At 47.7% G+C, this 57,671-nt stretch carries 53 protein-coding genes (2 of these 53 cut by a window edge); 14 read left to right on the top strand and 39 right to left on the bottom strand.

Translation table 11 applies throughout. The features are described from left to right. Positions 1-117: the 5' portion of a CsbD family protein gene (locus Q8L79_RS08515; RefSeq protein ID WP_305270017.1), read on the bottom strand. Its footprint begins 60 nt before the window's first position; the window shows 117 of its 177 coding nt (coding positions 1-117); its start codon is at positions 115-117; its stop codon lies beyond the left edge, outside the window. Between the two features lie 410 nt (positions 118-527). Here Q8L79_RS08515 and Q8L79_RS08510 point away from each other — a divergent pair, with 410 nt between their 5' ends. After that, positions 528-758: a hypothetical protein gene (locus Q8L79_RS08510; RefSeq protein ID WP_305270015.1), complete on the top strand. Its 231-nt coding sequence runs from the start codon at positions 528-530 to the stop codon at positions 756-758. A 119-nt stretch (positions 759-877) separates the two neighbouring features. On the opposite strand, the gene Q8L79_RS08505 is transcribed toward Q8L79_RS08510, so the two are convergent. The 14 genes from Q8L79_RS08505 to Q8L79_RS08440 form a co-directional block, all read right to left on the bottom strand. Beyond that, the gene (locus tag Q8L79_RS08505) at positions 878-1,330 is read right to left on the bottom strand and encodes a tellurite resistance TerB family protein (RefSeq protein ID WP_305270013.1); all 453 of its coding nucleotides are present in this window, start codon (positions 1,328-1,330) and stop codon (positions 878-880) included. 36 nt (positions 1,331-1,366) lie between these two features. After that, on the bottom strand, positions 1,367-2,566 hold the full coding sequence (locus Q8L79_RS08500; protein WP_305270011.1) for a TerD family protein: 1,200 nt from the start codon (positions 2,564-2,566) through the stop codon (positions 1,367-1,369). A gap of 24 nt (positions 2,567-2,590) precedes the next feature. Then, the gene (locus Q8L79_RS08495; RefSeq protein WP_305270009.1) at positions 2,591-3,529 is read right to left on the bottom strand and encodes an HpcH/HpaI aldolase/citrate lyase family protein; all 939 of its coding nucleotides are present in this window, start codon (positions 3,527-3,529) and stop codon (positions 2,591-2,593) included. Beyond that, complete coding sequence (locus Q8L79_RS08490) at positions 3,526-4,620, bottom strand: cysteine protease StiP family protein (protein ID WP_305270007.1); 1,095 nt, start codon at positions 4,618-4,620, stop codon at positions 3,526-3,528. The genes Q8L79_RS08495 and Q8L79_RS08490 overlap by 4 nt, the downstream gene beginning before the upstream one ends. Before the next feature lie 388 nt (positions 4,621-5,008). Then, positions 5,009-5,773 (bottom strand): HAD family hydrolase, encoded by a 765-nt coding sequence (locus tag Q8L79_RS08485; protein WP_305270005.1) that lies wholly within the window; start codon positions 5,771-5,773, stop codon positions 5,009-5,011. Beyond that, positions 5,745-6,935 (bottom strand): phosphoribosyltransferase domain-containing protein, encoded by a 1,191-nt coding sequence (locus Q8L79_RS08480; RefSeq protein WP_305270003.1) that lies wholly within the window; start codon positions 6,933-6,935, stop codon positions 5,745-5,747. The genes Q8L79_RS08485 and Q8L79_RS08480 overlap by 29 nt, the downstream gene beginning before the upstream one ends. Before the next feature lie 8 nt (positions 6,936-6,943). Then, positions 6,944-7,768, bottom strand: coding sequence for an AIM24 family protein (locus Q8L79_RS08475; protein WP_305270001.1), 825 nt, complete (start codon positions 7,766-7,768; stop codon positions 6,944-6,946). Between the two features lie 27 nt (positions 7,769-7,795). Further along, the gene (locus Q8L79_RS08470) at positions 7,796-8,821 is read right to left on the bottom strand and encodes an ATP-grasp domain-containing protein (RefSeq protein WP_305269999.1); all 1,026 of its coding nucleotides are present in this window, start codon (positions 8,819-8,821) and stop codon (positions 7,796-7,798) included. 6 nt (positions 8,822-8,827) lie between these two features. Next, a complete protein-coding gene (locus Q8L79_RS08465) occupies positions 8,828-9,421 on the bottom strand; it encodes a TerD family protein (RefSeq protein WP_305269997.1) in 594 nt (197 codons plus the stop codon). A 234-nt stretch (positions 9,422-9,655) separates the two neighbouring features. After that, positions 9,656-10,231: a TerD family protein gene (locus tag Q8L79_RS08460; protein ID WP_305269995.1), complete on the bottom strand. Its 576-nt coding sequence runs from the start codon at positions 10,229-10,231 to the stop codon at positions 9,656-9,658. A 459-nt stretch (positions 10,232-10,690) separates the two neighbouring features. Further along, complete coding sequence (locus Q8L79_RS08455; RefSeq protein ID WP_305269993.1) at positions 10,691-13,333, bottom strand: nitrate reductase; 2,643 nt, start codon at positions 13,331-13,333, stop codon at positions 10,691-10,693. A gap of 115 nt (positions 13,334-13,448) precedes the next feature. Beyond that, positions 13,449-14,666: an NAD(P)/FAD-dependent oxidoreductase gene (locus Q8L79_RS08450; RefSeq protein WP_305269991.1), complete on the bottom strand. Its 1,218-nt coding sequence runs from the start codon at positions 14,664-14,666 to the stop codon at positions 13,449-13,451. A gap of 21 nt (positions 14,667-14,687) precedes the next feature. Then, positions 14,688-16,589, bottom strand: a complete 1,902-nt coding sequence (locus Q8L79_RS08445) for a DmsC/YnfH family molybdoenzyme membrane anchor subunit (RefSeq protein WP_305269989.1) — start codon at positions 16,587-16,589, stop codon at positions 14,688-14,690. 79 nt (positions 16,590-16,668) lie between these two features. Next, positions 16,669-18,861: a molybdopterin oxidoreductase family protein gene (locus Q8L79_RS08440; RefSeq protein ID WP_305269987.1), complete on the bottom strand. Its 2,193-nt coding sequence runs from the start codon at positions 18,859-18,861 to the stop codon at positions 16,669-16,671. 587 nt (positions 18,862-19,448) lie between these two features. Here Q8L79_RS08440 and glnL point away from each other — a divergent pair. Together glnL and ntrC are read left to right on the top strand one after the other, a co-directional pair. Further along, positions 19,449-20,504, top strand: coding sequence for a nitrogen regulation protein NR(II) (gene glnL, locus Q8L79_RS08435; RefSeq protein WP_305269985.1), 1,056 nt, complete (start codon positions 19,449-19,451; stop codon positions 20,502-20,504). Beyond that, positions 20,497-21,909, top strand: a complete 1,413-nt coding sequence (ntrC, locus tag Q8L79_RS08430; protein ID WP_305269983.1) for a nitrogen regulation protein NR(I) — start codon at positions 20,497-20,499, stop codon at positions 21,907-21,909. Before glnL ends, ntrC begins: the two co-directional genes overlap by 8 nt. 307 nt (positions 21,910-22,216) lie before the next feature. Here the strand turns inward: ntrC and Q8L79_RS08425 are convergent, their stop codons facing one another. From Q8L79_RS08425 to Q8L79_RS08405, 5 genes are all read right to left on the bottom strand, one after another. Next, on the bottom strand, positions 22,217-23,101 hold the full coding sequence (locus Q8L79_RS08425; protein WP_305269981.1) for a hypothetical protein: 885 nt from the start codon (positions 23,099-23,101) through the stop codon (positions 22,217-22,219). Then, on the bottom strand, positions 23,098-24,327 hold the full coding sequence (locus tag Q8L79_RS08420) for a hypothetical protein (protein WP_305269979.1): 1,230 nt from the start codon (positions 24,325-24,327) through the stop codon (positions 23,098-23,100). The genes Q8L79_RS08425 and Q8L79_RS08420 overlap by 4 nt, the downstream gene beginning before the upstream one ends. Then, positions 24,324-24,947 (bottom strand): hypothetical protein, encoded by a 624-nt coding sequence (locus Q8L79_RS08415; protein WP_305269977.1) that lies wholly within the window; start codon positions 24,945-24,947, stop codon positions 24,324-24,326. Before Q8L79_RS08415 ends, Q8L79_RS08420 begins: the two co-directional genes overlap by 4 nt. Continuing rightward, positions 24,940-28,587: an ATP-binding protein gene (locus Q8L79_RS08410; RefSeq protein WP_305269975.1), complete on the bottom strand. Its 3,648-nt coding sequence runs from the start codon at positions 28,585-28,587 to the stop codon at positions 24,940-24,942. Before Q8L79_RS08410 ends, Q8L79_RS08415 begins: the two co-directional genes overlap by 8 nt. A 504-nt stretch (positions 28,588-29,091) precedes the next feature. Further along, positions 29,092-29,439 (bottom strand): FUN14 domain-containing protein, encoded by a 348-nt coding sequence (locus Q8L79_RS08405; protein ID WP_305269973.1) that lies wholly within the window; start codon positions 29,437-29,439, stop codon positions 29,092-29,094. Between the two features lie 333 nt (positions 29,440-29,772). Between Q8L79_RS08405 and Q8L79_RS08400 the strand changes: the two genes are divergently transcribed. Further along, positions 29,773-32,427 (top strand): bacteriohemerythrin, encoded by a 2,655-nt coding sequence (locus Q8L79_RS08400; RefSeq protein WP_305269971.1) that lies wholly within the window; start codon positions 29,773-29,775, stop codon positions 32,425-32,427. A gap of 74 nt (positions 32,428-32,501) precedes the next feature. Here the strand turns inward: Q8L79_RS08400 and purM are convergent, their stop codons facing one another. Beyond that, positions 32,502-33,551 carry a phosphoribosylformylglycinamidine cyclo-ligase gene (gene purM / locus Q8L79_RS08395; protein WP_305269969.1) on the bottom strand — a complete coding sequence of 350 codons (1,050 nt, stop codon included), beginning with the start codon at positions 33,549-33,551 and terminating at the stop codon, positions 32,502-32,504. A 227-nt stretch (positions 33,552-33,778) separates the two neighbouring features. Here purM and Q8L79_RS08390 point away from each other — a divergent pair, with 227 nt between their 5' ends. After that, positions 33,779-34,183, top strand: coding sequence for a hypothetical protein (locus Q8L79_RS08390; RefSeq protein WP_305270032.1), 405 nt, complete (start codon positions 33,779-33,781; stop codon positions 34,181-34,183). Positions 34,184-34,260: 77 nt separating this feature from the next. Here Q8L79_RS08390 and Q8L79_RS08385 read toward each other — a convergent pair whose 3' ends face one another. The 5 genes from Q8L79_RS08385 to ubiA form a co-directional block, all read right to left on the bottom strand. After that, positions 34,261-34,728 (bottom strand): nucleoside deaminase, encoded by a 468-nt coding sequence (locus Q8L79_RS08385; protein WP_305269967.1) that lies wholly within the window; start codon positions 34,726-34,728, stop codon positions 34,261-34,263. Further along, a complete protein-coding gene (locus tag Q8L79_RS08380; protein ID WP_305269965.1) occupies positions 34,729-35,793 on the bottom strand; it encodes a homoserine O-succinyltransferase in 1,065 nt (354 codons plus the stop codon). 18 nt (positions 35,794-35,811) lie between these two features. Then, positions 35,812-36,657: an ATPase gene (locus Q8L79_RS08375; RefSeq protein WP_305269963.1), complete on the bottom strand. Its 846-nt coding sequence runs from the start codon at positions 36,655-36,657 to the stop codon at positions 35,812-35,814. Between the two features lie 16 nt (positions 36,658-36,673). Beyond that, positions 36,674-36,973 (bottom strand): DUF6763 family protein, encoded by a 300-nt coding sequence (locus Q8L79_RS08370; protein WP_305269961.1) that lies wholly within the window; start codon positions 36,971-36,973, stop codon positions 36,674-36,676. Between the two features lie 295 nt (positions 36,974-37,268). Continuing rightward, positions 37,269-38,138 (bottom strand): 4-hydroxybenzoate octaprenyltransferase, encoded by an 870-nt coding sequence (gene ubiA / locus Q8L79_RS08365; RefSeq protein ID WP_305269959.1) that lies wholly within the window; start codon positions 38,136-38,138, stop codon positions 37,269-37,271. Between the two features lie 77 nt (positions 38,139-38,215). Here ubiA and arsC point away from each other — a divergent pair, with 77 nt between their 5' ends. From arsC to Q8L79_RS08340, 5 genes are read left to right on the top strand one after another with little or no spacing between them, the layout of a single operon-like run. Continuing rightward, positions 38,216-38,563 carry an arsenate reductase (glutaredoxin) gene (gene arsC / locus Q8L79_RS08360; RefSeq protein WP_305269957.1) on the top strand — a complete coding sequence of 116 codons (348 nt, stop codon included), beginning with the start codon at positions 38,216-38,218 and terminating at the stop codon, positions 38,561-38,563. 11 nt (positions 38,564-38,574) lie between these two features. Then, on the top strand, positions 38,575-39,168 hold the full coding sequence (gene wrbA / locus Q8L79_RS08355) for an NAD(P)H:quinone oxidoreductase (protein ID WP_305269954.1): 594 nt from the start codon (positions 38,575-38,577) through the stop codon (positions 39,166-39,168). Next, complete coding sequence (locus Q8L79_RS08350; RefSeq protein WP_305269952.1) at positions 39,165-39,518, top strand: DUF2069 domain-containing protein; 354 nt, start codon at positions 39,165-39,167, stop codon at positions 39,516-39,518. The genes wrbA and Q8L79_RS08350 overlap by 4 nt, the downstream gene beginning before the upstream one ends. A gap of 2 nt (positions 39,519-39,520) precedes the next feature. After that, positions 39,521-40,225: a DnaA regulatory inactivator Hda gene (gene hda / locus Q8L79_RS08345; protein WP_305269950.1), complete on the top strand. Its 705-nt coding sequence runs from the start codon at positions 39,521-39,523 to the stop codon at positions 40,223-40,225. Beyond that, complete coding sequence (locus Q8L79_RS08340; protein WP_305269949.1) at positions 40,218-41,144, top strand: ketopantoate reductase family protein; 927 nt, start codon at positions 40,218-40,220, stop codon at positions 41,142-41,144. The genes hda and Q8L79_RS08340 overlap by 8 nt, the downstream gene beginning before the upstream one ends. Here Q8L79_RS08340 and Q8L79_RS08335 read toward each other — a convergent pair. The 3 genes from Q8L79_RS08335 to sodB form a co-directional block, all read right to left on the bottom strand. Further along, on the bottom strand, positions 41,132-41,632 hold the full coding sequence (locus Q8L79_RS08335; protein WP_305269947.1) for a DUF3455 domain-containing protein: 501 nt from the start codon (positions 41,630-41,632) through the stop codon (positions 41,132-41,134). The two genes, Q8L79_RS08340 and Q8L79_RS08335, sit on opposite strands and share 13 nt — an antisense overlap. A gap of 5 nt (positions 41,633-41,637) precedes the next feature. Beyond that, a complete protein-coding gene (locus tag Q8L79_RS08330) occupies positions 41,638-42,333 on the bottom strand; it encodes an SDR family oxidoreductase (protein WP_305269945.1) in 696 nt (231 codons plus the stop codon). Positions 42,334-42,508: 175 nt separating this feature from the next. Next, a complete protein-coding gene (sodB, locus tag Q8L79_RS08325) occupies positions 42,509-43,090 on the bottom strand; it encodes a superoxide dismutase [Fe] (protein WP_305269944.1) in 582 nt (193 codons plus the stop codon). A 360-nt stretch (positions 43,091-43,450) separates the two neighbouring features. Here sodB and Q8L79_RS08320 point away from each other — a divergent pair, with 360 nt between their 5' ends. After that, positions 43,451-44,341, top strand: a complete 891-nt coding sequence (locus Q8L79_RS08320) for a phosphate-starvation-inducible PsiE family protein (protein WP_305269943.1) — start codon at positions 43,451-43,453, stop codon at positions 44,339-44,341. A 162-nt stretch (positions 44,342-44,503) separates the two neighbouring features. Here the strand turns inward: Q8L79_RS08320 and Q8L79_RS08315 are convergent, their stop codons facing one another. From Q8L79_RS08315 to Q8L79_RS08290, 6 genes are all read right to left on the bottom strand, one after another. After that, on the bottom strand, positions 44,504-45,181 hold the full coding sequence (locus Q8L79_RS08315) for a sulfite oxidase heme-binding subunit YedZ (RefSeq protein ID WP_305269941.1): 678 nt from the start codon (positions 45,179-45,181) through the stop codon (positions 44,504-44,506). Further along, positions 45,181-46,137, bottom strand: a complete 957-nt coding sequence (gene msrP / locus Q8L79_RS08310) for a protein-methionine-sulfoxide reductase catalytic subunit MsrP (protein WP_305269940.1) — start codon at positions 46,135-46,137, stop codon at positions 45,181-45,183. Before msrP ends, Q8L79_RS08315 begins: the two co-directional genes overlap by 1 nt. A 30-nt stretch (positions 46,138-46,167) precedes the next feature. After that, positions 46,168-46,998 (bottom strand): sterol desaturase family protein, encoded by an 831-nt coding sequence (locus Q8L79_RS08305; RefSeq protein WP_305269939.1) that lies wholly within the window; start codon positions 46,996-46,998, stop codon positions 46,168-46,170. A gap of 43 nt (positions 46,999-47,041) precedes the next feature. Then, complete coding sequence (locus Q8L79_RS08300) at positions 47,042-47,497, bottom strand: PAS domain-containing protein (protein WP_305269938.1); 456 nt, start codon at positions 47,495-47,497, stop codon at positions 47,042-47,044. Between the two features lie 43 nt (positions 47,498-47,540). Continuing rightward, the gene (locus tag Q8L79_RS08295; protein WP_305269937.1) at positions 47,541-48,023 is read right to left on the bottom strand and encodes an SRPBCC family protein; all 483 of its coding nucleotides are present in this window, start codon (positions 48,021-48,023) and stop codon (positions 47,541-47,543) included. A gap of 273 nt (positions 48,024-48,296) precedes the next feature. Then, the gene (locus Q8L79_RS08290; protein WP_305269936.1) at positions 48,297-51,161 is read right to left on the bottom strand and encodes a response regulator; all 2,865 of its coding nucleotides are present in this window, start codon (positions 51,159-51,161) and stop codon (positions 48,297-48,299) included. 260 nt (positions 51,162-51,421) lie between these two features. On the opposite strand from Q8L79_RS08290, the gene Q8L79_RS08285 reads away from it, so the two are divergent. Then, entirely contained in the window at positions 51,422-51,949 is a 528-nt protein-coding gene (locus Q8L79_RS08285) for a DNA-deoxyinosine glycosylase (RefSeq protein WP_305269935.1), read from the top strand. A gap of 159 nt (positions 51,950-52,108) precedes the next feature. Here Q8L79_RS08285 and Q8L79_RS08280 read toward each other — a convergent pair whose 3' ends face one another. Continuing rightward, positions 52,109-52,339: a sulfurtransferase TusA family protein gene (locus tag Q8L79_RS08280; RefSeq protein WP_305269934.1), complete on the bottom strand. Its 231-nt coding sequence runs from the start codon at positions 52,337-52,339 to the stop codon at positions 52,109-52,111. A gap of 82 nt (positions 52,340-52,421) precedes the next feature. On the opposite strand from Q8L79_RS08280, the gene cysG reads away from it, so the two are divergent. Both cysG and Q8L79_RS08270 read left to right on the top strand, forming a co-directional pair. Then, the gene (gene cysG, locus Q8L79_RS08275) at positions 52,422-53,816 is read left to right on the top strand and encodes a siroheme synthase CysG (protein ID WP_305269933.1); all 1,395 of its coding nucleotides are present in this window, start codon (positions 52,422-52,424) and stop codon (positions 53,814-53,816) included. A gap of 209 nt (positions 53,817-54,025) precedes the next feature. Continuing rightward, positions 54,026-54,364: a cytochrome c gene (locus tag Q8L79_RS08270; RefSeq protein WP_305269932.1), complete on the top strand. Its 339-nt coding sequence runs from the start codon at positions 54,026-54,028 to the stop codon at positions 54,362-54,364. A gap of 78 nt (positions 54,365-54,442) precedes the next feature. Here Q8L79_RS08270 and Q8L79_RS08265 read toward each other — a convergent pair whose 3' ends face one another. The 3 genes from Q8L79_RS08265 to Q8L79_RS08255 all read right to left on the bottom strand — a co-directional run. After that, positions 54,443-55,054, bottom strand: coding sequence for a hypothetical protein (locus tag Q8L79_RS08265; protein ID WP_305269931.1), 612 nt, complete (start codon positions 55,052-55,054; stop codon positions 54,443-54,445). Positions 55,055-55,278: 224 nt separating this feature from the next. Then, complete coding sequence (locus Q8L79_RS08260) at positions 55,279-56,493, bottom strand: argininosuccinate synthase (protein WP_305269930.1); 1,215 nt, start codon at positions 56,491-56,493, stop codon at positions 55,279-55,281. A 146-nt stretch (positions 56,494-56,639) separates the two neighbouring features. Further along, a protein-coding gene (locus tag Q8L79_RS08255) for an EAL domain-containing protein (protein ID WP_305269929.1) crosses the window boundary here: on the bottom strand, positions 56,640-57,671 show its end. Its footprint extends 2,628 nt past the window's final position; the window shows 1,032 of its 3,660 coding nt (coding positions 2,629-3,660); the start codon falls outside the window, past its right edge — the gene reads right to left on this strand; the stop codon is at positions 56,640-56,642.

The raw sequence follows: 57,671 nt of genomic DNA, 5'->3' as shown, positions 1-57,671 counted from the left end.
ATTCTTTTGGAGATTGCCTTTCAGCTCCAACTCATCGTTGTCGAGTATCTTACCGGTAGCTTCCTTAATTTTGCCTTTGGCTTCTTCTGTTCGACCTTTTATTTGATCTTTGTTCATGTGCCTCTCCTGATAATTATTTAGCCATAACTCGATAGTCATAGCCAATGCGGGGAAAGATGTTTCCCACCACCGTGTAAAAGATACAGATAAAATGAAAGGCAGTCAGTGCGCTAGCAAACATAGGCGGAAAAACGGGATCAAGTCTTTATTTTTTAATCTTTAATTCGAATAACCAAAAAGGCTAAAAAGCAACTTTTGTTGCCCGACAGAGCTATGAGATAGTCAGTAATATCATGATTTCCAGAACAGTAGGGTATGCCAGTCCTTATGATATACCTCCAATCAATTGATTTTTTTGAGTACCTTTTTATGGCTATTAAAGCGTCAAGTATGGCTGGGGGCACAATCTTTCGGTGATGATGAAGACGACTACGATGTGGCGGTGGATCAGTGTGGGCTACTACCCCATGTGGTTTTTTAACGGCAACCGCCCAGCGGTGGAGTTCGACATAGATATTGACGCGTTCGGCGGAGGCTGGTCTGGTGGGTCGCTGTGGGGTGTGATCAACAATGGTTTTAAAATAATCGGCATCAATAGCAGCTGGGAAATGGATGGCTATGATCCAGCGCGCTGGGTCTTCGCGGGTGGCACGGAAAGGGTCAACCTCATCAAGCACGGCTTGGCGAATTTTCACTAGATTAAAAAGATACCGTAAAGCCGCTGGTTATCAATGTCGCACTTTTTAGGAATGTCGGCATCCGACACAATAGGCGACCGGTTAGTCGCCCATTGCCCCTTTATGACGGATTCAGGCGCTTACAATTCAAATTCAGCAGGATCAATCCCCAGTTCCTTGGCGATTCTGGTAGCCACCTTTTTTTCAGAATAGTCAAAGTTTCCGTCTGAAGATGCAATGCCGATAATCATGCGAACCAACAGACGCGAGGCTTGGGCATTTGATTTCATCTTGCCTAATGCTTCATAAGCTTTGGCTTCGCCGATATCCTTATCGAATTCAAGCTGGCCTACAAAGTCCTGAAAAGCCTTAATAACATCGCTGGTGGTAAAAATCGACAGCGCATCATGGCTTTCGATGAATTTGATCATTTTTTGCTTTTCTTCCGAACTGACGCTGCCGTCGGCCATAGCAACCAATGCGGAACCTGCCATCGCGGCATTCAGAAAATCCTTGTTCTTGAATTTTAAAGCCTCCGTTTTTAACTCGTTGGCTTTACTTTTTAACTGACTTAGAAAATTATCGAAACTCATTGTGCTCTCCTGATATTAAATGTTGTGGTGTAATTTTTACTTGCTGCCCGCGACATAGTTTAGCCCCCATCCGTAAGCGCGATCCATTTGTTGCTGACCTGAAAAATAATCGACCAGCTTGGTAATCTGAAGCTGTCCGTTAATATTTTCAAGCATCGCAATGGCGCACAGAAACTGGTCATTGCGGTAACTGTCAAGGCGTATTTCTATGTCGGGCTGATTTTTGGTTTTAATGGTGATGACGGCGTCAACATGCGACCAGTTCGGTACGCCTTCATAAATAAAGGTATAAATCAAAATACGCCTAAAGTCCTGCAAGTGTTTGCTGTTGATGCGTAGCGTTTCGCCGCCTACCGAACTGCCGCTGCGATCATCATGATCCAGTTCAATAAAGGGAAACTGGTGCAAATTGCCAAAATGACCGCCCAGCGCCTGTACCCCGCCAATCTGGCCCTGCTCGAACTCCCAGAGACAGCCCAGATCCAGGTCGATACCACCGGCGGATGAGGATTGACGGAAATGGCCTACCGATTTAACGGGCGTTGCGTTCCAATTCAAGTTAATCAGTATTTCGCCTGCATCGCCGGTATTTTTTTCCAGTGAAACGGATTGGCCTTTCTTCTCCAGCGTAATTTTACTCAAATTAACTTTCCCGGCCGGTGCTTGCGCCGGCGCAGGTGCAGGCTCAGGGCTTGCTTCCCCTTCGCCGATGTCCACGCCGTAAAACTCGGCTAAAGGCTGTAGTCCGCCGATAAAGCCTTGCCCAACGGCGCGAAATTTCCACTTATCCTGGTGTCGGTAAAGTTCGGCAACAATCAATGCCGATTCCTGATTGTGCTGCGTATCGAGCGAGAAACAGGCCATTTCAATGCCGGTCAAAAAATCCTTGACCAAAACGGTAACATTTTTAAGCAGGCTAAAATTTTGTCCTTTTGCTTGTCCACCGGAAAGGGTCATCGCCAAGGCAATCTTCTGAATGTCATGACCGGTGCGCTCAAGGTGAAGGGTAAATCGTCCCTGATCCGGCTCAAGCAAAATACCCCGCTCGGTTCGGGCGGGTTGATTAAAAAAAATGAAGTCATTATCCGTTGATACTTTGCCCTGGCCGTTAAGCAAAAAAGCGCTGACATCAACAGTTACGCCCGGCGAACCCTGCCCGTGACTGATCGAAACATGAAGCGCCGTCGTCGATAACGGACAGTTTTGCCCTGCAACCAAATCAATACGATTACTCATTCCGGTACCCTTTTTTATTTTTATTTATTTAACGGACAGCTCAGTATACTCCGGCAAAGCAATTGATTCCCTGTCGCCATAGTGTAGCTGCCTGTCTATAATCCCCTGCCCCCATTGTTTGTGCGTCGCCACTTCGCACATCGCGTCGTGCATCCTGAACACCGCAGGCGACGATCTTCGGATCAAGGCGAGCGCCATTTCGTAGTCCCCGCTATCGACACTGTACATCGCTTCAATGATCGGTACCTGGGTAGGATGAATCGCTGTTTTACCGGTCAAGCCATGCGCCAGATCCAGTCGAATCTCTTTTTGCAGGGTGACGGTATCATCCAGATATTCGAATACCGGCGCTGCCAATGAGAAGCCGTAAGGCTTAAACACCGTAGCCAGCTGCGCTATAACATGACCCAGCGGTGTTTCATACAAGGTCATATTCCTTGGCCGCCTGACACCTAAAAGGTTCATCAAGTCGTTGCCGCCAATCCGAAGCATTAATATCCGCGCAAAAATATCGTTCTGTAACAAGCCCTGACGCAAGTCATTCATCGCGCCAACATCAAAAACATCTTTGGTTTCCAGCGTCGGCATGACCTTAAATGATGTGCCCTGTAATTGATCGAAATAAGCGTGAAACACCTCTTCGTTAAATTTCGGCAACACAAAGCCGTCGACTTTTTCAATATCGGGTAGATCCAGCAGCCGGGCCAGGATTTCCGGATTTCTGGCGCGGATAAAACGGAGCCGGGTCGGCGTGTCTCTAAAGCCCTGCAAGCAAAGTCCCAAATGACGCAGACTGCTGTCTACCTCGCTATGAGACACAGCGTCTTCGGTACAAAAAATCATCGAACGCAAGGCTTCCAATTTTTCGCCATTGGCGCAGTCCATAAGGTCTCGGCGATGCGCGGGCATATACAGTGAAGCACCTAAACACCACGGTGAAAAAGATTTTGGCGGTGTATTCATAATTGGATCTCTTTAATTAACGCCACCGCCCGGTACGGCAGGTTGGTGACAATATCTATCGGAATAGACCGGGATTCGGCCAGCCAGCGCAAATGCCGGGTGGCCTCGCAATCCAAATCCTGTAACAACAACACCCGCGCTTCGCGGCGCAATAAAACCCGCGTCGCTTCACCGATACCGGGCTTAACGTAATTGTACTGTTTAACGCCGTAACGCTCGGCAATCCAGTTTAATAGTCCTTGGGAAACACTTTGTAATTGTAGCGGGTCATGAGAGCCTGTTTTGAAACCGCACTCGTATTCTTGCCACGCATGTTCAACGCAAGCCAGCATGGTGTCAATGAAATAGCGGGATAAATCGTGTCGCTCGAACTGCCGGTAATAAACGCAACCATGAAAATCGGTAGCGGCGGCTGTCTGCGGATCGTAAACCGAACGACTGACCAATCCGGATACGGTGGAATTCAAGATGCACGAAGGGATCAGATAATCCTCCGAACAAGCGGCAACCGCCGCGTTGCCTGATAAATCGGTCAGCACATACAGTTCAGCCGGAATTGTCACGCCATCGGTGACGGCAAAAGTCTGTAGGCTGGCGGCCAACTGCCGCGCAATAACGCCCTTCCCGGTCCAACCATCGACAAAAACCAACGATTCCGGCGCATGATTTTGCAAAATAGTGCGCAAGGCATTTTGATCGATGCCGACATCCCGCAGTATGGAAATGGAATAATGACTCGCCTCGGTGTTGAAATGGCGTTTGAGCACATGCTTGAGCAGTACGCCGACCGGCGTTCCGGCTCTGGCCAGTGAAACCAGGGTAATACCGTGCGGACGGGTGGCTAAGATGCGCTCCGACAAGACCAGCAAATGTCCGGCCATACGCTGCTGGTTTAAGTCCATCGCCTGATAAAACAGCGGCAAATAATGTTCCGGCGGCAAAGACTCATGCGTCAGCATCTGGGAATAATGTTTCTTGCCGGATTGAATCAAGGCTTCCTTGATATGAACCGGCGTGTCCTGCATCGTCATCGGTTTTAGCAGGAACTGTACATCGTCTAAGCTGTAACTGCCGCTGAAAGGAGCTGTCATTTATGTTGTGTAATTATTCAGTTGTTAGAAAAATGGAACGCTGATGCCAAAAGTAGGCGCCTACATTCCATTTTATTTGCCGGCTTGCTGTCGCCCGCACCCAAGGTTCTCCCCTCGTTCCCACGCGCCGCGTGGGAACGCAGTGCCGGACGCGCCGCGTCCCGTAGTTGTACGCTGTTGCAGTCGTCGGCAACTGCTCCTGCCTTGCTCTACCACCTGCATCCATGCAAGTAGCAGCTTCGCGAGACGGGAAGCTGGAGCTTCCCGCACCGAATTCCCAAGCTGGAGTTTGGGAACTAGCACAACGTCGTGTTCTTCGTGTCTTCGTGGTGAAAAGCTTTTTCCTTGCACTATTCGAGGTATTTTTATATGACTCGAGTAGCATCATTTATAGTGTTTCAACACAAGCCAGCGTTTGAAACAGCTGGGTATTTTTGGGAATTAACGCATAATCGCACAGCGCCATAAACGCCGCGTCGGTCTTGCTGTCGCCCGCGCCAAAGGTTAATAATTGGGGATGCTGCTGTCTGTAACCTTCCAGCAGGTAACTCACCGCGCTTTCCTTGTTGATGATTTTCGGTAGCAGCGCGAGGTTGTTGCCGTTCAAATGCCAATACAGACTGCCGTCGACAACGTGCGGATGCGACTTGATAAGCTCATCCAGCAACGTTTTTAATATCGCTTCGGTGCCGTCGCTGTGTTTGATCACGCCGTACCAGGTTATACCGAAATCGTCGACCAGCCGGGGCTTAAAACCGGGCAGGCGTTTTGCATAAAGCTCAACTTCCGCCCATACCTCCAGCAATTTTTCATGATACGCGGGCAAAGTTTGCATGATGTTATCCATCCACACCTTATCTACCGTGCGCTGTTTATTCAAAATCACCGCGCCGTGGTTCAATACCACTTCTTCCTGAAACGGCAGGTTGACGCGCTCAAAGGCGTGAACATCGCGTGCCGTTACCGGTACGATTTTGAAACCTTTGGATAACCAGTGCCACAACCATTGCTGCTTTTGCGTGGCGAACGAATTGGCCGAGCCGTCGGGCAAAAAAGCCCGCACTTGCAACCTGTTATCATCGACACCCGGAGCGCATTTCCTCAGGGTCTGGAACAGCGTGTCATCAAGATCTAAAAAAATGTAGCTTTGCATGGTTTGGGGTGTCTGGTTGAAGTTCGAATCTTGCGCTAATGGCTTGCCATGCGTGCAGCCGATCATTTAATGCGTCGCACAGCGGCGTTTCATGGCAAAGAATAATGTCACCGTAATCGTCCGGGTTCATGTTGTAAATAAAGTTGGGGATGCCGTCGTCATAGTTGTCTTCAAATCGGCATACCAAGCCAATATCGTTGCCTTGATGGATCGGCGAGCGCGTGGTGCTTTGCACCTTGACTTTAAAGCCTTGGCTTTCCAATTCCCTCCCCAGCAGATAGGCGGGAGCGTTGCATTCGCCTGTGCCTAAGACCAGAATCGGGTTCTCACCGCGGTTAAAACTGCTCCTATATAACTGCTCGACCACATCACTTTCCAAGCTGATCGGCGCATCCAAACCCAACCGGCCCGGCCAGGCCAATAGCTCTTTCTTACAGGCGCCATTGCCCGACACATTAACGGTGATACTGTCGATGGCGGTGTTTTGACTGTCCTCAAAACGCAAATGTCCCTGCCTGAAACAGACCCATTCCACCGCCACACCGGCTTGATCTTCCAAAGCGGCGCGGTCATCGGGATGGGCAAAATTGACCAGACTGACGATAAACACTTTACGCAATCCGGGATTAACCTGTTGATAGGCTTTAATCAGGCGTAAAAAAGTTTTGCCGGTACTGATTTCGTCGTCGATTAGCACCAGCGTTTCGGCCGTTAAAAACTGATCCCGGTGATTCGGTTGCTCAGGATAATACAAAAAAAAGTCAGTAGCATGACTATGCGCTTCTTCAAACTCAAGCCGTTCGATGCCATCCAGATGATAACGGGTCGTCTGAATAAACAAGGCTTGCTCGGCGCCTTCGCCGCAGGCTGCTTCAAATACGCCGTAGCCTAGACCGGTTGCGGTTTCCGCCATGCCGATCCACACTGATCCGGCGCCTACACCGTGTTTTAGCACCGCCCTTGCCAAGGCGCGGTAAGACCAGCTCATCAGCTTAGGCGATACCGGATAATGCTTGCCCAACACCTTGCTGACCAACAAAAACTTACGTTTGCTGCTGACTCTGGCAGCAAAACCCAGCAATCGGTTAAGCGGGATGTGTCCGGGTTCCAGATCAAGATGCAGCGTTCCGGTGTCTAAGGTTACGGTTACTGTTTTTGGCATTTCAGAATTCAAGTGTTGGTCCCCATGCTGCCTTGAGAGTGACTCAAATTGGCAATGCTGTTCATCATTTTCATTTTGTCGTAGACGCCCTGTGTTGGAGCTATCCAAACCATGCCGGGACCGGTAAACGTTTGCAATAAACCTTCCCCGCTGGTCACCGATTGAAATAATGACTTGCCCGATTTTTCTGCATGAAAGCTGACACTGGCAGTTCTTACAAAAGCAAAATTATCGTCGACAGACAGCTTTTCTCCGGCGGCCAAATCATACATCAGCAGCTCGGAAACCGGCACGGGCGAGTTAAGAACAACGACACCCGAACCTTTGACCTGCGTCTGAAAAAAGCCCTCGCCACCAAACAAGGCACTAGAGACATTCTGCTGCATTTTCGGACTCACCTCTAAACTGGCGGAGGCGCAATGAAACACACCTTTATCGAATATCAGCGCATCATTGTCGATATTGACCAATAAATAATGACCGAAACCCGGTTCCAAATAAATCTCGCCGGTACCTTTAATCCGTGACTGGAATAAAGTCTCTCCGGTCATGAATTTACGCATCAAACCTTTGGCGATTCCTCCGTGAGTGCTCGATTCCAGTTGCAGCGCGCCTTTCATAAAATACAACGCGCCCGGCTCGATCAGCAGTTCGCTTCTATCCAGCTTCACCCGAATCATTTTTAAATGGATATCGGCTTGATTGGCGAAAAATACTTTTTCCGCGACATCCAAATCGTCGGAGCCTTTCAGCGTTTTGTACTGCACCACCTCCAATACCGCGCCCGGTATGCTTTCGCTTTCTACAACTTCAAAAGGATCGATGTCAGTCATGGTTATTGCCCTTTATTAATCTGCCGCTCACAACAAACCGCCGCCCATCACCACCGGCGTATTAATCTCGGTTACCCGAAGCCCGTAACGAATGGTCGGCGTCTGGAATAGTTCACCTTTAACACCCTGCAAGGCAATATGCGCAAGGTTCGCACCGGATAAACACGCCATGCCGAAACCGCCCGAAGGACGTGGGTTGATTTCCAATAAACGTACGCCGTACACGCCTTCCTTGAACTGGATATTGAACAAACCGTTGAGCCGGTAGTGTGCGGTTAATCTTGCCACCATGCCGTCAATCTCGGCATTGTTGTCGATGGTTTGCCCGCCGCCTATCTGTTGCGATTTTTTGCGTTGTACCGCGCACAGCAATTCGCCGTGCCGCCCGGCGCAATCGACGCTCCATTCAGAACCGTCCAGATGCTCCATGACCAGCAGAGTGGCAAACTCGGGGGTGTTGGCCATACCGGCGCGCAATTCTTGCAACGGAATCTGGTATTCAATGCCTTTAAGTAATTGGGTGATGCTGTCGCGCTGGGTATCCAAAATCCGAAAGCCCAGGCCGAACACCGAAACCGCCGGTTTAACGCACAATCTTTGATGAGTTGCCGACAACTCAGTAACTGCGTTATCAAACGCAGCACGGTCACTGACGGCGATAAAATCCATGGTCTGTGCAACTTCCGCACTCAACGCGGTATAAAAATCGGCCTTGTCATGCAATAAGGTCAGCGTGTCGACATCGGCAACCGACACCACCTGTACGCCAATCGCCTGAAAAAATTCATGGTGTTTACTGATAAACGCCGCTTCTTTGCCGGGCCAAAATAACTGGACATTATGCTGCCGACAAAAATCCACGCACCATTCAAGATACTCTTGCTCAGTGAGTCCGGCAGGTTCGAGGTAACTCTCATCCGCAGCCAGAAAGGCGACTGCATGGGCATCGGTATGAGTGCAAATCAGGGTGATTTCGCCAACCGGAACCGACTGGCGAAGATTTCTAAATACGGCGTGTATGGTCGAAAATGTTTTGTTAAACCAAATTCTCATTGATGCCTACAAATGAATGATAATTTGCGGCAGCAACGCGTCAATGGTTCGACCTACGCCATTTTCGCCTATCGCATGCATTTTCCATTCGCCGCCATGCCGGTACACTTTCGCCATAATCTGCGCAGTATGAGAGCCTTGCGAACTCAAGGTGTAACGGGCAACCTCCGCATTATTGCTGCTGTCGACTATGCGGCAATACGCATTTTCAACTTCATCAAACGTCTGGCCGGAAAAAGAGTTGACGGTAAATACCAGCGATTTAACATTGGCAGGCACTTTATCCAAATCAACCTTGATTTGCTCATCGTCGCCGTCACCGGCCCCGGAACGATTGTCGCCGGTATGCACGATACTGCCGTCGCGGCTTTTCAGCTGTCCAAAATAAATGGTGTCGACAACCTTGTTTTGATCGTCAAACAAGACGCACGAAGCATCCAAATCAATGGAGTCGCTGCTGCCGCCGCCGAACAAGCCTTTCAACTTACTGACGGAGACTTTTTTGGCGTCCCAGCCCAGCCCCATAACGACCTTGCTCAGCGCACCGCCGGATTCTTTGGACAAAGAAATTTTTTGCCCTTTCTGTAGATTAATCGCCATAAATATTACCTCAATAGATGAACTGCGCTGCCGTTAAGAACAGGGGTTGCAACCCCGTGATCGTCAGCATTGTTTTTGATAGACCGGGTTGTCAGGAATAATTGATTTTTTGCAGGAGGGGCTTTTAGGAGTAACGCCGTTGACTTAAAAGCATGCGCTCTTTCTCCCTCTGGCGAGGGTTTTGCACTGCTTAAGTCAACAGTACTGAAAGTTAGCCCCTCCTATAAATCGCAATTAGACATTAACCCCGAAAGAAGCGGCCAAAGGTCCAAGTCCGCCTGCAAAACCCTGGCCGACGGCTTTAAACTTCCAGTCTGCGCCGACGCGGTAGATTTCGCCGAAAATCATGGCTGTCTCAATTGATGCATCTTCGCTCAAATCGTAACGGGCAATTTCTGCGCCGCCGTCTTCGTTGGTAATACGAATATAAGCATGATTGACTTGACCGAAATTCTGCTTACGCGCTTCGGCTTCATGAATAGTCACGGCAAACACGATTTTGTCCAGATCACCGGGCACTTTGGACAATTCAACCTTGACGGTTTCATCATCGCCGTCGCCTGCGCCGGTGGTGTTGTCGCCCATGTGCTGTACCGCGCCATCGCCGACTACTTTATTGTTGTAAAAACAAAAATCGCTGTCTGAGCGGACTTTACCGTCCATTTTAACCAGAAAGGCGCTGGCATCTAAATCAAACGCTGCGCCATCGGTTGCACGGGCGTCCCAGCCTAATCCCACCGCTATTTTATTCAGTCCCGGGGATTCTTTGCTGAGATTAACGTTACCGCCTTTCGTAAGTGATACTGCCATGATTCTCTCCTGATTGTTATTGAAGTTTATAGTGGATTATCATCGTTAAAGCCGCACAGCGACTCATGGAAGTTTTTTATCCCCGCTGGAATTAATCCGGTATTGACGCTCTAAAGCAGCAAATCCGCCTGACTCCCCCTGATCTACGGCTTTAAATTCCCATAATATGTCGACAGATGCCGGTCGCCATGATAACCGCTAATAAACGGCTTGCATAGTAAGCCATGTATTCCATAGAAGCGTATTTATTCGATGTGCGTGCGGCCTGATGGGCAGTTTGCCGAGGCGAAGCTTTCCCTCCGAACCGCAACCCTGTCGGCATCCATTAAAGCAGTGTAGGGGTTTACAAAAAGTCCATTCCATATTGTAAGAGGAGTGAATATGCCTTGGATCCGGCAAATGGCGCAAACGAGCTATAGTTTCGCCCGCCGGGACCGATTGTTTTGCGTAGCGTTTTCCTCACAACAGCGCCTTGATCTCCGGCACACAGGAGCCGCAGTTGGTTCCGGCTTTAAGACAACGACCGACTTCCTGATGGGTTTTGAGGCCTTTTTCCCTGATCGCGGCTTGGATGGTAAGTTCCCCGACATTGAAGCAGGCGCAAACGATAGTACCGACATCGGCGACACCCAACGGCGGCCTGCCGGTCAATAACGCCATGCGTTCCGCTTTTTCCAGCTGTGTTTTTGCAAACAAGCCGGTCAACCAGTTACGCTCCGAAAGCGCAGACTCGGTGGCGATAGAAACGATGCTTTCCAGCCGATTGTTCACAATGCGCGCGGCCCGGTAATTACCTCGACCGGAATCTTGATACTCCTGCCACTGGGGAGTTCCGCCATCGCTGTTACAGAGATTTTTTTGCGCCCATTCCCGCCAGTTTTCAGGCAAAGTTATCCCGGCCAGTTCATAACGATAATACTGTTCGCCTTTAATTTTTACCCAATACTCCGGTTCATTAATATTCAACTCGCAGCGAGACAGGATAAACCCTTGCCAAGCGGATTGATAAGCGTTGATGCGGACCGGCGTATGCTTGCTTTCCGGTTGGTTGGAAATCGGGTCGACCACGGCATTGACTAACGCGCCCATCCGTCCTCGACCTGCGTATTGTTCAGTCCAGTGCATCGGAACGAAGAGGCTGCCCGGAAGCTGGCTGTCGGTGATTTGCACCCGTGCGATCATTGATCCCCAAAAGCTTTCAATGGTTGCCAGACTGTTTGCAACTAGCCCATAGCGCTCCGCATCAACCGGATGCACCTCGACAAAAGGCTCGATTTTGTGCTGATTTAACTTCGCGGCAATAGCCGTGCGCGTCATGGTATGCCACTGGTCGCGCAAACGGCCGGTATTTAAAATCAGCGGGTAAGCCTGATCCGGCTGATTAACCGGTAAGCGCGGCGTAACCGCAATAAACTTGGCTTTGCCCGATTCGGTAAAAAACTGTCCGTCTTCAAACAGTCTGGCCCTGCCCTGCGGATAAGCCTGATTAACCGGCCATTGAATCGGCTGCAAACGATCGTAATCATGCCGGGACATATCCGCAAATGCCGATATGTCAAAATCGCGCAGGCCGTTATTTTCAAAACCGGACAGCTGGGCGTGTTCGCGAAAAATCTCCACCGGGCTTTGGTAATGAAACGCCTGTTCAAACCCCATCCGCCTTGCCACTTGGGTGATAATCCACCAATCGGGTTTGGCGCTGTCCGCCGGTTTAAATAACGCCCGCTGCCGTGAAATACGCCGTTCGGAATTGGTGACCGTGCCGTCTTTTTCGCTCCAGCCTTGCGCCGGTAACAGCACATGCGCCAGCGCGGTGGTATCGGTGTCGGCGATGCAATCGGACACCACCACAAACTCGCAGCCCTGCAAGGCTTGTTTGACTTTGTCGGCATTAGGCAAGCTGACCACGGGGTTGGTGCCCATTATCCACACGGCTTTGACCTTGCCCTCATAGATGGCGTCGAATAATTCCACGGCCGGATAACCCGGCTTTTGGGCAATGTTTGAGGTATTCCAAAACCGTGCGACCCGCTCTATATCGTCGGCGTTCGAAAAATCCATGTGCGCGGCCAGTTGATGCGACAAGCCGCCGACTTCGCGCCCACCCATCGCATTGGGCTGTCCGGTCAGAGAAAACGGCCCCACCCCCAGCTTGCCGATGCTGCCGGTCGCCAAATGGCAATTGATAATGGCATTGACCTTGTCGGTGCCGGATGACGATTGATTGATGCCCTGGCTATACAGGCTCATGACTTTTTTATGCCCGGCAAACCATTGATAAAAACGGTGCAGGTCGTCCTTGTCTAAGCAGCAAGTCTTTGCAACCTGCTTAATATCGATAGCGGCAGTATTCAGGGCGTCAACAAAGCCTTCGGTATGCGCTTCAATGTAAGCAACATCCAGTGCGTTTTGTTCGTTCAAAAAATGCAGCAGGCCGTTAAACAAGGCGGCGTCAGTGCCGCTCGCCAACGCTAAATGCAAATCGGCGATGTCGCAACTGCCGGTGCGGCGCGGGTCGATCACCACGACTTTTAACGCCGGATTGGCTTCCTTGGCTGCGCGTATCCGCTGAAAACTGACCGGATGACACCACGCCGCATTCGAACCAATCAGTATTATCATATCGGCCTGTTCGAAATCCTCATAACAACCCGGCACGGTATCGGAGCCGAATGCGCGTTTATGCCCGGCGACCGAAGACGACATGCACAAGCGACTGTTGGTATCCATATTACCGCTGCCGATAAAGCCTTTCATCAGCTTGTTGGCGACATAATAATCTTCGGTCAACAATTGCCCGGAGCCGTAAATCGCCACCGCATCCGCGCCGTATTTATTGATAACACTGATAAAGGAATCGGCAACCAGATCCAGCGCTTCCGTCCAGCTGGTTTCGCGCCCGTAGACTTTCGGCTGCAACAGCCTGCCTTTAAGTTCGATGGTTTCGCCGAGCGTCGAACCTTTGGAGCAAAGCCGCCCGAAATTAGCCGGGTGCGAGGTATCGCCGCTGATTTTAAGGCGATGGTGCGTTTCATTGATCTTGGCGCTGATTCCGCAGCCTACGCCGCAATAGGGACAAGTGGTTTGTATGGTTTTATTCATTAAAAACAGTTTGAATGTAAGTAGGTTAATTCACCACGAAGACACGAAGTTTTTATCTTCGTGTTCTTCGTGTCTTCGTGGTGAAATGCTTTAAGTTGATTTGGCAAGAATACCCCTACCCTGCATAAGCTCTACCGAAAATCAGGACATCCCTTATCTCGGAAATAGTGTCTCCCTTCTCCAGCAATTCCTGATACCAGCCGCCGTCGGCCGTGTCACCGTACAGCACCGCGCCGATCAGCTTGTTGGCGTTAACGACCAGTTTTTTATAAATGCCTAAAGCGGGATCGGTAAAATGGATGCTTTCACTGTGTTCATCGCCTTGAAAATCGCCGATCGAAAACAGGTTGATCCCTGTCACTTTGAGCTTGGTCGCGGTCGGCAAGGTGATATATTCGGCCGCGCCGTGCGCACTGAGATGATTGGCGCAGACTTTGGCCTGCTCAAACAGAGGGGCGACCAGGCCGAAGGTATCGCCGCGATGCTGGATACATTCGCCTACCGCATAAATGCTGGGATCGTAACTTTGCAAGGTATCATTGACGACGATACCGCGCTCGCAATAAATCCCCGATTGCTGGGCCAGCGTCATGTTGGGACGCACCCCGATTGCCATAATGAACAGATCGCATTCCAGCCGGCTGCCGTCTTCAAAACGTACCGCCTGGACATGGCCTTTTTCATCGCCTAACAGCGCCTCGGTTTTAGCGGCCATTTTAAACTTCAATCCGCGCCGTTCCAGTTCTGTTTGCAGCATTTTTCCGGCTTGCCTGTCCATTTGCCGGTTCAGCAAGACCTCATTGCTATGAATGACAGTCACATCCATGCCTCTTGAAACAAGCCCATTAGCGGCCTCCAAGCCCAATAACCCGCCCCCCAGCACCACGGCTTTTCGGCTGCGCGCCGCATAGCCGATCATTTTGTTAACATCGATAATGTCGCGAAAGCTGATTACGCCCTCCAGATCGTTACCGGGAATAGGCGGCACCACCGCTTTGGACCCGGTCGCAATCAGCAGACGATCGTATTCGGCAACCGTACCGTCTTCTGCAATGACTTTCCGACCGACCCGATCGATGCGCACCACCGATTTATCCTGCCCGGCATAGAGCTGAATGCCGTTATCGATATACCATTGGCGGCTATTGATAACAATATCCTCAATGGTTTTTTCGCCGCACAACACCGCCGACAGCATGATCCGATTATAGTTACCGTAGGGCTCGGCGCCGAACACGGTAATGTCGTATTCATCCGGCGCGGCGGATAATAATTCCTCGACAGTTTTCATGCCGGCCATGCCGTTACCGATAACAACCAGTCGCTGTTTCATCTTAAGTTCCTGCTGTTGTAATTACTTACCAAAAATCCATTTAACATGGGTCATCATATCCTTAAGCGAATTTTCTTTAAATGTCTGTATTAACTCGTTTACTTTAAATGCGTGATGCCTTTCGTAAGCCACGCCATGTTGGGGGGCATCGGCTAAACCGGTTGCTCTGGCATGATCGACAAAGCCGTCGTTTTTCCAGAAAAAAGCGCCCGGCATGGTGGTGGGTATCACCAGGGCAAAGAATAATGAACGACCCAATGCGCCTGTCGCCAACATTGATACCGTTAATATCAGCCCCATCACAAGGCTTGACAACCCGCTCATGGCGATCAGGGTTGCCAAGACCAGGCTAAAGCCCAGCAACCCATTGCGCAACAGGTATGGCTTGCCGTATTGCGTGACCTGCCGGTAATAAGAGGCCGCGCCTTCATTAGCGCTGACTTGCATATCACGGGCGTGTACGATATGACCTATCCCTTCGAGCGCCAAACCAACGGCCATAATCGTGGCTAAGGTTTGCAGCAAGACTTGCGTAGTAAGCTCTGCAAGCGGCAAGGCGCAAACGCCGACCGCGGCTATAATCAAAGCGCCAAAACTCAGCATGGACCCCAAAAACGCCGAGCCTGTCTGCCAGTGATTCCAAAACGGCCGCGCCGGAATACGGTACAGTTTGTACATATAAAACAGACCTATCGCCCCACTGAGGGTGCCGATAAAAGCAAAGCAGTCGGCGATAAATTGCATGATCGGATTATCGAACAATGCAAACACCGCATAGCCCAGCAGACCTGTGTAAAACAGCGACACTCCGGCGATTTCGCGGCTGACCGGGGACAGTCTCAGATTATTAAAGCCGCGGTAAAAGCGATGCGGCTTGCCCAGATGCATATTGAGCTTAAACAAACCTATCGTACTTATAATGACCATCGCGATGATTAGCGGCAATAACACGGCGCTACTCTGCAGCGCCGCTAAGGATGCAATCCCTACTAACGGCCCCGCAATCAACATTAAAAATGCACCGACGGTTGCCTGAGTAAATAAGGTAAAAATCACGTGCGCACTTTCATGGCTGGTGAGCAGTTTACGCAGATTCCAGTGTTTTTCGCGGCCCATTTTTTCATCGACGACCGGTTTGAATTTGCCTTCGTTATCATCCCGATGATATTTCAGCGGCATTGAATCGGTGCGCGTCATTTCCCTGTGCGTTGAGCGGGTTTGCTGAAAGCGGATATTAGGATGGGTAATATCGGTGGTAGGAAAACCGGGGATTTCGGCTTTGGCCTGCACACGGTTTTCAGGGATGTTTTCTATGACCCCAAAGTCCAGCGCGTTGCCCAGGCAGGCCGCGACGCAAGCGGGCTTCAAATTGACTTCAAGGCGGTCGACGCACATATTGCATTTGGACACCTCGCCTTTTACCGGGTCTAACTGCGGCGCGTTATAAGGACAGACCCAGGTGCAATAACCGCAGCCAAAACAAATATCGGGGTCTTGCAAGACCGCGCCGTATTCGGCAAACTTGGTGTAGGCGCGCGTAGGACAACCCGTTAGACACACCGGATCGTCGCAATGATTGCACGCCATGGAGATATTAAGGCGTTGATAATCGGGAAAGGTGCCGCCCTCGACAAAGCCCACTGACCGGTAAGCCAGATGGATCGGCACATCATTCTTTTCGCTACAGGCGGATTCGCAAGCATGACAGCCTATGCAGTTATCGGCATTAAAATAGAAGCCGTGCTGTTTGTAACGATTGGGGTTTTCGCCAATGTCGGCATCACCGTTAATGTTTAGGCTTTTATTTCTCAGCTCACTATCGGCATCGGTCAATTCGATATTTTGACCGTAGCGATTCCGGACTTTAGTTTCTTTATCGCTTAGCAAAGCGTATTGGGGTTCGTCATTGCGTACTTCAAACATAATAAATCCTGAGTAGGTCGGGTCGGGTTAAGTTACGCTCGGCACGCTCCATGCAGTCGTAACCTAACCCTACAGTGCTTTAATAATTACGCGACTCTTTGTTCAATTGCGCAGCCATGTTCTGGTCGATAGTTTCAATACATACCGCCGATTGCTTAAAGGCCGGTTGCCGCGAGTGCGGATCCAAAAGACCTAAGGTTAAGCGATTGACGCAATCAAAAAAATGAAACGGAATAAACACCATGTTTCTAGGCACGCGCTGCGTCAACATGACCATAACAACGGCATCGCCTCGACGCGATACGACCCGCACATAAGATTGATGAGCAATACCCAGCTCCTCTGCGGCATCGGGATTCATTTCCATAAATGGAATCGGACTGAATTTGTTGTTATTACCGATCTTCCCGGTTTTGGTGCGGGTATGCCAATGTTCCACCAGACGGCCGGAATTCAGCCAGAACGGAAATTGCTCATCCGGGACTTCATTATTGTTGATGAACGGCAAGGGAATGAGCTTGGCCCGGCCGTCTGCGTAACAGAACGTGGCGGGCTCGGTGTACAGCCGCTGGGTGCCCTTATCGCCTTGTTGGGCCTGCGCTTCGGTATACGGCCATTGAATGCCGCGTTGCTGTTCGATCAGGTCATGCGTCATACCCGAAATATCGCAGAGGCGTCCTTTGGACAGCGCCTTCATTTCTTCAAACACCTGTTCCGGTTGCTCGGGAAAGCTGATTTTTTGGCCTTGCTCAAATCGTTTTGCCAGCTCGTTAAAAATCTGCATATCCGATTTTGAATCGGCATGGGGCTGCTGCACCTGGCGAGTCAGATTGACGCGGCGTTCGGTGTTGGTAAAGACCCCTTCTTTTTCCGCCCAAGTGCCGGCGGGCAGAAAAATATGCGCGTATTGGCTGGTTTCCACATCGACATAGGAATCCTGCACCACCAGACATTCAAGTTTTTCCAGCGTTTTGCGGATGCGCGCGGTATTCGCCATCGAGGTCATGGGGTTGGTCGCTATCAGCCACAAGCCCTTAATTTCTCCTGTTTCTATGGCAGGAAAAATATCCGTTTCCGTCAAACCGCGTTGCTTGGGGAAAAATTCGGGATCGATGCCCCAGAATTGTGCTATTTCTTCGCGTTCCTGCACTTTTTCCAACGCCCGGTAACCCGGCAAACCCGAGCAGGAAGACCATTCCCGCGTCCCCATGGCATTGCATTGACCGGTAATCGATAAACTGGTGCCGCCCGGTTTGCCGATATTGCCGGTCACCAGATTCAGGTTATTGATTCCCACCACGCCGTCGGAACCGTGGGTGCTTTGGTTAATGCCCATGGTCCAGATACTCATCGCCTTGCCGGCTTTGGCATAAAGACGGGCGACGGTGCGAATGGTATCTTCATCAATGCCGCAAATTTTGGCCGCCCTACAGGGATCATAGTTTTCGACTTCTTTGGCCAGTTCTTCAAAACCGTTGGTGTTAGCGTTAATGTAGTCGCGGTCTTCCAGTCCTTCTTTCAGAATCACATGAATCAGCGCATTTTGCAGCACCACATCGGTGCCCGGCGTGATGGCTAAATGAATATCGGCATGCTGCGCAAAAATCGTGACCCGCGGATCAACCACAATCAACGGAAAAGGCCGTTTTTCCTTGGCATCTTTTAATCGCCAATAAATAATCGGGTGTTGTTCGGGGAGATTAGAACCCCAGGCGATCAGGCAATCGGTATATTCAAAATCCTCATAGCAGCCCGGCGGACCGTCCGAGCCGAACGAACGTTTATAGCCCGACACCGCCGAAGCCATGCAAAGCGTGGTGTTGCCATCGTAATTGTTAGTGCCGATCACGCCGCGGGTTAACTTGCCCAGGGTATAGAATTCTTCGGTGAGTAATTGCCCGGTTGATACGATAGCGAAGGAATCGCGGCCGTAAGTCGTCTGAATCCGCTTGATTTCAGCCGCCATTTTGTCCAGGGCTAAATCCCAATCAGCCGTTTGATAAGGATGGTGCGGTTGGTCGCGCACCAGCGGCGTTGTACCGCGCCCGCTTGCTTCAAATACTTCATATTCAAAAATCCCTTTGAGACAAAGCTTGCCGCGATTGACGTCGGCGCCGCTTACGCCGCGCGAGGCAACGGGTTTGCCTTCGGCATTGGCGCCGATTTCAATGGAACAACCGGTTGAACAATAGCCACAGGTTGAATAGGTCCATTTAACAACGCCTTTGTCGGCCATCTTGATGGGATTTTTTTTATTTCGACCAAATAACATAGTTGCTTCTCGTATGTTGCCAACACAATTTGTTGGCTTTAATTGACTTCATGGATCTTTAACAACCCTCAGCCAGACGATCCGCTCATCGCTTACCCGAATTGTTAATGCATCTTCGCTTTAATGATCCCTTTCCAGAGTAATTACACTACGACGCCTCTTTGCGTCGCCCCGATCGACTGCGAACCGGTAGCTGCCTTTGTGCAACAACATCAATAGGCAACGAGCCGCGTTCTTCGACAAATACTATATCTGTCATCAGGCTGGTGAAAGCTAACAGCAAACCGCATGCCACAAGCTTTAATCCGCTGACCTTGTCCTCTTGCATGTAGTCTGGGGGCGTTGGCGAAGCAAAGTCTTGACAGCCTCCTGAAGCGAGCCATAAAAAAACCGAAACCTAGGCACCAATATGGTGCATACTTAGCCAATCTGGTGCAACCTCCCGGCTGAATATGCGCTTCCCGGCACGCCAGTTGCTTAAATTAAATAGAAATGAACGCTTCAAATGGTTTTTTTGGCTTATTGGTCTGTAAGTTGCTTACTATTAAATATTAAGTATTAACTCAGAAACGACACTTACGCAAATTATGCATAAACGTATACTTGATCATCTTAACGGCGCAATCTTGTTATTTGATCGCGCCTTAACTCTCACTTACATTAATTCTGCCGGAGAAATTCTGCTGGCCGACAGTTCGCGCCACTTGGTCGGTCTCGGCGCCCAAGAGTTATTCAAATCGTCCGATCCCGCCCTGCTGATGAATTTACAGCAATGCTTAACCATGGCGGAGCCTCTGGTCGATCGCGAGCTTATTCTGGATCGCATGAACCACAGCATCACCATCAATTTCAGCGCAACGCCGTTATTAAAAGATGAGCGCGTCAACGAGATTCTGGTTGAATTGCAGCAAGTAGACAATCACCTGCGCATATCCAAGGAAGAGCGGTTATTGACCCAACAGAACACCGCCAGATTACTGGTCAGAGGCCTGGCGCATGAAATTAAAAATCCCTTGGGCGGCCTACGCGGCGCGGCACAGTTGCTGGACCTGGAATTGAATGACCCGGAACTCAAGGAATACACCCGGATTATCATTGCCGAATCCGACCGCCTGCAAGGCTTAATGGATAAAATGCTCGGCCCCAACAAACTGCCGAACAAGAAAGCCATCAATATTCACGAAGTCCTGGAACGGGTCAGGCAACTGGTTCAAGCCGAGTCCAACCTCACCATTAAATCCGACTACGACCCCAGTATCCCTAACATACTGGCGGATAAAGACCAGCTCATTCAGGCCATTTTAAATATCGCCAAAAATGCCGTTCAGGCGCTGAACGGCGAAGGCAATATTATTATCAAAACCCGAATTCACCGGCAAGTGACCATTGGCCGCAAACGCTATAAATTGGCGGTGAAATGCGACATTATCGATAACGGACCGGGAATCGAAGCCGACATGATGAATCAGATATTTTATCCGATGATTACCGGGCGCGCAGACGGCACCGGCCTGGGTTTATCGATAGCTCAAGCGCTGATCAATCAACATAACGGCTTGATTGAATGCAGCAGCGAACCTGGAAACACGGTGTTTTCAATCTTCTTACCCATTATTGCGCTACCGGAGACCGGCAATGACTAAGTCCGAAACTGTCTGGATCATTGATGACGACAAATCCATACGCTGGGTCGTGGAAAAAGCACTGCAAAAAGCGGACATCAGCACCCGCAGTTTTTCCGGTGCGGCCGATTTGCTGATCGCATTGCAGAACGATTTACCCGATGCCCTGATTACCGATATTCGTATGCCCGGCATGGACGGGCTGGAACTTTTGAACAGGATTCAATTGAGCCACCCGAACCTGCCGGTTATTGTGATGACCGCTCATTCCGACCTGGAAAGCGCGGTCTCGGCATTCCACGGCGGCGCTTTCGAGTACCTGCCCAAGCCCTTCGATATTAAAGAAGTCGTCGATCTGGCCCACAGAGCCTGCATTCACAGCAAGCAACAGCAAGTTACGGTGGTTTCGGATGTACACACAGCAGAGGAAACCACGCCGGAAATCATCGGCGAAGCGCCATCGATGCAGGAGGTATTTCGCGCCATAGGCAGACTGGCCAGATCGCACATCACTGTGCTGATCAACGGCGAATCGGGCACCGGCAAAGAGTTGGTTGCCAAAGCCTTGCATCGTCACAGCCCGAGGGCCGCCAACCCGTTCATCGCCCTGAATATGGCCGCCATCCCCAAAGACCTGATGGAATCGGAATTGTTCGGCCATGAAAAAGGCGCATTTACCGGCGCCCAATCGCGCCGCGCCGGACGCTTTGAACAGGCCGACCGCGGCACCCTGTTTCTTGATGAAATCGGCGACATGCCCGCCGAACTGCAAACCCGTTTATTACGCGTATTGGCTGATGGCGAGTTCTATCCGGTCGGCTCGTACGCAGCCGTTAAAGTCGACGTGCGCATTATTGCCGCCACCCATCAGAACCTTGAAACCCTGGTAGAGCAAGGCCGTTTTCGGGAAGATTTATTCCACCGCTTAAACGTCATCCGTATCCACATTCCACCTCTGCGCGAGCGTAAACAGGACATACCGTTGCTGTTGCGCCACTTTTTAAATCAGGCGGCTGCCGAGCTCAATACCGAAATTAAAATCTTAAAACCCGAAGCGGAAGCTTTTTTAAGCACACTGGACTGGCCGGGCAATGTAAGACAGCTGGAGAACAGCTGTCGCTGGCTGACCGTGATGGCTTCGGGCCGGGAAATTCATCTGCATGACTTGCCGCCCGAATTGCTTAACACATCGTCAGAAAAAAACGCGGCCGAAACCGGCTGGGAAGCATTATTGAGGAACTGGATAGACCAGCAGCTACTGCGCGGGAACGAGGCTGAAATTGCCAAGCAAATCATCCCCGCTGTTGAAAGCATTTTAATAAAGGCGGCGTTAAACTTTACCCACGGAAAACGCCACGAAGCCGCTATCTTATTAGGTTACGGCAGAAACACCCTGACCCGGAAAATTCAGGAGTTGGAAATATGATGGTTGCTCTGCGCCCTTGTTTCTCCATGGCGTTACGCTACGAGTAGCCATCCATTGGTAATTACTTGCGTCCTCACTCAGGCCGAAGCCAAGAACGGGGTAATTACGAGTAACTCACTGAAACACCGCGACAATATGTCACATTCCATTGTCCGACATTTATCGCTAATATAAGCACAACTCTTGAGATGCAAACTTCCTCCTCGGAATTCAGAGTTTTATATCCTTCTCTAATGCGGCCCTAATCAGGCCGCATTTTTTTTGCCTGCATGGCCGGATATTCATAAGTACGAGCCTGATCCGCATATTACTGAAGCTCTATTGCATCCAATCTATGCAACACCAGCGCATAGCCCGCCTGTAACCAATATTCCTGAACAATGCCCGCCTGATGTTTTTTCATCATGTCCCAAAGCTGTCTAATCAATACATGAGGACTGGTTGCCAAGGTATTTTGGCAACCGACCAGCTGCTTGCCGTATAGCTTTGGATTGGCTTTTTGCTTATCTTTAAGCAACGCTTCCAAATCGGCTAAACAAGGCGCTATTAAACCGATAATATGCGGAAAGGATTGGGCAATACTCAAGCCTTTTGGGTCAAGATCAGCCATAGCCAGTACCGGTAAGTTGAGGCGCGCTAAAAGTTGCCGCGCTGTCTTTTCACTGTAGTAGTTATCGCCTCGATATAACACCAATGGATCGGCATATTGATCCGGTAAATTCAGCCGCATGTTTTCCAGGCTATCAAAACAGCGGTAGTTTTCAATCAGAAGGATGCAATTATGCGCAGTGCCGGTTATATCTACCAACGCCATATCCATATAACCGCGGGCAGGCAACGAGTAAGACAGCCCGTTGATTCTCAACGCCATGCCGATTAACGATCTAATCGCCAACCTGTCTTTTTTAACGGACTGTCCTGCTATTTTCTCATCCAATGCAAAACATAAAGCGGCTTCGCGATGCATTGCCGAAAAATCAGTAACCGAGATTTGCCCAAGATCAACTCCGGTCTCATGCTTAACCACCGCAATCAAGTCATCCTTATCCTGCTGAGTGATTTTCAGCTTGTTGCCTTGTGTTTGACCGATATTGTATTGCCGATGCAGATATGTCCAACTCTGATTAAGCGAAAAAAGCTGATCGTCAGACCGGATCGCCCGCTCTATAACGTTTAACAATTGCTTGTTCAATTTTCAGCGCTCCGAAACTGAAGAACAATATCCCTCACCTTTTTGTTACCGGAAAAAAACTGACAGACATCGGCCTGAATCAATTCCATCTGCAAGCGTTTATTGCGTTGCTGCCGCCTTAACCATTCATTAAGTACGCAACTCAACCAGATTGAAGGTTCGATGTCATCCACGAAAGCCTGTTGAAAAGCTACGGCTGAAATGGATTGCCCCTCATTTTTCAGCACACGGTCAAAATACACGCGTAACTGTTTCCGATAAAGCGGCAAGTCCAAGGTCTTTTTGTCTGGTGGGCTTAACGACACCGCGCTTAATCCACGCTGTTTTTGTTTTGCCAACATGCTTTCCGTATCGATAGCGATGTTTTGCGCAATTTTGATTAAGTCTTCTTCCAACGCATGATCGAGCGGATCGGCATAGGCCAACAATGCCAAAGGCTTGATCTGGTTCCAGTGCTCGGGAATACTGTCGCGCTCGCTCCAGTCCTGCGGCTGATAATTTTGGTTTTGTTGTAGAAAATACGCAAAACCTTGCACCAACTGCGCTCTAGCCTCGATTTGCCTGAGTTCAAACAAGAAGACTTTTAACTTATCGAGAATATCCTGTAGGCGCTGCTGATAAATAGGCAGCAAACGAATCAGTTGATGATCCAGTAATTGATAAATCAAGGGTTGATCTTCAACCATTTCCAATAAAGATTCCGGTTGCAGCGCGGTGATAGCATTTACCAGTTTTTCCAATCGGGAAATATAAAAGGTGTTTTGTTTTTGTTTTTCCGCCAAAGTACGCACATTAGCAAAGCGGCTGTTAACCAGCATCAACAAATAGCGGGTATTCTCTTCCAGGATATCGGATAAATCGAAAACCAAGCGTTCGATTTCAGCAAAATAACTGTCGCAATCATCTAAACGACTTTCATCAAACGCATCTTGATGCAGGCTGATCTGTTGTTCCAGGGTTTCGATCCAGCCGGCCAGATCGGTATCCAATCGCCGAACCCGGTCGCTGCTCAAAGCGCTGTCTATAAACTGAGTCAAACGCCCGGCGATGCGGTAACCATCGGCGTCATGATTGACCAACACCTTCAATTGCTTTAGATGGTTGAGCGCGCGCTGGTTTTGATTGTCCTTGTAGACCACTCCGGTAAAATAAGCCTCGGCAATCAAATCGCTATGGTTAGCCAAGGCTTTAAATAAGCGTTCCAAGCCCTGTTGCGACTGACTCAAAACAGACTCTCCTGAATTGCATCGGTTTCCCCCTGCTCAACGGGAATTTGCTCGTGTTCCTGAATAAACTGCAAGGCCTGATAAAAATAATCCAGCTTGCCGGTGACTTGATAAATCAGCGTGTCGCGATTGGCTAAGCTTAGGTAATTCCACTTTTGCAGGGTATTTAACAGCTTCTCCAGCCGCCCTTTTACCGAATCGTCGCCGCTGGTGAAATCCTTGAATTTTGCAAATGTCTGCAAGCGGTCAGCCAAGGCCTGATTTTGCTCGATGACCTGCAACAAACCGGAAAAGCTCAGCGTGTCGCCGGGCGATAAGGCCGTATCCTGATTCAGGCAGGACATCATCATATCGAGCCACTCAACCACCGGCTGCAACTCTATGCGAAACTGCTGAAAAACTTTACGGATGTCGCTCCGTGCGCTGTTGTCTATGGTTCGGTAAGCCGCATAAAATGCCAGCTGGTTTTGGGTGCTGGACAAGCGATAATCAAGTTGCGTTAAAAACTCATCCACCTGCGTTGCATTTTCAGGCGCTTGCAAATAACGAAAACCGGCTTCATCACTAACTTCGCAAATAAATTCGCCCTGCAACAAGCGTTTTAGCAATTGATCAAACATGTTCAGCCGCCGTCAAAGGTTCAAGCGTTGACAAATAATCCTCATCCACGTCCATTTCGATTAGCTCCCGGTAGCCGAACACCTGATAACGGTTTTTGAACAGCCTTAACACTTCGGGATCAGGATCGGGAAAAGCCGAAAATAAAGTAATCCGGTTTTTAGTCAGCATTTCCACCAACACTTCAATATTCATCTGGTGCAATTCTTTGAGTTCATCCATCGGCCAGATGATATTTAAAGGCTGATCTTTACGGATCATATTCACCAGCGCAATAAAAAATACGCATAAAATCAGGTACGACAAGCCGTGACTGGAAATCTGCCGCAAATCCTCGGCATGGGTGGCTCGTTTGCTGCGGCCATTTTCGGTAACAATAATTTCCAGCTCCAGCAAATTAACCAGCTTCATTTCTACCCGGCCTTTACCTTTCAATTGTTCAGACACCAGTCTGACGATGTCGGCAAATTCCCGGCTCGGTAACTGTCCGTCATTAGTTCGACTCCAGTCATCATAATTTCTGGTAAAGCTGACGATTTGTTCCCAATAACCCAGCGTTGTAACCTTGGACGTTAACCGCCCTTCGATGCGCTCGATTTTTTCAAAACGGATATTGCCATCGATATTCGCCGCCAAGCGACGCGACAAGGAATCAATACCACGGTCAAAACACTCCAATGCCTGCTGATAATTTTTGATGGCGTAGCCAAAAAGTTTCGCCTGACTCATTAACCAGCTTCTGGCCGTATCGGCTTCTGTCGCATACCAAGCCTGAATCCGGCTCAACCAAGCCAGTTCATCGCTATCAAAGCCTAATTCATCTTCGACGCGGGCATAATAGCGGCCCGGATGGGTGCCGGGAAAGCGCGCCAATACCTGTTTCAAATGCCGGATCAGACCGGCCAACTCCTTGCGCAGAGCCTTGTGTTGCTCGGTTAATTTACGGCAATCGGTCTGCAACAGCGCCAAGGTATGGGCATTGTCAAAACCGGCCTGTTCAGCTGCGCGCTTTACATAAGCGGCTAATTCAGCCAGCAGGTTATTAATAGCTTTGATTTCCTTATCAAGCTTTTGGTACTTGATCGTTATTTGCTCCAGTTCCTTTTTTAAGGCATCACGCCGTAGTTGCATATCGGCTTTTTCAGTCTCATATTGGTTTTGCTGCTGCTTTAGTTTAGCCTCAGTCTCTCGGGCTTTAACCGCCAAGCCATCATATAAAGACCAGTCTTTATCCAGCCAGCGTTGATAATCCTTAACCAGTTGTCCCGCCTGTTCTGCGGCTTTCAGTTCATTTTCCAATTGACCGATTTTTGCTTCAAGGTCTTTTAAGGTGGCGGTATCGACTTTTCTGTCCTGCAAGCTCTGAATCCGTTGCAGCTCCAATTGCGTTAACTCGCTGCCTTTTTGTTGATTGACCTTATCGATAAGCTGCTGCCTTTGCTCGACTTGTCGCAACGCGTCAGCGGAAATCTGCTGGATTTTAGCCGAAAGCCCCAGATTCAATTGCTGTATTTCGCTTTCCAGCTGTTGTTTGAGAGTTTGCAGTCGGTTATTGCTCAAGCCGATTTGCCCTTCCACCGTGGCTTTTTCCTGCTCCAGCTTGGCCTTGCGTTCTTTCTTGCTGCGCTCAATTTGTTGCTTTAACGAGTTTAATTCTTCATCCAACCCATTTAATTGTGTTTGTAATTGCCCGACGCTAAAAATCGCCGCTTTGACTTGCTTTTCCAGAGCGTCGGCCAACTTTTTTAATTCCTGTAATTGTTCGTCGCTTTTTGCCTCCGCAACGTTCAGCCGGCCCAATTGGTTCCGGGCATCGGCCAACAGTGCGCGGATTTTTTCTTCATCGGCGGTAGGGTCGGCCTGCAAATTATCCAGGTTCAAGCTCAAACCGTAAAAAGTCTGGCCCAAGGTTTGTGCGGCAGGCTCCAGATCGTCCCTTAACAACAAATCCGGGTTAATCACCTTGGCGATATTGTTGACCCAGTCCGGCTGATGTTCGCGCAAAAAGCCCAGCAAGGTGTCCGGGTTGGCGTCCAGTTGCTTTTGCAGTTGCTCAAGTGCCTCCTGGATGCGCTGTTTTTGTTCGGCTTGTTGACGTTTTTCGCTAAACACGCCATCGATCAGCGCCTGATTTTTCTTGGTTTCCGCTTCAATTGCCTTAACGGTTTTTCCGGCTTCATCCTTTTGCTGCCGGATAGACTGAAGCAGCTCCATCTTGGCTTCCCGGTTTTCAATCAAGGCCGGATCCGGTTGGATTTGGCCAATCTGGCTGTTCAGCGCGCCCCAATCGCCCCGCAACTTCAATTGTTCGTCATGCAAAATAGCTTGCTGCTTCTGGTTTGCCTGCCTGAGCGACTCTCTGCCTTGCTCCGCATCTTGATTGGCGGCGGACTTGGCTTCGGCGGCCTGTTGTTGCAAGTCTCTTATGCCGATTTCATAGCCGTGCTGCTGTTCGGCAAAATGCTTTTCCTTTTCCGCTTTCAGTCGCTTAAACTCGGCTTCGATGTCCTGCACATCGGACATCAATTGCTTATGGTTGTCCCGCTCCCTAGCCAAGCTGTCCTTTATTTGACCAAGACCGGCAACCAACTGTTTTTTGCCCTGCACATCCTGTTTTTCCCAGTTGGCCTTTTCATCTTCCAGGGATTTCTTTTGCCGTTGCTCCTGCTCCAATTCGCCCTTAACGGTTGCCAGCGCGGATTTAAGCGTCTCCTCTTGTGCTTCCCAGTTTTTTTTGAGCTGTTCCAATTGCTCATTGCAGGCATTCCCCGCTTCCTGCTGGTGCTGCAAACTTTGTTGGTTTTGGTCGCGCAGACATTGCAGGCGATAGTGGAGTTCAGCCAGACTTTGCTCAACTTGAAGCAACTCATTTTCCAGCTGATTGAGCCGTTCAATTTTGTCGCGCTCCGATTCAGCTTCCTGATAAGCACGGTATTCCTTATGCCAATCATCCAGGGTTTCCATTTTCAATTCCAAAGCAAGGGAATCCCTGTTTTCTTCAATGCAGTTCACCAGCATTTCGCGCAAGTCGGCAAAATCGGTGGACCGCATAAACATGCCGGTAACGATCTTTTCTATATCTTTCAATCTGTGTCCGGAACTGCCGTTACAAAAGCTGTAACGCGCAACCAAATTACGCAATTCCTGGCCTTTCTTGTGCGGCAAATTCTGGATCACCGTGCGGTAATCGCTACAGGCGGTAAGCTGGTCGCTACAATTAATATGCCGTTTGAGGAAGTGCGTACGCAGGTCGCGGCAAGACACCGGATAGTGCATACCATCCCGATGAGTATCAATAAAGTCAGTCTTGTCAAAACCTTTATCGACAAAGCGATAACACAGCCCTTCTTCATTCGGCGAGGCATACATCAGCGCCATACAGGTTTGTTCGTGACGCTGATACTCAAAAATAATATAAGAAGACTCGTTTGGCAGATAATGCTTGGCAAAACTGTCGGTAACCCGGCTTTTCGGCACTAACCGCCCTGGTCGTTCGCCGAAAAACAGCGGTACTAACCGCAATAATGTGGTTTTACCGGCGCCATTAACGCCGTTAAGATTGGTATGTCCATCCAGGCGAACTTCCACTAATTCACCGGGTTTGTATGAATCAATAAGGATCAAGCGGTTTAATGAGTACATTTTAATTTTCTATCGATGATTACAGGCTGTATCCAGTTGCAAGGAAATAAGGGGGATAATTTCCGCCGACGGATTACAGATTGGTATTTTTATTGGGTTGAGTTGAAGCGAGCCATCACATTTATCATATTATCATTCCCCTGCGCTCTATCGAGGAAATGATGACAATAACCACCCTCTTTTTGAGCATCAAAGTGTATGTTTCGATTTTCCGCAGACTTGCCTGCCGCTACATTAGGTCGCTTGTCGCTTATCCTGAGTACGCCGAACAGCATGAATGGCTTTTCCGCCCAAACTTCTGCGACATTCTGAGACGCGACAATATGTCACATTCCATTGTTTATCATTTATCGCTAATATAGCTTCAACTCTTGAGATGCAAATTTCCTCCTCGAAATTCAGAGTTTTATATCCTTCTTCAATGCGGCCTAATCAGCCGCATTTTTTTTGCCTGCAGGGATGTGGTAAGGGCGTGAGCACGACTGCATGAGTGACTCAGGAAAACTAGCCTAGCTTGAACCCGACAAAAAAACCGCCAACCCCGCTGACGCCCTTGCTGGTGACACTGGTCAGGCGATCGACCAGAAACCCGCCTGAGCTTTTTGCCGCTTCCGTCGCAACGCTGGCGACATGTTGCAGCTTTTCATCGGTTATATTGATGATGTCGTAATATTCCGCAACAAACAGCAGCACGATGGCCGCCCCTCCCAGGAATAGCGCCGTGCGCAACATTTTTTTGGCGAAATAGCCGACCGCCAGCCCGATAACAAACGGAGCGCCGACATTGCCAATCAAAAAGGTCGAGGAAAAGATGTCGGTTGAAGATGCTGTATCGACTGGATGGGTGTTCATAGTTCTGAATTTCCGCTGTTGTGATGATTAAGATAATTTATAGTTTGTTATCGCCCATCGTTTTTTTGCTGCCACTAAAGCTGTAAAGGTCGCATTAACTCTGTCCGGGTGACAAAAATAATCTATTATTTATATGTTTCATATTATCACTAAACCCAATCGCGTCAGAAAACAAAGCTATGCGGGCTATCTGCATAGAGGCCTTTGGCCTGTTAGGCTCCAGAAACCGGATATCACTAAAACCATACTAATCAAAAAGGTTTATCAGCGTACAATATTTTTAATTCTTATCACAAAAGCCCCCACCAAATCCTTAAGTTGGACGAGAGCATTATGTATTCAGTTGAAGTTTTTCCATGGAATAAAAATTTCGAAGTTGGAGTGCCCCTGATTGATGAACAACATCAAAAGTTGGTCGAGCTATTAAATGTGCTGGCCGGTCATCTGGCTTATCAATCCGACATACCCACCTTGAATAATGTTTTCAATGACTTAGCGGAATACGCTATTTACCATTTTCAGGCGGAAGAGCGTATATGGCATGCATTCTTCCCTGAAGACGCCTGGGAAACAAAGCATAAAAATGATCACAGGAGATTCCTGACTACAGTCAATAGGATAATGGCTGGAAAAACCGCCAGGCCGTTGGATGAAGTCATTGAAGAAATTCTCACCTTTCTGACCCAATGGCTGGCCTTTCATATTCTGGATACCGACATGCGCATGGCCAAGGTAGTGCTGGCGGTGCAGTCGGGCATACCGCTAAACCAAGCTAAAGAGCAAGCCGATCAGGAAATGAGCGGAGCGATGAAGGTGCTGATCGAGACCATGCTGTCCATGTTCGATGCGCTGTCTTCACGCACCATGCAGCTGGCGAAAGAGGTTATTGAACGCCAGAAAGCCGAGCAGGCAAGCCAGGATGCTCTGGACCGCCTCCAGAAAATCGCCAGTCAGGTACCGGGACTGGTGTTCCAGTTTCAGCTGTTTCCTGACGGCAGTTCCCGCATTCCTTACGCCAATGAAGCGATTCGCACTATCTATCGGGTTAGCCCGGAGGATGTCAGCGAAGATGCGGCCAAGGTACTTGCTGCCTTGCATCCTGATGATCTGGAAAATTTCAAAACTTCTTTTAAGGTATCGGCGCGGGACTTAACGCCATGGCGCCAGGAATATCGCTTGAAGTTTGACGATGCTCCCGTATGCTGGCTGTTCGGCAATGCGTTACCGCAGCAGCAAGCGGATGGTTCCGTGATTTGGCACGGCTTCATTACCGACATCACCAAGCACAAGCAGACTGAAGTAGAACTTCGTATCGCCGCCACCGCTTTTGAATTACAGGACGCCATGTTGGTCACCGATGCCAATAATGTCATTCTTAAAGTCAATCAGGCATTTACTCGAATCACCGGTTACAGCGCCGATGAAGTCATTGGTAAAAAGCCCAATTTACTCAGCTCGGGACAGCATGATAAAACTTTTTATAGTTCAATGTGGGAGAGCATCAATCGAACCGACGCCTGGCAGGGTGAAATATGGAATCGGCGCAAAAACGGCGAGATGTTCCCTGAATGGCTTATCATCACTGCGGTGAAGGAACATGATAAAAAGAATGAACAAGTCAATAATTATGTTGCCTCCTTCTCCGATATTACCTCGCGCAAGGCCGCCGAAGAGGAGATCAAGCAACTGGCCTTTTATGACCCGCTCACCCAACTGCCTAACCGCCGGCTGTTGCAGGAACGGCTTAAACACAGCATCGACGTAGAGCGACGTGACGGCAAGCGTCTGGCATTACTGATGCTTGATCTTGATCGTTTTAAAGCGGTCAACGACAGCTTGGGGCATTTAGCGGGCGACGAGTTACTGCAACAGGTCGCCGTGCGCATCTCGACAAGGCTGCGTGACGTAGATATGGTGGCGCGTCTGGGCGGCGATGAATTTGTCGTGTTGCTGGAAGATATTGCTCATGCCGAAGATGCCGCTCGGGTAGCGGCAGAAATTATCTTCGTTTTAAGCAAACCTTTTCAACTAACCCAAAGCAACGATGTCCAGATTGGCGCCAGTATCGGCATCAGCCTGTATCCGGAACACGGCGCGAGCTATGAAATGCTCATGGATCACGCCGATGCCGCACTGTATCAGGCCAAAGATCAAGGACGCGGTTGCTATGCCTATTTTTCCGAAGACCAGACGCTCGCAGCCCGCGAACGGATTGCACTGGAAACACGGCTGCGCCGAGCCATCGAACAAGAGGAACTGCGTGTTTTTTACCAGCCGCAGGTGGATATTGCCAGTGGGCGTATAGTCGGCGCCGAAGCGCTGGTACGCTGGCAAGACCCGACAGAAGGATTGATTCCACCGCTACGTTTTATCCCCATTGCCGAAGAAACGGGGCTGATTCTGGAAATTGGCGCATGGGTGCTGCGGGAAACCTGCCGACAAGGCCGCCTTTGGCTGGATGCGGGTTTGCCTCCGCTCACCTTGGCGGTCAACGTTTCTCCTCAACAGTTCCGGCGCGGCGATATTAGCGCGTCAGTGGCTACTGCACTGAATGAAACAGGATTTCCGGCCGAATACTTAGAACTGGAAATGACGGAAAGCGGCCTGATGGAAAACCAGGACAATGTGATGGCGCTCCTGAACAAGCTACGTGCTCAGGGCATTCGGCTTGCCATTGACGATTTCGGCACCGGTTTTTCGTCGCTGGCTTATCTCAAGCACTTTCCGCTGGATGTGTTAAAAATCGACAAAAGTTTTATCGACGATATTCCCCACTTGCAAGACGATATGGAAATTGCCGCGACTATTATCGCCATGGGGCATATTCTGGGGTTTAAAGTGCTGGCGGAGGGCGTGGAAACACAGGAGCAGCTGGCATTCTTGCGGGAGAAAAATTGCGATTCGTACCAAGGTTACATCAAAAGCCCGCCGGTACCGGCCGAAGCGTTTGTCCTGTTGTTACAGGAGCAAGGATTTGAGGTCTTATAGATTATCAATGCCGGTGTAGACAGGAATAAGCCAGTTCGAGCGCAAGCAAGAACCGGCGTTTCCGGCGCAGCAGTTTATGCCGTCAAATAAATAACTTCCGGCTTGCCATCAGACTCAACCAGTTCGCCGATAGTAAAAGCCTTCTCGCCCAGTTGGCTGAGGGTTTGCAGCGTCGCCCGCTCATCTTCGGCGGCAACACAGACTATCATGCCGATGCCGCAATTAAAGGTGATCAGCATATCCGCTTGAGAGACATTACCCTTTTCCTGCAACCACTTGAAGATCGCCGGAAACTCCCAGGAAGCAAGATCGATATGGGCGTTGGCGCCTTGCGGAAGTACGCGCGGCAGATTCTCGGTTAAACCGCCGCCGGTAATATGCGCAAACGCGTGCACCGGCACTTTATCCAGCAACGCCAACAACGACTTAACGTAGATCCGGGTCGGTTCCAGTAAGGCAGCCCCTAAAGTTTTGCCATTGAAGGTATCGGTGAGCGCTGAATCACTATGGATAATGATTTTCCGGATTAATGAATAGCCGTTGGAATGCGGACCGGATGATGCGATGCCAATCAGTTTGTCGCCCACTTTGACTTTGCTGCCGTCAAGCACTTTGCTTTTTTCGACTATACCGACGCAAAAGCCCGCCAAATCGTACTCGCCATCCGCATACATGCCGGGCATTTCCGCCGTTTCGCCGCCGACCAGCGCCGCACCTGCCAGTTCGCAGCCTTTGCCAATGCCGTCTACAACTGACGCGGCAGTATCGACATCCAGTTTACCGGTAGCGAAATAATCAAGAAAAAACAAAGGCTCTGCGCCTTGAACGATAATATCATTAACGCACATCGCAACCAGGTCGATGCCGATGGTGTCATGAATTCCCAGCTCATTGGCCAGCTTTAACTTGGTGCCTACGCCATCGGTACCGGAAACCAGAATCGGCTGCTGATAACGATCCAGCGGCAGTTCAAACATGGAACCGAAACCGCCTAAACCTGCCATGACGCCTGCCGTCCGTGTTCTGGCGGCAATAGGCTTGATGCGTTCAACTAATGCATTACCGGCCTCAATATCAACGCCGGCGCTTTTATAATTCAAGCTTTCTTGATTTTGTTCGCTCAATGTGGTGTTCTCTTGCTAAAATTTAAACTTCCGATATTGTACAAGACATCATCGGTTTTGTCTGAAGGATATGAATGCGTATTTTATTTATCAGGCGTTCGCGTAGCGTTTGTATGAATGTTGCGGTAAGTTGAGTTTATTAAAACAATAATTAACGTGACTCCCTGTTAAATACAGCGGCTTAACCGGAATTATCACTGGCAACACAACGTTTTTTAGGAGTGGATATGAAAGTAACAACAATGTTTAGCCCCATACTATTTATTGCTGCGGCATTATTTACCGGCACGGCAAATGCCTATGATCCGGGTACGACGGAAGATATTTGCAAAAAACCCCAATTTAGAGATTTCAATCTTCCTGTCTATAAAGAACCCGAAAAAACCGAGGTTCCGCCTGAATCAACGTTTTCCTTCCTCGTCTCGCCTTGGGCTAAGCCGGACACCATCAAATTAACGGCTAAAGACCAGAATCTTGAGTATACCGTTGAAAGCAACAGTAGCTTTCACCGGGTTAAGGCAAAATTGCCGGCAGCTTTCAATGGTCAATATGTCAGAATCAATGTCACAGCCAAAGCAGACTTAGGATGCTATGATAAAAATGGATGGTTGATTAAAGTCGCTGATAAATGACAGAGATGAAAGACTAAGGGCGAAAGGCGAAAAAACCCACGCTACAGAGGATCGTTCTTTGCCTTTTGCCTGTTTTTTTAATAAAGAACCTTGTCGCTTTTTTCAGCCCAAATATTAAACGGCTGAAGGGCATTCGGCAGGTTTAAATGCAGCATAGCGATGCTGCGTTCATGCGGTAAAACAGAAATCTCATCGTAAATGAAGCTGTCGTCAAAGTTGGCGGCAGCGGCATCATGTCGGCTACAGGCAAAATAAACTTTTGCAAGCCTCGCCCAATAGATCGCCCCTAAGCACATGGGGCAGGGTTCGCAGCTGGAGTAGAGAATGCAGCCCTGTAACTGGAAATCATGCAGCTTTTGACAGGCCAGGCGTATCGCCATCACTTCTGCATGGGCGGTAGGGTCAATAGTGCTGGTGACCTTGTTGCCGCTGGCGGCAATCAGTTGATTATCTTTTACAATAATCGCCCCATAAGGGCCACCCTCCCCTGACTTGGCATTTTCTACCGCCAAGTCAATGGCTTGCTGTAAAAATTCCTTATGCACCTATAAACCTAACGGGTTGTTTGGATCTACGCCCTCCATAAAAGGCAGGCCTCGTTCCTGATGGGTCAGTTGATATATTTTCCCCAACCAGTTGTTGAATACTGCCTTTGCCGTGTCACCCCAAGTGTTGTCAATATGTTCCAGAATCAGGCTTTCCGGAAACTCCTCCAGTCTCTGCCCGTTCTGCCGGGCGGATCTGACCTGCTGTTCATACCGGATCAAAACCTGCTGGACGGTAGCGTTAAAATAATTTTCCGGAAACGGTGGGTAGTCGTCTATTTCAGCGCGATAAAAACGCAAGACTTCGCGCTTGTATTCTTTTAACAGACTGATGTCATCGTACTCAGGATGTCCCTGAAAAAACACAATGCGAAAACCATCCGGACTGACGGCAAGATGCACACCGGCCTCTTTGCTGACCGCCAGGACTTTGAGCCCGTGCTGTTCCATATCGCTTTGAAATATTTCATTAAAACGGGAATGAGGAACGTCAAAACGCGTATTGACTTCTGCGACCAACGGATGAGTGCGATCGGTTAATTTGTGTGAAAACACGCCCCAGCGCTTGGCCGATAAACGGGTGCGCTCAACGCCATAGCAGTATTGAATAACGGCATGAGTAGCCAGACAGGAACAAAGTACCGAGGTGACATTCTCCTTGGCCCAGAAAAAAACCTCGGCCAACGGCTGCCAGAAGTCTTCTTCGGGTAACCGCGGATGACTGACATTAGCGCCGCTGATGATCAGCGCGTCCAGGCCATCCCGTTTTATTTTTTCAAAAGGTTCGTAATATTTAGCAATGTGAGCTTGCGCTTCCGGGCTTCTTTTCATGCCATCGATAGTAAAAGGATGCACATGAAATTGAACAATTTGATTACATGCCCCCACTAACCGGAAAAACTGCCTTTCTGTCGCTTCCAGTGCCGCATCGGGCATCATATTGAGCAAACCGATATGCATTTCCCGTATATCCTGGTTACGGGCGCGATCCGGGTCTAATATTTCCTCGCCTTCTTCACGAAGGCGTTGAAATGTAGGTAAATCAGTATGAGCAACTAAAGGCATAACGTGACTCCGTTCATATCATTGCTGAGAGCCCAACGCATCAGCGATAAGCCGGATAAAGTCATCCTCGCCTTTAACGGTGGCCACATCGTTCGCATCGACAGTATAACCGTATTGATCGGCAATGGCTTGGTAGCGGGGCAGCCTGGATTTGAATAACTCGGGAAAAACCCAGGAGACAAAGTCATCAGGCTCCATTACATCAGTGGAAGCGTAATTTTTAAGCCGCATGAATTCAGCGAGCTTTTCGTCAAGAAACGCTTCCCGGTAATAAAGCGGTTTGGGATCCGATTTAGCGCGTTCAATAATGGTTTGTTCCAACACCGGCGGTATTTTGATGTAAACAATCAGCGTGTTCTGCGCCAGCGTTTCCAGCGTTTCCGGACTGTCCAACTCGCAAACGCTGCCGCCCGCGTCGTTAACGAAATGCTTATACCCGTAAATATCTACCGCTTTATCAATGAAATCAGGCACATCATTCATCGCAGCAATCTCAGCCTGATGATGCAGTTTTTGCCGGCGTTTAAACTCCTGCAAAGACAATCCGCCTAAATCGGGATTGCCGAGTTTGCCTAAAAAGCTGGAAACAGGAGCCAAGTTATCAACGGTTATCTTATTGCTGATATGAATGGAATCGGAAAGCAACAACTCGCGCAGAAAGGGAACGCGCATGGCCTGACGTTTAATATTGTCAAGAATAGGCTCTTCCAGATACTTTGTACCTATCCGGTAGTCGCCTGAATAATGAAACCATTTGGCTTTGGGCAACTTATTGGCCAGCGTGGTTTTTCCGGCACCGGACATTGCCAGCAGGGTAATTCGTTTTGTTTTCCAGTCCAGGAATTCCTGTGGACTCATTTTCATGTGATGGTTTTCCTAATTAATCCAGATAATCTTCGATATCCATATCTTCAGGATTGGGCTTGTGTTCGTCGGGATCGGTATAGCCCAGGTCATCGGTTTCAATATCGTCAAAAGGTGCGCTCCAATCTTCAGGATCCTCAATATAATCAAAGGTTGAGTTATACCAGCTATCATGATCGTATTCGCCAATATCGCCATTCAGGTATTGGACTTCAATGGAATCATCGCTTTCTTCAATGGCAACGACTTTAAATTTCAGGTTGTTTTCTACATCCTTGTACCAACTGCCGATGATGGGGTCTGCTACTGTGGTCATGATTATTCCTCAATGCTTAGCTAGGGTGTTTTGATACAAAATATCTAAAGGTAGGTGATATTACTAACAATGCTAAAGAAAATACAAAAGTATTTTGCATGGACCGGGATGAATTCAGTTTGCGGCCTTTTATATTGAAGCCCACGTTAAAGCCTGTTATAACGATACCGATCAGATGCATCCGGCTGCCATATTTATAAAGGAAGCATAACTTTCTTGCAAGAATTTGACGCACTTGAATGTAAAAACGATAGATAAGCCGTTAGCAAGGCAATAACCCTGCCAAAGCATATATTCACCGAAGCCAATAATCCGCTACCAACCCTGCAAATACAGCTAATCCAAACCAGTTATTGTTTAAAAACGCCTTAAAGCAAAGCGCTTTTTCCCGGTGAAAGATCAATTTTTGCTGGTAAACCGACAAGCCTGCCGCAATTAAAACACCGACATAATAAGGCCAACTTGCATGCGCCATTTTCCCCACTGTAATCAGCAGGCCGAGTATGACGAGCTGCAATCCGCCCATAATCTGGCGGTCATAAGCGCCGAACAGTATGGCCGTCGATTTAACGCCTATTTTTAAATCGTCATCCTTATCAACCATCGCATACATGGTGTCATAAACCAACGCCCATAAAACGACAGCCAGATACATCACCCAGGCCACAGGGGGAATGCTGTTTATCTGCGCGGAAAAAGCCATCGGCACGGCCCAGCCGAAAGCGATACCTAAGTAGGCTTGGGGCAGTTGGGTGTAACGCTTCATAAACGGATAGCTGGCGGCCAGAAATGCGGCGATAAACGACAGCATGATGGTGTAGATATTCAGCAATAACACCAGCCCGAAAGCGCACAAACACAACACCACAAAAACCGTCAGCGCTTCTTTGGGGCTTACCTTACCTGCAGCGATAGGGCGCTGTTTAGTGCGTTCCACATGCGGATCGAAGTCGCGGTCGGCGTAATCGTTAATCACGCAACCGGCGGCCCGCATCAGCACGACGCCCAGACAAATAACGGTCAAAACCAGCAAGTCGGGGTTGCCTTCGCTGGCGACCCACAGCGCCCATAATGCCGGCCACAATAAAATCAGGATGCCGATAGGCTTATCAAATCGCGCTAATAGCCAATACTGCTTAATTCGATCCATTGCTGTGTCCATCATCGTTATTGCCTTTTTCAAAGCGTGAGTTTTGTTAAAAATGCTATTATAGCTTTTTTATTTTAATGGGCGGGTGAACCATGAGCGTAAAGATTTATCACAATCCGCGTTGCGGCAAATCGCGTCAAACCTTGCAGTTGTTAAAAGAGCAAGGCATTGAGCCGGAGGTTATCGAGTATCTTAAAACGCCTCCCAATGCTCAGGAACTGGATGATATTCTGCAAAAGCTGGACATGGAGCCGCGCGAGTTAATGCGCAAAAAAGAAGCCGAATATAAAGCCAACGGCTTGGACGATGCCTCACTGGATCGTCAGGCGCTGATAGAAGGCATGGTGAACAATCCCATTTTAATTGAACGGCCTATTGTTATCGCGGGCGGCAAGGCGGCACTTGGCCGTCCCCCCGAAGCCGTACTGGCTATTTTATAATTACTCGGCTTATGACAAAAATTCTGGTTCTGTATTTCTCCCGTAACGGGACCACGGCAGACATGGCCAATCATATCGCTCGCGGCGTAGCATCGGTTGACGGCGCTGAAGCGGTACTCAGAACCGTTCCCGATGTTTCGACCGTCTGTGAAAAAACAGCAGAAAGCATCCCCGCCCACGGCGCGCTTTACGCTACGATTGACGATTTAAAATCCTGTAACGGCTTGGCGCTGGGCAGTCCAACCCATTTTGGCAATATGGCCGCGCCGCTAAAATACTTCATCGACAGCACCACCGAAATCTGGTTTTCCGGCGCACTGTCAGGCAAGCCCGCAGGCGTATTTACCTCAACAGGCAGCATGCACGGCGGGCAGGAAAGCACCTTGTTATCGATGATGCTACCGCTGCTGCACCACGGCATGTTGCTGCTGGGCTTACCCAGCACCGAACATGCGTTGCGCGAAACCACGTCGGGCGGCACGCCTTACGGCCCCAGTCACGTCTCGACCCATCACTCAGGATTGAGCGATCACGAAAAAACGCTGTGCCGGGCTCTCGGTGCGCGCCTGGCTACAACCGCGCTTCAATTGAAACAATCCGCATGAACATAAAGCCGATCTACTACTACATCATTGCCTTGGCCGGTTTTTTCGGGCTGTTCGCGTTGCTGATGCTTTGGAATACCGTGCTCTCGCCATCCACCCGTTTTCCGGTGGCGCTGGTTTTGTTAGTGGCCGTTACGCCGTTATTGCTGCCCATGCGCGGCTTGCTGGATCGCAAACCTAGAAGTTGCGCGTGGGCGGCTTACGTCAGCCTGATTTATTTTCTCCACGGTACGGCCGAAGCCTACGTCAACGCCGACGAACGGCTGTATGCATCGCTTGAAATCATGCTGAGTCTGATGCTGTTTTTCGGCACGGCATTTTATATACGCTTTGCGGAAAAACAGAACTGACAATGGCAGAGCAACTTTCATTAGATTTTGAATTCAGGGCCAATCAAACTTTCGATGATTTTTTCCCCGGCGCCAATCACGAAATCGTCACTCACTTACAACAATGCATCGCCAGTCTGGGTGAACAGCAAATCTTCCTCTGGGGTAAATCGGGGCTAGGTAAAACCCATCTGTTGCAAGCCTGTTGTCATCGAGCTCAGAATCAGAATCTCAGTTCATTTTATTTTGATTTATCGCAAGCGGAGTTGCCTGACCCTGCAATACTAAACGGGCTTGATGACTATGATCTCGTTTGTTTCGACAACATAGAGCGCATAGCCGGCAACTCGGCCTGGGAGTTGGCCTTTTTTAATTTTTTTAATCGGCATCGCGATCGCGGCCATAAACTGATCGTATCGGCATCTTCTGCGCCCAATGATATTGCTATTCAATTACCCGACCTGAAAACCCGGCTTAACTGGGGACTGACCTTAAAAATACAGCCTTTAACCGATAGCGACCGCATTGCGGCATTAATTTTTAAAGCCGATCAAATGGGTTTTGAAATCGCCCCGCAAGCCGGACGTTTCCTGCTGACGCATTACGACAGGGATCCGGCCTCTTTATGGGCTTTGCTGGAAAAACTGGATCGGGCATCATTGGCGGCCAAACGTAAATTAACTCTCCCTTTTTTAAAGCAGATTCTGAACGCAGATAGCCGTGATTAAAGTGCTTGTTATTGGGGCTGGGGCCATCGGCGCTTTTTACGGCTCGCTACTGGCGAAGGCCGGCGCTGAGGTCTCGGTAGTCTGCCGCTCCGATTACGATCACGTAAAACAACACGGTTTTATCATCGACAGCCATCCTTTAGATCGCCGGCATTTTACCCCCACACAAGTCTTGAAAAATGCTGCGGATTTTGAAGAAACGGCGGACTATGTTTTACTCTGCACCAAAGTCATTCCTACGCTGGACCGGATCGGCCTGATACGCCCGGCTGTTACTCAAAACACAGCGATAGTCTTTATTCAAAATGGCGTGGAAATCGAACAGGAAATGCTGGATGCCTTCCCCAATAATGAGGTCATCAGCGGCCTGGCGTTTATTGGCTGCAATCGCGTCAGCCCCGGCGAGATATTGCATTTGGCTTATGGCCGTTTGGCTTTAGGCAATCTGCCGAATGGCGTCAGCGCCAAAACCGCGCAGCTTTGCGAACTCTTTAATCAATCCGGTATTGAAAGCAAGGCTACCGAAGACATTGTCACCGGACGCTGGCAGAAATGCGTCTGGAACGCGCCGTTCAATCCGCTATCGGTGTTATCGGGAGGCTTGCCGACACTGGACATCCTGCAAAACCAAGAGCTGTTCGTGCGCAGCATTATGCAGGAAGTTTGCGACATTGCGGCCGCCGCGGGGCATCCCTTGCCCGACGATATTATTAGCATCAACATCGAACATACCTACGCCATGCCGCCTTATAAAACCAGCATGCTGCTGGATTATGAAAACGGCCTGCCGATGGAAACCGAAGCCATCCTGGGCAATGCCCTGCGCGCCGCCCAGCGACTAGGCATAGCCGCTCCTCATCTGGAATCGGTCTATGCGCTGATGAAGCTCAGGGAACTGAAGCTGAGTTATTTGGAATAAAAAACGTAATCCGCCGTATAAGCAGCCCGTTTTTCACTGCCCAAATGATTAGCGTCGCATCCCGAGGAAGGCGGCAAGCCGCCGTGCGTATTAATCCGGTTAATAAAACTGACGTTCGAAAACAAGCCGTCACCCTTGTGAGAGACCACATCGACCAGTAACCAGGAAATAGAAGAGCCCGGCTCCATGTCGATTTTCTTGGCTACCCGACCGACTACACGGCTACCCTCTTTATATTCCCAGAGAGGGCCTGCCGTATGATTCCCGACGATATTACCTTGCGCATCGAACAGCTTGGCATCGGGTGCCTGCGTTACCCATGCATATTCGCCTTTATTGAGTGCACATTGGTAAATTTGGTCGCCCTTGGCATGCACGGTCAAAACAGGGCTATAGCCCGCCGGCACTTTAATCTGTTCGGGTATTGAAACATCGGCATAAGCCGCGCCCTGCAATATCACCCATAAAATCAATGTCTTTTTAATCATAGCGTTCACCATGGCATTGGCGCGCCGTCATACTTGACGAAACTGCCTGATTGATCCAATGAAAAGTTCTCTATCAAAGCACACATTCCCGCGACGCTTCGATCGGCATTAATTAACCCGCTAGGCCCGCCCATATCGGTTTTGACCCAGCCGGGGTGAAAAATAAGCACGCCGACAGACTGACTTTTAAGCTCTATCGCCAGACTCTTCATTGCAGCATTCAGCGCCGCCTTACTTGACCGGTAAAAAACACTGCCGCCACTGTCATTATCAGCCATGCTACCCATCAAACTGCTGATCGCAACAATCAATTTTTTATCGCTTTTTTTAATTTGCGGTAAAAAAGCTTCTGTCATCTTAACCGGCGCCTGTGTATTAATTAGCAATGAGTTTGTCCAGGCCTGATAATCAAAATGACCAAAACCGTTGCTTTTGTTATCCGCATAAATGCCTGCATTATTGATCAAAACGTCAATCGACAGACCCGCTAATTTTCGGGACAGGGCATCAATTTGTTCAAACTCTGAAACATCCAGCTGTTCCAGCTGCATATTAGAGTGACGACTGGCGAGATTATTTAAATCAAACGCATCATCCGGGTTACGGGAGCAGGCAATAACATGCCAGCCCTGCTCGGCATATTGACGGCAAAACTCCAAACCCAAACCGCGATTAGCGCCGGTAATTAAAACTGTAGCCATTTTATTTCTCCCATAAAAAAACCTCTTGCATCGATATAGGTGCAAGAGGTTTCTTATACTACTTAAAAACTGATGTTGCGCAATAGGTAAAAAACCTCACTACCAAAGACAGCAAGAAAAAACAAGCCAAGCGTTCTTCGCAGTTGTTATAACTTACGCAATATCGGTTAAAAAATTAAGCTGAAAAGTTTTTTGCAGCAAAATCCCAGTTAACCAGCGCCCAAAATGCTTCCAGATAGGCCGGACGCGCATTACGGTAATCAATGTAATAAGCGTGTTCCCAAACATCGCAAGTCAACAAAGGCGTTTGACCGGTCGTTAACGGGCAGCCTGCATTACTGGTGCTAACCAACGCCAAACTACCGTCGGCATTTTTTACCAGCCAAGCCCAGCCTGAACCGAATGTGGTGACTGCGCATTTGGTAAATTCTTCTTTAAATTTTGCAAATGAACCGAAAGTTGTATTGATCGCATCGGCTAAAGCACCGGTAGGTTCGCCGCCCGCATTTGGCGCCAAGCTGTTCCAGTAAAAGGTGTGATTCCAGACTTGCGCAGCGTTATTAAAAATACCGCCGGAAGATTTTTGGATGATTTCTTCCAGCGACAAACCTTCAAACTCAGTTCCTGGAACCAGGTTATTCAGGTTTGTCACATAAGTTTGATGATGCTTACCATAATGATACTCCAAAGTTTCTGCAGAAATATGGGGTGCCAATGCATCTTGAGCATAAGGTAAAGCAGGAAGTTCGAAAGCCATGGGATTCTCCTAAATTAAAGTTGTTGTAAGATATTGTGTACAAACAGCCGGCAACAAAAATAAATACCAAGTGTTTTAATAAACATTTACTTTAGCATTGCTCGCCGATTAAATAAAGCGCTTAGCACAAGCAGGAAGAAGGCAAGTCGTTAAAACTGCTTATGCGGCACCCATGCTAACCTGCAAAAATGCCCAGCTTTTGGAGTCTTGATAGAAACTGTCACCCGATATGTTGAAAGCGACTACGCTTTATACCCCATTTAAATAATACTTTCAAAGTCTGGCCGCTTATACTGCTATTTACGAACCGCAGCCTACAAAATATATGCAAAATCAGTAATCACCTACGGAAAAGCCGCAATGATCAGACTGACTTACGCCAGTACCGCAATAACAGACTTTAGTCCGGAAAATTTGTTAGCGCTGTTAAAAACCTGCCGAGTAAATAACGCCGCCAAAAATATAACCGGGGTATTGCTTTATTCGCATGGCACTTTTTTTCAGGTATTGGAAGGCGACGAGACCGCCGTTGCCGCTACATTTGAAATCATAAAAAAAGATAAACGCCACAAAGACATAACCTTAATTGAAAAACTGCCGATAACGGAGCGGATATTTCCTTACTGGAGTATGGGCTTTGAAAAGCTGGAAGCCAAAGAGCTGAGTGAAATGGAAGGCTTTAACGACTTTTTTGAAAATGATTTAACACCTGTGGGACTTGCCTCTCATAAGCACATTATCGGGCCCTTATTGGCCCATCTACACAGTAAGCTGGTAAAACAAATCACCCTGGAGAACGCCGAACAACTACCTGCACAGCACGAAGAACTGCCTATACAGCACGAAGATCCGTTTATACAACTTCTGCACCGTGTCATACGTCTGGGGCTCAAATTTCTGGCTTTGCTGATGGTGATCGTTATTTTATTTGGCATTATGGATGTCGTTTATGTGATTTTCGAAAAAATCACCCAGCCGCCATTTATGCTGCTGACGATTAACGACATGTTGGAAACGTTTGGCGCTTTTTTGGCCGTGTTAATTGCCGTTGAAATTTTTCTGAATATTACGGTCTATATTAGAAGTGATGTGATCCCCGTAAACCTGGTGGTGGCTACCGCTTTAATGGCTATCTCCAGAAAAATTATTGTATTTGATTACAACGGCTTATCTGCAGAATATGTGAGTGCATCGGCGTTGGTTGTGATAGCGCTGGGCATTACTTACTGGCTAATTCAAAGCAAAGAATAAAATGCAGTATTGATATTGAAAGCTTTATTTTCTACGTCAATCGATTATTGATTCGTTTAGCCAAGCTTGGCCTGTGGATTTCCGGCTTCAATACAGGTTTTGGGCTGACATATTTTGATATATTTTGAAATAATTTAAATGTGTCCGGTTCGGCTCAGTCACTCAGCGCCGTTTACGAATCGCTTCCGGCATCACGTCTTGTTCATCCACCAAGGACAGCGCTCTTTGCCCCCTTGGAATCATCATTTTACTTAACTGGCGATTTTTAACCCAGACTAAAACCCGAAAACTCAGCAATAAAAATACTATTATTGAATAAAACAAAGGTTCAGCCAGGTTACCTTTGAGTTGCCAGAAATAATGAATAATTCCTGCAACCGCTGCCATATAAATATATCGATGAAGTTTTTTCCAGTTTTTACCCATGCGTTTTTTAGCCCATTTAGGCGAGGTAAGCGCTAATAAAAAAACAATAATGTAAGCCAATATTCCAAACCAAATATAAGGACTTTCAATAATATCAATACCGACCATACGCCACACCAGGGCATGATCTACAAGCAAATAGGCCAGTAAATGCAAGGTTGCATAAAAAAAAGCGTACAACCCGAGCAATTGCCGATAATCTGCCATGCCACGCCATTTTGTAATAGCCTGGATAGGCGTAATAGCCAGAGTCAAGCATAAAAAACGTAAGGACCAATCGCCTAAACGAATATGCAATGCTTGAATAGGATTTGCTCCTAAATTGTCGAAAGCAATATCAACAAACAGCCATAACAAGGGTAGTAAACAGACCGCTATAGATTTTGATCGCAAATTATTGACTTGCAAAATCATCAGAAAAAATGCCGTAAGTCCATATCGCGATAAAGTGAGGCTACTTGTTCACCATAGCCGTTAAATAATTCAGTTTGCCGACGCGAGGTAAAAAAACTGCTGCCTAATTGGCGCTCGCTGTTTTGACTCCAGCGCGGATGAGCAACTGCCGGGTTTACATTAGAATAAAAGCCATATTCATCAGGTGCGAATTGGCTCCAGGATGTTATTGGAGGTCTTTTTAATAACTCAATTTTTACGATCGCTTTAATGCTCTTAAAGCCGTATTTCCAAGGCACAACCAAACGTAACGGCGCGCCATTTTGCTTTGGCAGAACATCTCCATACATTCCGACAGCCAATATTGTCAAAGGATGCATGGCTTCATCAATGCGTAAACCTTCGACATAGGGCCATTCCAGCATCGCATTATTATGTTGTCTGGGCATTATTTCCGGCTGATGAACTGCGGTAAATTTTACAAAATTGGCAGTTGATAAAGGTTTAACCGTTTTTAATAGATTGCCTAGCGAAAAACCCACCCAAGGCACAACCATTGACCACGCTTCGACACAACGAAAACGATAGATATGCTCCTGAAGCGTCTGCTGACGTAAAATATCTTCCAAATAATAATTACCCGGCTTTTCCACCTCGCCACTTATCTCTATAGACCAGGGATCGGTACGTAACTTTTGCGCTAGACTCGTTGAGTCTTGTTTATTAAATGCAAACTCGTAATAATTTGTGTAATTTTTAATGAGTTCCGCAGGCGTAGGCGTTAAAAGATCAGTAGAAAAGTCACTTTTTGGCAAAGTCGCCCAAGCCGGGTTATGGTTATTCGCCAATGCCGGTGCAATACCGACTCCTGAAAACACCGTCGCCAGCATGGCTTTAATGATTTTTCGTCGCTCCTTAAAAATCAAAGGATCGGTAATTTCACTGGCAGGAATATCTTTTGTGGTTTTAATAATCATCGCTAAAGTTGCCTAATGGTTAATCAATACTTATTTTCTACCTTTAGGAATCCAGCTCAATAATTGCCGTACTTTAATTTCAGTAATAAATGCCAGCGAAAACAGTTGTATAAAATTTTCCGCTTCAATTAAATCCAAGCCGATATTTTCAGGAACCAGCTCTTTTCGAGTTCCGAAAATTCGATCCCAGATTGACAAAACGATGCCGTAGTTACTGTCGTGTTCTGTACGTAATGTGGAATGATGCGTTCGGTGTAGTGACGGGGTAATAATGACTTGCGAGATTGCTTCTTCGTTCGGAACATGAAGATTGGCATGATGGAAAAAAATAAAAAATAACTCGATAATCTCGATGGAGAGCACCAAATATGCATCGACACCAATAACCACAACAAATATGGATTTATAAATAATTTCCAGCAATAAATCGAAAACATGAAATCGAAACCCGGTGGAAACATTAAAGCTTTTATCGCTATGATGTACCTTATGAAACCGCCATAGAAACTCGAATTTGTGACTCGCCACATGCCAAATATAAATTGCCAAATCAAAAAAAGCAAAGGCCAGTAGCCATTTAACTAAGCCGTCATCCAAATCGGCTAATAACCCATAGGATGAGAATTGCTGCGCGACCAGGAATAATGACGATGCTCTTAATGCCGTCAAAATCAAGTTATTAACTAAAAATGCTGTGGTATTGGTGACGAATGATTCTTTATTAATCTTGTTAGAAAAGTTACGGTACGGTTTAATTTTTTCGAAGACTAGCAACAAAATAAAAGCGAGTATAGCAAGGCCGAATAATTCTTCATTAAAAAGTAAACCATCACTATTATTGGTATTTTCAGCTGCTTTCATAAACATACCTTCATGTTTTTACGCCATTATTATAAAAGCTTGTTTATTTGTTCGACATGGCCGTTAGTAAATCGTTTAATTCTTTAATTTCATTACTAGCGGTTATTTGTTCGGTTATATCGTACTGCACACCAAGATAATAAATAACCCGTTTTTTTCTATCCAATAAGGGCGTTATTTTTAAACGATTATGGAATAATGTTCCGTCTTTTTTATAATTGCGCAACGTTACTTCAAGCGCTTCATGATTTTTCATTGCTTCAGAAATTTGTTTACGCGCCGGCTGATCTCTATCATCGCCCTGAAGAAAACGGCAGTTATGACCGATGATTTCCTCTTGACTATAACCTGTTAACCGTTCAAAGGCTTTATTGGCATATATAATTGGCGAATCATCTAAATCCGGATCAGCTAAAGTTACACCGTTAACACATTCATCTAAAATAGCGGAAAGCACTTGCGGAATAAGTCCGCTATCTTTTTCAACAATAAAAGACATAATTAAACTCCAATGTTTATGATAATTACGAATCAACTAGATATTAATTGTTTTCAGCCGCAATTAAATTTTTGATATTTTCAACCGTATTTTCTGCGCCATCTTCAATGGCGGAACGTATCAGCTTTTCAAATGGGCGCATAAAAACTTCGATTTCCAATAAATCGAAGCGAAAAGTCAAGCGCGTTGATTGTGTTTGTTCACTGCTTTCCAATAAATAGCTGTGTTTATAGGGTTCAGTCAGGCCTTTAAAAATAAGTTTGATACAGGGTTGATAATCTGTAATTTCAAAAATAGATTGGACTTCTGCGCCGTTGTCTTTACGGGTTTGTTTTGCTTTAGCGCCAATAAATACCTCATTACCATCCAGGGGTTCGAACTCAACAACTTCTACAGACCATTTAGGATAGTTATCATAAAAATGCTCGCCAATATAAGAAAAAACGTCGTGAATCGGTTTATCGATCTCAATGCTTGCTTCACCCGAAACCGGTTTGGATAAATCAAATGAAAACTTAATTTGCATTGCAAAACCATTCCTTGCTGAGCTTATTACTCAACTTTATTGTTATCTTGTTTTAATCTACCAGTATAAAAATTAATTACAATTTTTATACAAATTAATTACTCACTTTCAGACAATTTCGATCAACAGAGCCTTTGATACTGGGTCAAATGAAGCAGCCATCCGTTCTCATCACGCGCCATAGTATTTCAATGCGGTTTCTGCTCCTAATAAATCCTTGTCCAAAACAGGGTCGAATACAGCTCCTTCTCCAATATGCGCAATGATCCGAAGCTATGTTGGCGTTATCTCTCGATCGTTAGACCTGTATAACTGCTCAATTGACTCAAGCACCCTGTTTTGCGCGCCCGCAAAGTCGGTTAATAATTCAGGCCCGTATTTCCATTGTTTATTAATAAGCGTCTGTTCCAACGCTTCTATACATACTTTCAATTCCGGCATGGCGAGATTGGCCGCCACGCCTTTCATTGCATGGAGAAATTTCAAAGCTGAATCAACATCGCCCGCTTGTAAAAAAGCATCCAAGCGGATCTGTGCATCGCTAAAGCTCCCATAAAATTTCAATAGCAAGTCATGTAGCAGCTGTACATTTCCCACAACATTTTTTAAAGCCTGCTGTACATCAATGCCGGGTAATAGTTCCGGCAGTAATGCTTGTCTTTGCCGGGTTGCTTTCGCCAAACCAGAACCCGGTGCCTTTCTCAATCCCGGCTTGATAAATTCAATTAAAATTCTCAATAATTCATCAACATCTATAGGCTTGGTCACATAGCCGTTCATACCTATTTGCAGGCATTTTTCCCTGACATCGTTCATCGCATGGGCCGTCATCGCAATAATCGGCAAATCATCAAATTGCGACTCAGAACGCATGATTCGTGTTGCCTCATAGCCATCCATGATCGGCATTTCCAAGTCCATTAATACCGCATCAAAATAGCTTGCTCGTATTTTTTGCACAGCATCCCGGCCATCCATTACGATAGTGACATCAAAACCTTCCTGCTCCAGTGTTTCTCTCGCAATCTGCTGATTAATAGGATTGTCTTCTACCAACAGCAACTTAGCGCCTTTAATTTGATTCAGCTTTTCGTTTTCGGTCCTCTTATGACAGGCTTGCGAAGACAGATATTCATCAACATTATTTTGGTTAAATGCCTCAACAACTGCACTGAACAGCGCCGACGAATGCACCGGCTTAATAAGAAAACCATCCAGATTAAGATCATTTGACCGCTGTACAATATCCTCCCTGCTATGCGTGGTTACTATAATAATGTGAGGAATACAGGTAATTTTAAGATTATTTTTAATATGCCGAGCAACCGAGATGCCGTCCATTTTGGATAAATTCCAGTCCATGAGCACAAGCCGATAAGGATCTTCATCGGAGGCATTTTCCAACATTTGAATAGCTTGCTCACCTGTATTGACAGGCGTCACTTGAAAAAAAAGAGTTTCCAAATGCAAGCATAAGACATCCCGCGATGTCTCGCTGCCATCCACCACTAATGCTTTTACGCCGCGAAAAGCATCGCGCGATGCCGCTCGTTTTTGACTTAACTCATAGGGTTGTCCGAAGATACCGGTAAATGTAAAAGTACTGCCCTTTCCTATTTCGCTGTTTACATTAATGGCACCGCCCATCATGTCCACCATCCGCTTGCAAATTGCCAGACCCAGACCTGTTCCGCCGTATTTACGGGTGGTAGATTTATCGGCTTGATTAAAGGATTGAAATAGTCCGCCTATTTGTTCTGTCGTCAAGCCTATGCCGGTGTCCTTAACAGAAAACTCAAGCATAATTTGATCCGCTCTTCCTGCTTGTTCGCCGCCGTCCGCTAATGCAATTTTAATAAAAATATCGCCGCCGTGGCCGGTAAATTTTACTGCGTTATTGACTAAGTTAAGCAATACCTGGCCCAACCTTAGCGGATCGCCTATCAAATCCAAAGGCGCGTCGTCGGCGGTAATAAAATGTATCTGTAGACCTTTTTCTTCCGCTTTTTCACTCATCAAACTGCAGAGATCATTCAGCACATCATCCAAATTAAATGTGATAGCCTCCAGCTCCAGTTTTCCGGCTTCAATTTTGGAAAAATCTAAAATATCGTTAATGATCCCGAGCAATGCACGCGAAGACACCTGAACTTTAGTCAAATAATCCTGCTGTTTTGCAGTCAGATCCGTATTTAAAGCTAGCCGGGTCATGCCGATGATTGCGTTCATCGGCGTTCGAATTTCATGACTCATCATCGAAAGAAATTCCGATTTGCTTTTATCAGCCGCAATGGCCTGATCTCGCGCCTCTGCCAATTCGGATGTGCGATTTCTTACGTTTTGCTCTAACGTCCGACTGTGTTCCTCAAGCTTATCGTAAGAAATCTTAAGATTCCGGGCCATTTGAGAAAATGCTGTCGTTAAAGCTCCGATTTCGCCATCCGGGTGATTTTTTTTAACATTGTCGCTGACCGCAAAGTTACCTTGAGCCAACTCATTTGCCAATCGAGTTAAGTGCATCAGCGGCCTGGAAAGACGTTCAGATACGAATAATACGATACAAGCGCCAATCAGGATAAAAACGGCCGCGGTTATTAATAACCGCGTTATCATTTCGTGGATTTGACGGGTACTCTCCTCTCGGGAACTGACGATCTCCTGATTAAGAAGATCCAGGGAGAAACCTAGTCGGAGAACGCCCCACGGCTTTGCACTCACTTGAATAGGCATGATAAATTCCATAAAGGGTTTACCGTTGCTTACATACTCATTAACCGTTGCAGTCTTTTGATCCGCCGCAAACAAGTCCTCTTTTTCGGATAAAACTCCCATCTCTAACTGCGGCTTTAGCGTGTGGATATACGCCCGGCCGGATGCTTCCATTAATATAATGTAATGAAGCTCCTTATTTTCCCGAACCGCTCCCCTTAACTGATCGGCAACCAGAGAAAGGTTAACTGAAGCGATGCCATTCTCAACTTGATCCGATAAACTATCAGATAGAATCTGCCCTCTATCGATCAACCTGCTTTTCATCAGCACAATACGTTTTTCCAACTCCTTTTCAAACACATCTTTTTGAAACTCAATTTGAACAAAGGTTAACAGCGTCAACAAGGCAATAATTAAACCTACCATCGTAATGAGAAGTTTTCTAAAAATACTTCGTTTAACCATTTTGTTTAAGCTCAAGATTGTTTGGGGGAATTTGTTTTGATTGCAGGGCGCTTACTTCTACCGGCATTATAAATCTAACTTTAAAAGCACCCTGTTTTATTAAATTATTTCGGTTATTCTGTTAGCCATTTGATAAATATTGAAGGCATGAAGCTTTATCTTGGCTTTTTTCTTGAACTTCCTGCTTTCGCGGTTTTATGCTTTAAACCCTGTACACCGAAATGACAAAAACACTTTTATTTTGCTTCGAACCAATCGCGGATTGTAATGCAGAGATATTAATTCTGGGCAGTATGCCGGGGCAGGAATCTTTGGCGGCAGGCCAGTACTACGCGAATCGCCGTAATGCCTTCTGGAAAATCATGGCCCAATTGCTTGAGTTTGCCCCGGACTCTTCATATGAGGCTCGGCTACAAGAACTGAAGACTGCTCACATCGCACTCTGGGATGTGTTGCAGTCCTGTACGCGAGTCGGTAGCTTGGACGCAAGAATTGACAACGGCTCCATTACTGTCAATGACTTTCAAAACTTCTTTCGTACGCATGACAAGATCCGTACGGTGTTCTTCAATGGGGCAAAGGCGGAGTCGGCGTACCGGCAGTATGTTTTGCCTACCGTCAGCACCGTTCCTGTCAGCTACATGCGTCTCCCATCGACCAGCCCGGCGCATGCCTCTCTTTCCTATGAACAAAAGTTTTATATATGGAGGACAGCGTTGAACTCTGTCGACCGGAATAAGCCTGTTTGAGCGACAGCAAAAAACTGGCATTTCCGGTAAACACCACCGGATTCGCAGGACAAATCTGTCTGGAACAGATTTGCATTTACCCGAAGGGCGTCAGACAGGATAGCCTGACGTGAAACGCCATCTCGCACTACGCACTTGGACGGCCTTATTCCGGCTACACTATTTCTTTTGGAAATAAAAAATCTGTTTATTGGATTCTTTTATCAATTGAATAATTTGATGCCCGGTCTGGTCGGCATAAACGCCAAAATCCAAATGTGCGGCTGGATCGGTTGCGATCACTTTGACGACATCGCCGCTGGACATGTCCATCAAGGCTTTTTTCAGACGCAACAAAGGTAATGGACAATTCAAACCGCTGGCATCTACTTCCAGGTTAAATTCGATCATAGGCTTATTTTAAGTTTTCTCAACTAAGTTTGGTGCGCTTATAATACCATTCTCTTTTAAATCCAAGAATCATCGTAACTAAATGGATTATTTCCCTGTATTTTTAAAGCTTAAAGACCAAGCTTGCCTGGTTGTTGGTGCGGGCGAAATCGCCGCCCGAAAAATTGAATTGTTAGCCCGAGCCGGAGCAAAAATCACGGTGATTGCCAAGGAGATAAGTCCCACGGTATTGAGCCTGCAAGCGACTTATAACTTAACGTTATTACAACGGTCATTCGCCCCGACCGATCTTGGCGAATTCAGGCTAGTAGTATCGGCAACCGATAATACGGAGACCAATTGCCTGGTTTCCAAAACGGCGACAGAACAAAACATCCCTGTCAATGTGGTCGATAATCCCGAGCTTTGCAGCTTCATTTTTCCGGCCATTATAGACCGATCACCGATTATTGCCGCTGTGTCCTCCGGCGGCGCTGCACCGGTGTTGGCCCGCTTGCTCAGGGCTAAAATAGAAACAGTGATTCCTCCCGCTTATGGTCGACTTGCAGGCCTGGCTGATAAGTTCAGGGACAAGGTCAAGCAGCATATCAAACAACCGGCTCAACGCAGAATTTTCTGGGAGAACGTCTTGCAGGGTTCTGTCGCTGAGCTGGTCTTCTCCGGCAAGGAACAGGAGGCCGAACAGCAATTGCAGCAAATCCTGCTCAAGCAAAAAGAAAACACTAACTTCGGCGAAGTCTATCTGGTTGGCGCAGGCCCCGGTGCACCCGACTTATTAACTTTTCGCGCACTGCGATTGATGCAACAGGCCGATGTGGTCGTTTATGACCGACTGGTTTCACCGGAGATTCTCGATTTGACACGTCGGGATGCAGAAAAGATTTATGTCGGTAAACAACGGCAATATCATGCCCTGCCTCAAGAATCCATTAATACCCTGCTCGCTGATTTAGCTAAAGCAGGAAAACGGGTGGTACGATTAAAAGGCGGCGATCCATTCATATTCGGCCGCGGCGGCGAAGAAATTGAAACCTTGATGCAGCAAGGCATTAATTTCCAGGTCGTTCCCGGCATTACCGCCGCGTCCGGCTGCGCAACCTACTCGGGCATACCGCTGACCCATCGGGATCATGCGCAATCCTGCACCTTTGTCACCGGACACCTGAAGGATAATTCCGTCAATTTAAACTGGATGCAACTTGCAGCACCGAATCAAACCATCGTTATCTATATGGGACTGGCCGGTCTGGAAAAAATCTGCCAGTCTTTGATTGCGCACGGCAGTCCCAAAGACTTACCGATTGCCCTTGTGCAGCAAGGCACCACAACCAACCAGCGGGTGATTACCGGAACCTTGGAAACACTGCCGGACAAGGTTGCCGGTCAGGACATCAAGCCGCCCACCCTGATCATTATAGGCACGGTCGTGTCGCTGCATGACAAGCTGAACTGGTTTCAGACATCTCAGTCTGATTAAGGTTATGATGCTTAATTAACTTGACGACTGACCAAACGATTCAGTTATTATTCATAGCCATTGTTGATAATATTATTCAGGGAAAATAAATAAAACAATTGAATTTTACTGTCAAATTCCCTATGCTTTACGGGTTTGACTTTTAATCGAACTGTTTTTTTTCAAAAATAAACAACAGTTCTTTTTTACTACCACGAGGAGAGATCAACATGAAAAAAACATTAGGTACATTAGCGGGTATCGCTTTAATCACTTTAAGCGGACAAGTATTTGCTGACGAAGCCACTGATGTCGGTAAGAAAATTTATGAACGCGCTTTCGGTCGCGGTTGCGGCACTTGCCATGATATCGCTTCAAATCCACAGTTAACTACTTTAATTAAAGGCGGCCAACTGGACAGAGCGAAATTCGAAACCGTTCTTAAAGAAGGCAAAGGCGGCATGCCTAAAGCCATCGCTGAGATCATGAAAAATCCGGCTGTCGTTAAAGCTGGATACGGCGAAGATCAAGCTGTTGACGCTTTGTACAAATATCTGGGCGGCAACTAATCCCTGATTGGTAAACATAAAAAAGCCGCCCCAGTCTACGACTGGGGCGGCTTTTTTTATGTTCAAAAAGACTGAAAACTAATCCTTACCCAAATAACTTGTTTTGGTTTCTTTATAAGGTAATCGGTTGCGATTTTTAATCCAGATACCCGCAACTGCCGCCAGCATTAATCCGCAAGAAGCAATAGTCAAATAGATCAGACGCTTTAATTGCGACATTTCCTGCATTAGCTGCTCATTAGAAACAACCATTTTTCCTTTCTTGGCGGGCTCGGAATAAGAGCGGAGAACTTTCAGGTCATTTTTCAGATCTTCTATCGTGCCTATAGAGCTGGAAACCGAGCCTACCCGAATACTTTCTTCCAATGCGTTTAATTTATTTTCAATTGAACCGCTGACCAAGCCGACCAGCTGTCCTTTCAGAGCGTTAACTTCCGCTGAAAATACGGGATTCATCTCAGCCGCATAAGTTTCGGTAGCCGTGACGTTTTTATAGCGCGTTAAGAAGCTGTCGGTTGGAAACAATAAAAAGCCCCCTATCAAAACGACAACCATCAAGGAACAGATTATAGTCAGCAACAATCTGTTAACTTTTGTTAATGCATGATGCGAAGGTATTCTTTGCAGAACCGTAGAGGAGCTGCCGGGCAATGCCTCTACTACTGAATTTATCTTATCTATATCGCTCATTAATTACGCCCTCTCGAACCAGGAACCTATGGCAACCAACCATCCTGACCGAACAATTATTATTTTTATAACAAACCATGTCGGCAGTAGTGCTACCTAGCTCGCGATTATACAAGTTTAATGTACAACTTCTGCATTTTATTTAAATACATTCCGGATATAAAACAGACAACATAGTGCAAACAAGGCAGCATAAAACCCCCAACTCTATGCTGCCTATAACATTAGCTTAATCGCTTGGCAGCGGCTATTCTCATTCTCAGTGCATTTAATTTGATAAAGCCTTCGGCATCTTTTTGATTATATGCGCCGCCATCATCTTCAAACGTCGCAATACTTTCATCAAACAGACTGTCGGTATCGGAAGCGCGACCGACAACGACTACATTGCCCTTATAAAGCTTAAGCCTGACTTTACCGTTAACGTTCGCCTGAGACGCATCTATCATGGTTTGCATCATTTCTCGCTCAGGACTCCACCAGTAACCGTTATAGATTAAAGACGCATAGCGCGGCATGAGTTCATCCTTTAAATGCGCCACTTCCCTGTCCAGCGTTAACGACTCAATCGCACGATGCGCTTTGAGCATCACCGTGCCGGCCGGTGTTTCATAACAGCCGCGCGATTTCATGCCGACATAGCGATTTTCCACAATATCCAATCGACCGATACCATTGCTGCCTGCAACTTTGTTTAACTGTTCCAGAACTGTCGCAGGTGTGCAAGGTACATCATCAATGGCGACAATATCACCCTGACGGTAAGTCAGCTCAATGTAAGTCGCTTGGTCGGGCGCAGATTCAGGTGAAACAGTCCAGCGCCACATATCCTCTTCAGGCTCGGCCCAAGGATCTTCCAGAATCCGGCCTTCATAAGAAATATGCAGTAAGTTGGCATCCATCGAATAGGGCGACGTTTTACCTTTTTTCATTTCCACCGGAATATTATGTTTTTCAGCATAAGCCAGCAGCGTTTGACGAGAAGTTAAATCCCATTCCCGCCAAGGGGCAATCACCTTTATATCGGGACGCAATGCGTAAGCGCCCAGCTCAAAACGCACTTGGTCGTTACCTTTGCCGGTCGCGCCGTGAGAAATGGCATTCGCACCGGTTTCATTGGCGATTTCGATGAGCCGCTTGGCGATTAAAGGACGGGCAATGGATGTGCCCAGCAAATATTCACCTTCGTAAACCGTATTGGCACGAAACATCGGAAAAACATAATCGCGCGCAAAGTCCTCGCGCAAATCTTCAATATAAATGTCTTTAATGCCCATCGCTTGTGCTTTGGCTCGTGCGGGCTCCACTTCTTCGCCCTGCCCCAAATCAGCTGTAAAGGTAACGACTTCACAAGCATAAACATCCTGTAACCACTTAAGAATAACGGAAGTATCCAGACCTCCGGAATAAGCCAATACAACTTTATTGATTTCCGACATAACACCTATACCCTGAGTTAAAAATGTTGCAAATTATACCCGAAAATACAAGTTTCGGCAGCAACACACGCGTGATTAAAAGCACAAGGAGTTGATAGCAACATGATGCAAAAAATTTTGCATTAACAATCTGCGTCTTATTCTGACTATTGCTCTAACAGCAACTTAACAAACTCGTCAGCCGGCACCGGTTTGCTTTTAAGATAGCCTTGGTAAGCGTCGCAGCCTTTGTCCTGCAAGAATGCCAATTGCTCAACCGTCTCCACGCCTTCCGCCAGGACTTTAAAACCCAGCATATGCCCCATAGCAATAATAGTGGCGGCAATTTCCATATCGTCTTGAATATGCGGAATATCATCGATAAAGCTCTTGTCTATTTTCAACGAGTCCAAAGGAAAATGTTTGAGATAGGCCAATGACGAATAACCGGTACCAAAGTCATCAATAGCAAAACGCACCCCTAGGGCACGTAGATTATTCAGGAGCTCCATAACCTTATTTTGACTTTCCATCAGCCCGCTCTCAGTCATTTCCAGCTCCAGTTGCTCTGCCGGAAAACCGGTTTCACTCAACACTGTTGTAACCAATGCACCAATGTCAGATCGGCGGAATTGGTGAGCGGATACATTGACTGCCAAGGTTAACGGCGGCAAGCCCGCATCCAGCCATTGCCTGCCCTGGCGACAGGTTTCCCGTAATACCCATGCGCCAATCTCCAAAATCAGCCCTGTTTCTTCGGCAAGGGGAATAAAGTGAACGGGCGCAATCAACCCCTCAGTCGGATCCAGCCAGCGCACTAACGCTTCTGCACCGATAATGCGACCTGTGACAATATCAACCTGCGGTTGGTAGAAAATTCGCAACTCCTGCTGTTCAATGGCTTTGCGTAAGCGGGCTTCCAGCGCGATGCGCTGACGGGCAGCCAACGTCAAGCCTTCTGAATAATAGGCAAAACAACCACGCCCTTCGGCTTTGGCTTTACTCAGCGCCGCATCGGCATAACTTATCAAGGTGTCGGGACTGTCGCCATGCTGAGGATATAGACTGATGCCAATGCTGGCGGTAATATGTATTTCATCGCCTTGACTTAAATAGAAAGGCTTGCTCAAAATTGCGATAATCTGTTCAGCCACCCGTGCGGCATCTTCCGTGTGCGTAATGTCTTCCAACAGCATGAT

Source organism: Methylobacter sp. (assembly GCF_030680395.1).
Taxonomy (GTDB): Bacteria; Pseudomonadota; Gammaproteobacteria; order Methylococcales; family Methylomonadaceae; genus Methylobacter_A.
The sequence above is the reverse complement of the archived record's forward strand: the minus strand, read 5'-3'. Positions and strand labels throughout refer to the sequence as shown.

Coding starts and splice junctions, on each gene's coding strand:
- Q8L79_RS08260 (WP_305269930.1), bottom strand. CDS start 56,493: ATGTCGGAAATCAATAAAGTTGTATTGGCTTATTCCGGAGGTCTGGAT.
- wrbA (WP_305269954.1), top strand. CDS start 38,575: ATGACAAAAATTCTGGTTCTGTATTTCTCCCGTAACGGGACCACGGCA.
- Q8L79_RS08485 (WP_305270005.1), bottom strand. CDS start 5,773: ATGCAAAGCTACATTTTTTTAGATCTTGATGACACGCTGTTCCAGACC.
- Q8L79_RS08285 (WP_305269935.1), top strand. CDS start 51,422: ATGACAAAAACACTTTTATTTTGCTTCGAACCAATCGCGGATTGTAAT.
- Q8L79_RS08415 (WP_305269977.1), bottom strand. CDS start 24,947: ATGTTTGATCAATTGCTAAAACGCTTGTTGCAGGGCGAATTTATTTGC.
- Q8L79_RS08480 (WP_305270003.1), bottom strand. CDS start 6,935: ATGCCAAAAACAGTAACCGTAACCTTAGACACCGGAACGCTGCATCTT.
- Q8L79_RS08510 (WP_305270015.1), top strand. CDS start 528: ATGTGGTTTTTTAACGGCAACCGCCCAGCGGTGGAGTTCGACATAGAT.
- Q8L79_RS08350 (WP_305269952.1), top strand. CDS start 39,165: ATGAACATAAAGCCGATCTACTACTACATCATTGCCTTGGCCGGTTTT.
- Q8L79_RS08265 (WP_305269931.1), bottom strand. CDS start 55,054: ATGAGCGATATAGATAAGATAAATTCAGTAGTAGAGGCATTGCCCGGC.
- sodB (WP_305269944.1), bottom strand. CDS start 43,090: ATGGCTTTCGAACTTCCTGCTTTACCTTATGCTCAAGATGCATTGGCA.
- Q8L79_RS08440 (WP_305269987.1), bottom strand. CDS start 18,861: ATGTTATTTGGTCGAAATAAAAAAAATCCCATCAAGATGGCCGACAAA.
- Q8L79_RS08495 (WP_305270009.1), bottom strand. CDS start 3,529: ATGAATACACCGCCAAAATCTTTTTCACCGTGGTGTTTAGGTGCTTCA.
- Q8L79_RS08290 (WP_305269936.1), bottom strand. CDS start 51,161: ATGGTAGGTTTAATTATTGCCTTGTTGACGCTGTTAACCTTTGTTCAA.
- Q8L79_RS08315 (WP_305269941.1), bottom strand. CDS start 45,181: ATGATTTTGCAAGTCAATAATTTGCGATCAAAATCTATAGCGGTCTGT.
- Q8L79_RS08280 (WP_305269934.1), bottom strand. CDS start 52,339: ATGATCGAATTTAACCTGGAAGTAGATGCCAGCGGTTTGAATTGTCCA.
- Q8L79_RS08500 (WP_305270011.1), bottom strand. CDS start 2,566: ATGAGTAATCGTATTGATTTGGTTGCAGGGCAAAACTGTCCGTTATCG.
- Q8L79_RS08450 (WP_305269991.1), bottom strand. CDS start 14,666: ATGAAACAGCGACTGGTTGTTATCGGTAACGGCATGGCCGGCATGAAA.
- arsC (WP_305269957.1), top strand. CDS start 38,216: ATGAGCGTAAAGATTTATCACAATCCGCGTTGCGGCAAATCGCGTCAA.
- Q8L79_RS08270 (WP_305269932.1), top strand. CDS start 54,026: ATGAAAAAAACATTAGGTACATTAGCGGGTATCGCTTTAATCACTTTA.
- hda (WP_305269950.1), top strand. CDS start 39,521: ATGGCAGAGCAACTTTCATTAGATTTTGAATTCAGGGCCAATCAAACT.
- Q8L79_RS08465 (WP_305269997.1), bottom strand. CDS start 9,421: ATGGCGATTAATCTACAGAAAGGGCAAAAAATTTCTTTGTCCAAAGAA.
- Q8L79_RS08475 (WP_305270001.1), bottom strand. CDS start 7,768: ATGACTGACATCGATCCTTTTGAAGTTGTAGAAAGCGAAAGCATACCG.
- cysG (WP_305269933.1), top strand. CDS start 52,422: ATGGATTATTTCCCTGTATTTTTAAAGCTTAAAGACCAAGCTTGCCTG.
- Q8L79_RS08445 (WP_305269989.1), bottom strand. CDS start 16,589: ATGTTTGAAGTACGCAATGACGAACCCCAATACGCTTTGCTAAGCGAT.
- Q8L79_RS08470 (WP_305269999.1), bottom strand. CDS start 8,821: ATGAGAATTTGGTTTAACAAAACATTTTCGACCATACACGCCGTATTT.
- Q8L79_RS08295 (WP_305269937.1), bottom strand. CDS start 48,023: ATGCAAATTAAGTTTTCATTTGATTTATCCAAACCGGTTTCGGGTGAA.
- Q8L79_RS08490 (WP_305270007.1), bottom strand. CDS start 4,620: ATGACAGCTCCTTTCAGCGGCAGTTACAGCTTAGACGATGTACAGTTC.
- Q8L79_RS08330 (WP_305269945.1), bottom strand. CDS start 42,333: ATGGCTACAGTTTTAATTACCGGCGCTAATCGCGGTTTGGGTTTGGAG.
- Q8L79_RS08400 (WP_305269971.1), top strand. CDS start 29,773: ATGTATTCAGTTGAAGTTTTTCCATGGAATAAAAATTTCGAAGTTGGA.
- ubiA (WP_305269959.1), bottom strand. CDS start 38,138: ATGATGGACACAGCAATGGATCGAATTAAGCAGTATTGGCTATTAGCG.
- Q8L79_RS08335 (WP_305269947.1), bottom strand. CDS start 41,632: ATGATTAAAAAGACATTGATTTTATGGGTGATATTGCAGGGCGCGGCT.
- Q8L79_RS08370 (WP_305269961.1), bottom strand. CDS start 36,973: ATGACCACAGTAGCAGACCCCATCATCGGCAGTTGGTACAAGGATGTA.
- Q8L79_RS08380 (WP_305269965.1), bottom strand. CDS start 35,793: ATGCCTTTAGTTGCTCATACTGATTTACCTACATTTCAACGCCTTCGT.
- Q8L79_RS08390 (WP_305270032.1), top strand. CDS start 33,779: ATGAAAGTAACAACAATGTTTAGCCCCATACTATTTATTGCTGCGGCA.
- msrP (WP_305269940.1), bottom strand. CDS start 46,137: ATGATTATTAAAACCACAAAAGATATTCCTGCCAGTGAAATTACCGAT.
- ntrC (WP_305269983.1), top strand. CDS start 20,497: ATGACTAAGTCCGAAACTGTCTGGATCATTGATGACGACAAATCCATA.
- Q8L79_RS08505 (WP_305270013.1), bottom strand. CDS start 1,330: ATGAGTTTCGATAATTTTCTAAGTCAGTTAAAAAGTAAAGCCAACGAG.
- Q8L79_RS08305 (WP_305269939.1), bottom strand. CDS start 46,998: ATGAAAGCAGCTGAAAATACCAATAATAGTGATGGTTTACTTTTTAAT.
- glnL (WP_305269985.1), top strand. CDS start 19,449: ATGCATAAACGTATACTTGATCATCTTAACGGCGCAATCTTGTTATTT.
- Q8L79_RS08460 (WP_305269995.1), bottom strand. CDS start 10,231: ATGGCAGTATCACTTACGAAAGGCGGTAACGTTAATCTCAGCAAAGAA.
- Q8L79_RS08405 (WP_305269973.1), bottom strand. CDS start 29,439: ATGAACACCCATCCAGTCGATACAGCATCTTCAACCGACATCTTTTCC.
- Q8L79_RS08300 (WP_305269938.1), bottom strand. CDS start 47,497: ATGTCTTTTATTGTTGAAAAAGATAGCGGACTTATTCCGCAAGTGCTT.
- Q8L79_RS08410 (WP_305269975.1), bottom strand. CDS start 28,587: ATGTACTCATTAAACCGCTTGATCCTTATTGATTCATACAAACCCGGT.
- Q8L79_RS08320 (WP_305269943.1), top strand. CDS start 43,451: ATGATCAGACTGACTTACGCCAGTACCGCAATAACAGACTTTAGTCCG.
- Q8L79_RS08375 (WP_305269963.1), bottom strand. CDS start 36,657: ATGAAAATGAGTCCACAGGAATTCCTGGACTGGAAAACAAAACGAATT.
- Q8L79_RS08455 (WP_305269993.1), bottom strand. CDS start 13,333: ATGAATAAAACCATACAAACCACTTGTCCCTATTGCGGCGTAGGCTGC.